Origin of the sequence: Vibrio sp. 99K-1 (assembly GCF_013114585.1) — a bacterium.
Lineage (GTDB): Bacteria > Pseudomonadota > Gammaproteobacteria > Enterobacterales > Vibrionaceae > Vibrio > Vibrio chagasii_B.
In genome coordinates, this window is sequence record NZ_VTXF01000035.1 from 1 (window position 1) to 57,518 (window position 57,518).

Genomic DNA, 57,518 nt, shown 5'->3' on the forward strand with positions numbered 1-57,518 from the left:
GAATACCGGCCTGTCACGCCGGGGGTCGCGGGTTCGAGTCCCGTCCACTCCGCCACTTATTAGAGAAGCCCTGCTAGAAATAGCAGGGCTTTTTTACATCTATCGAAAATGTATATTCAGTAATCAATTTGCAAATAGATAGAATGACAACTCAACTACATCAAACCTTTTAGAAAGCCTAGTCTTACGACTAGGCTTTCGTCGTTTCTGGGGTTTGATAATTTGGTCTTCTACCAATGAGTCCGGTTTGTGTACGAGTCCGATGGAATACCAGCTCAGCAATTCCACCACTATGCTAAGCCCAAGTATAACTGCTTGGGCTTTATTGTATTTGAGTCACTGTGGTCACTCTTCAGTCGATAGAGTAAGCAAAAGATTTGTCCACAACCCAGAACCCTCCCCACACTCCATAACTTATCTGAAGGTCTAGTCTTACGAGTAGAGTCGCGTGCTTTGTGGGTTTCGACAATTTGCTCTTTGACTAACGCTCTCCTCTCTCTTACAAGGTAGTCATTACGATTTTTATTAAGAAGCTTCGCTAGAAATAGCGGGCTTTCTTCTATCTGAAACATAGTGTCACGTGCAGCGGTCGAAACCTTCCCGAAAAGGTTATGTCCGTTCCCCTAATTATTACGCTACTGATCACGAGGTCTTAGACTCTCATCGCTCTGGCAATGTCTTATAAGGTTACTTATTTTCAATTACTTCTTCAGTCTAGCGTGATATGAAAGTCCTAACCTCAACAGTGACTTTACCTTGGTAGTTTCTGGTAACAAACAGGTTCAGAGGTTGGACGCTACATGATCTCCCCTACAATGGAAGATGTGACTGGTAGTCTATCGTGGATATTTCATTCCTCTAATCGTGTCTAAAGGGGGTGTTTCTTATTTTGATGCTCTTATTAGAATTGGCATTAATGCTTCGCTAAGCGTTAGTGAGGGGCTGCATTTTAGTGCTATTTCTTAACCCTCTTTGATTTTGGTTATGTGATTGGTCTAGATGACTTTGCTCTGTGGTGGGATACTGTGGAGGTAGGGCTTGTTGAGAGGTAATTTATAGATACAAAAAAGCCGATGCTGGGCATCGGCTTCTTATTTATACAGCGAGATTTAAGCTGGTTGAACTAGAGCGAGTGCCTTACGAGATACCTCGTGGGCTGCTTTGGTTAAGTTCTGCTTCTCTAGTGCATCAGATAGATATCCGTAATCTGAAACATTAGAGCGAAGTGCTAGTGCTTTTTCGAAATGGCTTTGCGCTTCTGCCCATTTTTGTTCTCTTAGATAGAACTGAGCTAATGCACTGTGTGCTTCTGCGTTATTGTTATCTTTGTTGATAGCGCGCTCTAGCATAACAACCACTGGATGGTGATCAGCAAGATTCAGCTCTGGAAGTAGCATGTAGAGCTCGTTCGAACCTGTTTTAGCAATGTTCTCTTTGATAACTGTGAAAGCTTCTGCATCGGCTTTACGTGCGATCAGTTGTTTTACGAAACAAGAGACAAGGTGTGAGCTTTGCTTTTGTTTTCTTGAAAGCTTGTTCCAGTGACTGATTAAGCCTTCGCTGCCTTGTTGTTGTGCCACATCGTGAAGCAAACCACATTGTGCTTTCTGCTCTAGTTCACGCTGCTCATCTGCTGTTAGGAGCTTGTTCTTAGCGAGCTTAGGCGTTAGTTCCAGCAATGGTTGCCATAACTTAAGCTGCATGTAGGTCGCTTTTAGTAAGCCCAGGACTGCAGTGTTGTTCGGGTGTGAACCTTTAAGATTTGAAAGCGTATCGAAAGCGGCTTCGTAGTTTGATTCGCTGATCTGTTGTTTGGCTTTAGTTAGCTCAACGGCCAATAGAGAATCGTCTTGTTGGCTAGCCAGTTCGATGTATTTATCGCGTTCAGCGGTATTGCCCTGCTCATGCGCTGCTTGAGAGGCCACTAGGTAACAAAGCAGAGGCATGTCGTGGTGATTTGCCCAACGTGTCACTTTCTTCTCAGCACCTTTCCAGTCACCTTCAAGAAGCTTGATTATGCCTTCATTGGTATAACGGCGAGAGCGCTTAAGTTTACGAACACTGAACCAGTTCCAAGTTGTTGAGCTAGCGTAAATAAGCTTCTTAAATAGGTACTCTAAGCCAAACAGTGCAGCCAAAAGGACAATCACAAAGATAGCCATTGTTGTCACACTCATCTCAATCGTCTTGTTGGCAATTGAGATCAGCACATAACCTTGTTGACCTGAAAACTGAGTGCCGACAAACAGACCTGCACCGAGTACAAGGAAAAGAAAAATCAAACGAATCATTATTTCTCCTCCGAGGTCATTACCGTCACCTCACGGCGTAGACGTTCACGAATCACATCAGATAACTGATTCTGAGACTCAAGCTTCACAGGGTATTTAACAGTGATGTTCTGTTCGCTTAATTGCTTGATTGCCTTCTCGAATTCGATGACTGAGTTGTTATCTTGGTTTAGGTACGACTTAGACCACTCGTTAGCTGTCTTTAGAGCTGCGCTATAAACTTCACCTTGCTCTTTGTAGACTGCACGAATTGCAGTTTCCAGTTTACCCTTGATGTTTTCACGCAGGTAGAAGTGCTGTTCTGGTGATAGTAGAGGGATAACCTCGCCATCTCGACTACGGAAAGTGATAAAGTTTTCTGAGAAGTCTTTCATCGACGTCATCAGGTTGCTTTGCCAGTCATTAATGTCTTGAGATACGGCTTTTTTCTCGACGATTTCAGCCTCAGGAAGAATCGCATTCGCTAGAGGTAGCTTATCGACTTGTTGCTGAAGGCTTGTGATACGTAGCACCAAACCATCGCGGTCGATCAGAGGAATAGTACGAAGCTTAGTGATGTCGTTAGTCATAGACTGGCGCAGAGATACTAGGCTTGGATCGTTGAGTGCGGCGATACGCTGATCGGCACTTTCCATAAGTTTGGTTGCGCTAACAGCATCATGCTCAAGGAATAGTTTGCGGCCAGCAAGTTTTACTAGGTAATCGGCTTCAGCAAGCAGCCAGTCATTCGGACGACGACCTTTGACATCAGCTACCGCTAGTTGCAGGCTTTGAATGCTCTTTTGTTGTTGAGATTGTACAACCTGAGTTTTCTCTACCGCATGTGATGCTTCTTGGATGGTCTCTTGTTTGATGGCTTGCAGGTCTTTATTTACAGCAGATTGGGTATTTTGTAGCTGGGCTTGAAGTGCTGCGATTTGATCTGAATATTCAGCACTCTTTTGCTGCATTTGGAAGGCAATACCACCGCTGAAGATAATAGAAATTGCGATAGCGATAGCGCCGAATTTCACACCGCGCTTGCCTTGCTTTTCTGCTTTCTCAATTTGTTCTTTGTGGTCGGCTTGAGTCTGCTCAGTGTGAGTCGTATTCGGTGCTGGGGCCTCAAGCTTTGACTCAGCTTCTTTTGATTCAGCGCTTTCGTCTTTGGTCGCTACTGGCTGAGTATCTTGGTTCTGTTCAGGTTCAATATGCTCATTATTTTTTTTGCTTGTCATGCTTATTTCCTGTTTCTAGCTAGGGCTGGAGAGCAGCCAGTAATATTTGGTTCGCAGCACTTTGAGTATTCGTAACGTTAGAGAAGCCGAGCTGTTGTGCTCGTTGTGCTATGCGCTTGCTTGGAACAAACAAATGTCTCGTTGAAAGCCAAGCAGAATACTCACCAGGGGTAATGGAGCACAGATACTCCAGTTGTTCCTGACTTGTGACGACTACTTTGGACGTTTTTTTGTTTATCCATGTTTGATAGGTATTGTGATCGTTTATTGGAATATATTCTCTACGGTAGGTCTCACAATAAGAGACTTGTGCACCTAGGTTGAGCAAAGAATCTCGAATGAGCTCTCGCCCACCATTCCCACGTAGTATCAAAATGGATTTGTTATTTACGTCTCTCAGTTCAGCAAGTTTAAGAAGATGTTCACTATCACTAACTTGAGGATAGTTTACTTTTTGTTTACAGACTTTGCTTAAAACGTGCGCAGTTTTTTGACCAACGCCAAGATAAAGCGGCGAAGTAGGCCAAACGGACGAAGTTTTAGAAAGGATATTTTGAGCCGCGGTCACGGCATGATGGCTGACAGCGATGATGATATCGCTGTTGTTGAGCCGGACGCTTAAGTTGGCTGTGTCTGGATTATCAATGATACGAATAAGCGGATGATGGATCGCTTGAACCCCTTCATCCGCTAGTTGTTGGCAAAGCGATTGTCCCTCTACACCGGGACGAGTTACCAACACAGTCATGATTATTCTTGGTCTGCGTATAGCTTGGTTAAGATTTCTCTCGCACCGTCATCCAGCAGTTGATTAGCCAGAGTAACGCCAAGTGCTTCAGCATCTTTACGAGGGCCGGAGATCTCACCGCGAACCATCTTAGAACCATCAGGTTCACCTACAAGTGCACGTAGCCAGATGTTGTCGCCATCTAATAGTGAGTAGCTACCGATAGGCACCTGGCAACCACCCTCCAGAGTCAGGTTCATTGCACGTTCGCAAAGTACGCGGTCTGCTGTGTCTTGGTGGTTCAGTGGCTCAAGAAGTTTAATCAGACGCTCATCATCAAGACGACACTCGATACCTACAGCGCCTTGGCCTACTGCTGGTAGAGATTGCTCTGGTTCGATAAAGCTACGGATACGCTCTTCTAGTTCCAGACGCTTAAGGCCTGCTGCTGCCAGAACGATAGCATCGTATTGGCCGTCATCGAGTTTACCCAGACGAGTGCCAACATTGCCGCGCAGCTCTTTGATGACCAAATCAGGGCGGTATTCTAGAAGCTGACACTGACGACGCAGGCTACATGTTCCTACGACAGCACCCTGTGGTAGTTCATCAATGTTGTTGTATGTGTTTGATACGAATGCGTCACGAGGATCTTCACGTTCACAAATCGTCACTAGACCTAGGCCTTCAGGAAAGTCGACAGGTACATCTTTCATTGAGTGAACTGCAAGGTCAGCACGACCTTCTAGCATTGCCACTTCAAGTTCTTTTACGAACAGACCTTTACCACCCACTTTGGCAAGCGGAGTGTCTAGGATGATGTCACCTTTGGTCACCATAGTTACCAACTCAACCTCTAAACCAGGGTGAGCAGCTTGAAGAGCATCCCTTACAAAGTATGCCTGCCAAAGGGCAAGAGGGCTTTTTCTGGTTGCGATACGGATTGGTGCTGAATTTGTCATGGTGTTTCCGATATAGGTTCTGTAATAGCCTAATCCTACCATTGTGAGGCGAAAATTCTTACTGTTTGATCATTCCATGCTTTGATAGCTGAGAGATTTTCATAAGTTCACCAAAATAGTGTGATTGGTATCTCATTTGAAACATGGGCTATTATTAGAAATAGTCAATAAAGAGGACACTACGGCGCCGTGAGTTTAACTTTTTGTCATTAAGGAATTGGCCGGTCTGGCGGCTTCCTTTGCTTTACCATTAGGGGTAAAAGTGTTAAATTGATCACGTTTTGTTGCTGCTTTCGTTCAGTAACTAAACAGAAGTGCATTTAATCTCAAACCAAGGACTTACCTTGCAGGCTTACACTCAAACATTGATTCAACGATTAGACAATCTAAATCAACAGCGCATTGATCGTGCGTTGGCGTTGATGAATGTGCAAGGTCAACGAGTTTTCAATCTTATTCCCGCATTGCTTCACTTCAATCATCCAATGATGCCTGGTTATTATGATCAACAAGTTCCTTTTGGAATTCGTAGCTTCACGCTTAATGAATTCCAAAAGCAATTTGTCTCTGATACTGAACTTACTTTAGGTGGCAAGCTAACCGAGTCTGCGGAGCCCGCAATTCTTGGCCTTTACACCATGGGTAGTACCTCTTCTATTGGTCAAAGCACGTCAAGCGACCTCGATATCTGGGTGTGTGTATCTCCGGATATGGACGGCCCAGCTCGCGATAGCCTTACCAATAAATGTCTGTTGATTACCGACTGGGCTGAAACCTTAGGCGTTGAAGCTAACTTCTTCTTAATGGATGAAGAGCGTTTCCGTTCGAACCATTCAGAAGAGATGACCGGTGATAACTGTGGTTCTTCACAGCACTTATTACTGCTTGATGAGTTCTATCGCTCAGCGGTTCGCTTGGCTGGTCAACGTTTGTTGTGGCAAATCATTCCGCCAGAAATGGAAGAGTGCTATGACGAATATGTTCAAGGCTTGTGCCAGGATGGCTATCTTGATTGTTCGCAGTGGATTGATTTCGGTAAGCTGAATCGCATTCCTGCAGAAGAGTACTTTGGTTCTAACTTGTGGCAGCTCTATAAGAGTATCGACTCACCGTATAAATCGGTGTTAAAGGCGATCTTGCTAGAAGCCTATTCATGGGAATACCCAAACACCCAACTCTTGAGTATCGATACCAAGCGTCGCTTTTTTGCGGATGAACCGGATCTGTATGGCATGGATAGCTACTATCTGATGCTAGAAAAGGTAACTCGCTACCTAGAGCGTATTAACGACCACACTCGTTTGGATTTGGTGAGACGCTGTTTCTACCTTAAGACCCACGAGAAGTTGTCGCGTGAAGCAGGTATCGGTTCTGTAGCATGGCGCCGTGAAGCCCTAACCGAGATGACTAAGTCTTGGAATTGGGGACAGGAAACCATTGCTGAGCTCGATAACCGACGTAACTGGAAGGTTGAGCAGGTGAAAGTGGTGCACCACGCACTGCTTGATGCCTTGATGTTGAGCTATCGTAACCTGATTCAATTTGCACGTCGTAACGACATCACATCGGCAATCAGCCCACAAGATATCAGTATCTTGGCACGTAAGCTTTATGCTGCGTTTGAGGTGTTACCGGGCAAAGTGACGCTACTGAATCCGCAAATCTCTCCGGATCTGCATGAACCTGACTTGAGCTTTATAGAGGTTCGCCAAGGGCAATCGAATAAAGCGGGTTGGTACTTGTACAAACAGCCGCTTATTGCGCACCGCATTCTTGGTCAGCCTTCGCTCGAGCACCATGAGTACTTGAGTAAGCTAGTTGCATGGTCATTCTTTAATGGTTTGATTACGGAATCGACACGTTTGCATTCTGTGGTTCGTGACGCCCATATTGATATCGATAAGTTCTATCAAATGGTGAGCGACCTACGTAATACCTTCTCTTTACGTAAACGCCGTCCGAGTATGCAAGCACTGGCGAGTCCGTGTGAGATCAGCCAGCTGGCGATGTTCATCAACTTTGAAAACGATCCGACTTCTGAATTAAGCGGTCGTGCCTTGAAGGTCGATTTGAAGAATGCCGATATCTTCAGCTTTGGTGAAGAAGGTAAGAGCTTAGTCGGCAGTGTCGATTTGGTTTATCGTAACTCTTGGCATGAAGTACGTACGCTGCATTTCCAAGGTGATACGGCAATGCTGGATGCCCTTAAGACGGTACTTGGTAAAATGCACCAAGATGCGTTGCCGCCAGAGTCGGTTGATGTGTTTTGTTACAGCAAAAACCTGCGTGGTGTGATGCGTAATATGGTGTATCAACTGCTTGCTGAGTGTATCGATTTACGATTAAAACCGATTGAACCAGAGAAACGCCGTCGTTTTAAGGCTATTCGTTTAGCCAACAAGATGTTTGGCCTGTTCTTCGAACGCCGTGGTGTGTCGGTACAGATGTTGGAAAACTCGGTTGATTTCTACCGTAGTATCTCAACCAATAAGTTGAAGGGTTCACCTTTGCTGATGCTCGATAAAGAGCAAGAGTATCAACTGCCAGAAGTGGTGGATGGTTTTGCGAGTGAGGGCTTAATTCAGTTCTTCTTTGAAGATACCGATAAAGGTTTCAATATTTATGTATTGGACGAGTCGAATCAGGTTGAGGTGTATCACCAGTACAGCGGTGAAAAAGATGAGATGATCGCGAGCGTAAACTCTTTCTACACGTCGGTAAAAGATGAGTCGAAGATGTCGTCAAAGTTGATTAACTTTAACTTACCTCAGTACTACCAAATCGTTCATCCAGAAGAGGGCAACTCTTATGTTGTGCCTTACCGTAATGATGCCACTTTAGCTTCTCGGAGCTCAAAGATAGTTAACATCTAGTTGATTTAGACAGATAGATAGTAAAAAGGAGTGATTGAATCACTCCTTTTTTTGTTTTGCTTATCAGTGGTTAGACCCAGTCGATATCTTCACCTGCGTGCTTCACGCATTCTTCTTTAACCATCTCAAACAGCTCCATGCCCGTCTTTGAACATGTCCACTTGTCGTCAACTAGCTTGAAGTGAAAGCCACCAGATTTAGACGCTAACCAGATTTCTTTCATTGGTTCTTGGCGGTTAATGATGATTTGGCTGCGGTTCTCAAACTCCAGCGTCATCACGTTGCCCGTCACTTCGTAATCAATATCTGCCTCTGATTCATCGATAGCTTCTTCGATGTTTTGCATCTGTATATCGACTAGCTGATGAAATTCAGTCTCGTTCATCCTTTCTATCCTATTGCTTTTCCTGAGTGTGGTGCGATTATAGGGGGCATTGAGTTAATAATCACGATATGCAAAATGAAAAAATTAATTACTGCTCTATTTATGATGTCCGTTATTGGACTTTCTGGTTGTGGTCAAACGGGTCCTTTGTACGATCCTGATGAAGTTCAGCAGACTGAACAATCACAATAAGTGAAACACGCAGAAATCGTTATTTATAAGGGATAAGAACTTTGGATTACTTCAACTATCAGGAAGATGGCCAGCTTTGGGCTGAGGACGTCGCACTTTCACAACTAGCAGAGCAATATGGTACACCGCTGTATGTATATTCTCGTGCTACATTAGAACGCCACTGGAATGCGTTTGATTCATCGGTTGGTGAGCATCCACACTTGGTATGCTATGCCGTTAAGGCGAACTCGAACCTTGGCGTATTGAATACCCTAGCTCGATTAGGTTCTGGCTTTGATATCGTTTCTGGCGGTGAGCTAGAGCGTGTTGTGGCTGCAGGTGGCGATCCGGCGAAAGTTGTGTTCTCTGGTGTCGGCAAAACAGCCGCTGAAATGAAACGTGCGCTTGAGTTAAACATTAAGTGTTTCAACGTAGAGTCTGAGCCAGAGCTAGAGAGACTGAATAAAGTCGCTGGTGAGCTTGGTGTTAAGGCGCCGATTTCACTGCGTATCAACCCAGACGTTGATGCAAACACTCACCCTTATATCTCGACAGGTCTGCGTGATAACAAATTTGGTATTGCCTTCGACCGTGCGCCTGCCGTTTACGCTTTTGCACAAACACTTGAGAACTTGTCTATCCATGGTATTGATTGCCACATCGGTTCTCAATTAACTGACATCGAGCCTTTCATTGATGCGACTGATCGTTTGCTTGCTCTGATCGACCAACTACGTGCTGATGGTATTAACATTAAGCACCTTGATGTTGGTGGTGGTTTGGGTGTGGTATATCGTGATGAATTACCACCACAACCGTCAGATTACGCAAAAGCACTATTGGCGCGTCTAGACAATCATTCTGACCTAGAGCTGATTTTCGAGCCTGGAAGAGCGATTGCTGCTAACGCTGGTGTACTATTAACGAAAGTTGAGTTCCTCAAGCCAACTGAACACAAGAACTTTGCCATTATCGATGCAGCAATGAACGATTTGATGCGTCCAGCGCTTTACCAAGCTTGGCAAGACATCGTTCCTGTAAGCCCGCGTCAGGGTGAAGCTGTGACTTATGATTTGGTTGGTCCTATCTGTGAGACAGGTGACTTCCTAGGTAAAGATCGTGAGCTAGTGCTTGAAGAGGGCGATTTACTTGCTGTTCGCTCAGCTGGTGCTTATGGTTTTGTCATGTCTTCAAACTACAACACTCGTTCGCGTGCGGCTGAAGTGATGGTTGATGGCAACAAAACTCATTTGGTTCGTCAGCGTGAAGAGCTTACGAGCTTGTGGGAACTTGAAAACATTCTTCCGGAGTAATTTAAAGCGTTATGCACTTCCACTTTTCTAAAATGCATGGTTTGGGCAATGATTTCATGGTCGTGGACTGCATTACTCAAAATATTTTCTTTTCTCCAGATTTGATCCGTCGTTTGGCGGATCGTCACACTGGTGTGGGCTTTGACCAGCTACTTGTGGTTGAGGCTCCCTATGATCCAGAAACTGATTTCCATTACCGCATATTTAATGCAGATGGCAGTGAAGTGGAGCAGTGTGGTAATGGTGCTCGTTGTTTTGCACGCTTTGTTCGTATGAAAGGCTTAACGAATAAGTACAGCATCAACGTCAGCACCAAGAAAGGTAAAATGGTTCTCAAGATTGAAGAGAATGACCTGATCACCGTGAACATGGGCATTCCTGAGTTCGAACCAAGCAAGATCCCATTTAAAGCGAAGCAACCTGAAAAGACCTACATCCTAAGAACCGATGCACATACTTTATTCTGTGGCGCGGTCAGCATGGGCAACCCGCATGTGGTCACTGTCGTTGATGATGTCGATACGGCCGATGTGGATACCTTGGGTCCACTGCTTGAATCACATGAGCGTTTCCCTGAGCGTGTCAATGCTGGTTTTATGCAGGTGGTTAACCGTGAAGAAGTTCGTCTACGTGTTTACGAACGTGGAGCGGGCGAAACTCAGGCTTGTGGTAGCGGTGCGTGTGGTGCTGTTGCAGTGGGTATCACTCAAGGCTTACTGGCTGAAAATGTGAAAGTTCGTCTACCGGGCGGTGACTTACACATTAGTTGGCAAGGCCCGGGTAAACCTCTGTATATGACAGGCCCTGCTACGCATGTGTTTGATGGTCAGCTTTCTTGCTGATTTCGACATATAACAGATAGATACATAAAAAATAAAGGATAGGTTTTGTCTAACGTTGAAGCCGACGCTCTCACCGCAGAAGTGGTCGCGGAATATTTACGTGATACCCCAGATTTTTTCCAAGACCGAAAAGATTTGGTGGATCGCCTTGCTATTAATAACGTTGAGCAGGGTGCCGTTTCTCTGGTGGAGATTCAGCTTAAACGTCAACGCCAGAGAATCGAAGAGCTAGAAGAAGAGATCACTGGCTTGATGTCTTTGGCGGCGAGTAACGATAAAACCTTCTATGAGTTTATGGACCTGCAAGCGCAAGTACTGAAATGCAGTGACTTCATGCAGGTGATTAAAGCGGTTGAGCAAAAGGCACTCGACCTAGGGTTGAAGGCTCATTTGCGAATCCTTTCGCAAACGGGTTTTTATCAGCTCAGCGAAGAGGGCTACTCGAAGTTTTCACTCAACCACTTTAATGGCAAAGATGCCTACCTTGGGCGCTTAAGAAAAGCTGACAGACAAGATTTGTTTGGTGATTTCCCGGTTCCAGAGCTAGGCTCTTATGTAGTACTACCGCTCGCTAAGCAGTCTCCATTGGGGTTACTCGCCTTTTCTAGTGAAGATGGCGGGCATTTCCAACCTCATATGGATACGCTCTTTTTACGCCACTTAGCACTTGTTGTGTCTCATCTGGCGGACACCTTACCTTGGCAGATAAATAATGAGCCTAGAGCCCAAAACACCTCTTCCTAATAGCCTTCAAAAGCCTCTTTCTCGCTTCTATGAATATCTCAGAAGCGAGAAGGGACTCAGCCTACACACCCAGCGAAACTACAAACAACAACTTGAAACCATGGCTGAACACTTAGTCACTCTGGGGCTAAAGGATTGGCGCCAAGTCGATGCGGCTTGGGTAAGACAACTTGCCAGTAAAGGCATGCGTGATGGAATGAAGGCAAGCAGTATTGCGACTCGCTTATCGTCACTGCGTAGCTTCTTTGATTTTCTTGTCTTACGTGGCGAAATCACTGCAAACCCTGCAAAAGGGGTCTCTGCACCTCGTAAGCAGCGCCCGTTACCAAAAAACCTCGATGTAGATGAAGTCGGTCAGTTGCTTGACGTGAATGAAGACGATCCGCTGTCGATTCGTGATCGAGCGATGATGGAGGTGATGTACGGTGCTGGCTTGCGTCTTGCTGAACTGGTTGGTATTAACCTCAAAGACGTGCTGAGCCGCCAAGGAGAAATCCGAGTCATCGGTAAAGGTGACAAAGAGCGCAAGGCGCCATTTTCGGGCTTAGCCAAAGAGTGGGTCGATAAGTGGCTGCGAGTCCGCGGTGAATTGGCTTCTCCGGGAGAGGACGCGCTGTTTGTTTCCAAGCTGGGAACACGCATCTCACACCGCAGTGTGCAAAAACGTATGGAAGAGTGGGGCAAGAAGCAATCTGTAGCGAGCCATATTAGCCCGCACAAACTGCGTCACTCCTTTGCGACCCACGTACTTGAATCGAGCCAAAATCTACGTGCTGTTCAAGAATTGCTGGGTCATGAAAACATTTCGACTACTCAAGTGTACACTCATTTGGATTTTCAACACTTAGCACAAGCTTATGATCAGGCTCATCCCAGAGCTCGTAAGAAGAACAAAGATTAGATTAAAGGTTTTACTATGCGAATTTATCGAGGGTTACAGCCCATCAAAGCCATGACCTTTGACTTGGATGACACCCTATACGACAACTGGCCTGTGATCATGAAGGTTGAGAAGGAGATGGCGCAGTGGCTTTTTCAAGAGCACCCTGTGTCTACTTCTTTATCTTTGGAAGAGTGGCAAGCTGTAAAACAACAAGTCGCATTGGAAAACCCACAGCTAAAGCACGATGTCACCTTGTGGCGTGAAACCCAGATTAAGACTGGTTTACTGCAGTTGGGTTACTCGCAGCAGCAAGCGGAACAAGCGGCTCATGATGGTATCGAGCACGCGTTGTGGTTGCGTAATCAAGTCGATGTCCCTCAAGAAACACACCGCGTCATGGCGGAACTTACCCAGCGTGTTCCTTTAGTGGCGATAACCAATGGTAATGTCGACCCCTATAAAATTGGCCTTGGGCAATACTTCCAGTTAATCCTCAAAGCTGGCCCTGACGGCAGAGCAAAACCCTACCCAGACATGTTTGATAAAGCGCAGCAATACCTAGGTTTTGATGCGAATAATATTCTTCATGTGGGGGATCACCTGAGAACTGATGTCTACGGAGCGAAGAAAAATGGCTTCCAAGCATGCTGGTTTAATGACACTGGTTCCAATTTATACCTTTCTTCGAAGGCGAGTGTGCTTCCTGATGTTGAAATAGATCAACTCAGTGACCTTATGCGACTAATTTAATTTCTACTGCGAGCTTATTGTGTCGCATTTATGATAGTGAATTGTTACATTAGTCGCCATTAACAGCCTGTTTAGGCTAGGATAATTGGCGATTACTTTTTACGATTCATTTCAGTCATAGCGGTGGTTGCGGGTTCTCTACTCCATTAGAATTTGAACAAGGGTTGGCATGCAAACATATACATTTCTCGCAAATACAGAGGAGCAATTTAGATCCGAATTTGCTCAGCGCGAATGGTGTGACAGCAAACAATACCTAATTCAACTTTTCTCTACTCAATCACCTGATATGGCTCGTCAAATTGCCAGTGTGGCACTGGGGCACCTAAGCCATGCGACACTGATCGGCCAGAGTGCCCGTCATGTTATCTGTGATAACTGTCTTGAGAGCACCTGTACCTTAGTGATTGTTAGTGAGTTCAACGAAACTCGTTTAACCTCAGCGGTGCAGCCTTTTACTGGTAACCCAAACCAAGATAGCCAAGCCCTCGCTTCTCAACTCGATCTCTCGAAAGATACCAAAACCGTCATCAGCCTGTGTGATCAGGTTGAAGGTCGTGACTACCCTATTTACGGCGCCTTTGAAAATCGCTCTTACGCATTGCCTGTGGCTGGTGGATTGTGTCACGAAAATGAGCACGGGCGTTGGGTCATGCATAATGAACAAACTTACCAACACGCGTGTGTAGCGGTCGCTTTGACCAATCCGAGGTTGAAGGTTTGGTCAGACGCGTACTCTGAGTGGAACCCTATTGGGATGAAGCTACGAGTGACTCATGCGGTAGGGAACCGCCTATATGCGCTGAATGATAAGCCAGCGATTGAGGTGTTCAAGCACTACCTGGCTGATGGCAAAGATCTCCCTTTTAGCCAACTAATGAGCTTTCCGCTCTATCGTGAGCTTGGTAGAAAGAAAGGCATTTCTACGCCGTTGCGCATCAATGATGATGGCAGTATCGAATTTGATAGTCCTTGGCAGATAGGTGAAGAAGCTCAGTTTTGTTATAACCACCCGTCACTCACTGCAGAAAAGGTGCGCCATGGTGCAGAGATGCTTGCCATGCATCAACCTGAGTCTGTAATCATCTATAACTGTGTTTCTCGCTTGGAGTTCATCGATAGCAAACTGGAACTGAAGCCGTTTGAAGGGATCGTGAATACGTGTGGTGCTTACTGTATGGGTGAGCTTTATCGTACAGAAGAGCGTCAAGACATTCTTCACCACAGCCTAACTTATATCGCGATGAGAGAGTCTGACGAGATTAATGAGTTTCGTTGTGAAGACTTTAAGTGTGACTCTACGGTTTCACCGCTACTTAACTTGGTACGAAATGCAGTGGCTGATCTTGATAGCATGAACACACAGATGGAGAAGAAACTTCATCAACAGGCACGCCGCTTAACTGAGAGTTATCGTATCGACTCTCGTACTGGGCTGCCTAACCGTATTGTTTTGAAAGAGCGACTCAACACGATTCTTTTTAGTGAGCACTTGCTAACTCTGAAGCTTACTAATTTCCATCAAGTGAATGAGAAGTATGGTTATCAAGTCGGTGACCAGTTGTTGCTTGATCTCTCCAATCACTTTGTTGAACGCTTGCAGCTTCGTGTGGTGAAAGAACCGAACGTGAAGGTTGAGTTGTTCAGTATTGGTGTGGGTGAATGGGCGATCATTTTTAATGCGAGTGTTGACAGTGCGCGCATAAAAGAAGGTTTCGTTGAATTTGCGGATGATATCGAACACATTAACTTTGAGCCGTATGGCTTAACCGACATTGATTATTTGTCGGTGTCTCTGTGTGGTGGTTTTGCCAGTCGTTGTGATTTCTTGACTGACAGCGGTGATGAAATCTTGCTGAAAGCGATTGAAGCTCGACGTTATGGCGTGCGTAACAACACCCATATTACCAACGCTAAAGATATTCAGGTGAGCGAAGAAGATCGTAAAGAGCAGCTCGGTTGGTTGAGCTGCGTAAGCCGAGCGATTTTAGATCAGAACATCATCACTTACTCACAGCCGATTGTGGAGGCGGGGACGCACGAAATGATTGGTCAAGAGTGCTTGGTGAGAATCATGGAGTCTGATGGGACGATTGTGCCACCAGGTAAGTTCTTACCTATGATTGCCGACACCCATCTGTATACACGTCTTAGTCGTCACATGATTAAGAACACCATCGGCTATATGGCAGATAAGCAGAGTCCGTTCTCAATTAACCTTTCTCCGCAAGATCTCCTAAGTGATAAGACACTGGAGGTACTTGAGACTGCGATTAGTGGAATGAACGATCCCACTCGACTTGGGCTCGAGGTGCTCGAATCTGAGCAGATCAAAGATTATGGCCGTATGATTGAGGTGTGTGACCACTTCCGCTCGCTAGGAGCAAGAATCATCGTGGATGATTTTGGCTCTGGTTACTCCAACATTGATGAGATCATCAAGCTGGAACCACAGATTATTAAGCTCGACGGCAGTTTGATTCGTAACATAGACAAAGACCAGAAGCAGAGAAACATTGCTTCTCAGCTGGTGCGATTGTGCCAAGTGTTTAATGCCAAAACGGTCGCTGAGTTTGTTCACAATCAACAGGTTTGTGAGATAGCCGAACAGATGGGTGTCGATTATCTACAAGGTTATTACTTCGGTGAGCCTAAGCGCCTGTTTTAGTTATTAAAGCGAGTAAGCTAGCTATACCAGCTGCTTGCGAAACCGTTAAACCACCATTAGTGACTGTTTTGTGGTGGGGTGAATGATGTCTAACTTAGGTCACATTATTCATAAGATGATCGTAAGTATTCCGTGCATGCCTTATCGATAGAAAGCACAATAACTGATCATTAACACAACGATTAATGTGAATATGCAGTCGACCTCTCTTCTGATACAAGACATAGAACAAACCCATCGTGAATTGGAAAAGCTAGGTTTTCATCGTCATGAACCTCTACTGATTCAGGTGTTTTCGTCTTTCCAGAAAGACGAGGTTTTGGCTGCCTGCCAAGTCATCCAATCAAACTTCCCCAAGGCTAAATTGATAGGTTGCAGTGCCAACCACTACATCCGTCAAGGTGTCATTCTCCACCAAGGTCTTTACCTGATTATCACTCGCTTTGATGCGACTTCGTACTCTTGTGGTGTAGTTCAATACAGTGAACAACCAGTGCTTGATAGCCAAGCTATGTATCAGCAACTGGGTTGTCATCAGAAAACACAGAGTATTATCTGCTTTGCCGATCGCTTGCAGATCAATAATCGAGCTTTATTTGCTGCTTTTGAGCAATCGGGATATTCATTTCCTATCTGCGGTGGTGCCTCAACATCAACAGACAGCGGTCGATGGGTCATGCTGGATGGCGTGTGCTATGAGAGTGCCTACGTGATGGTAGCGCTGCATAGTGATGACCTGGCAATCACTAAAGGTTATTACACTGAGTGGAATCCGATTGGTCGTACTTTCCGAGTGACGGCGGCTCACGATAACTGCTTAGCAGAATTAGACGGCATGCCGATTCGTGAACTCTATAATCGTTACCTGGCCGATGGGCTCGAGGTTCCGTTTGAGCAACTGCATAACTTTCCGATGATGGTTGGTGATCCAAAAGCTCAAAATATTTACATGCCACTCAAGGTTAAGGAAAGTGGTGAGATTGAGTTTAGCGGTTCATTTGAGGTTGGCGATGAGGTTAGGTTTTGTTACGACCATCCATCATTAACCTTGGAGCAAGTTCGTTTAGGTGTGCAGCAGGTCGCTGCTCATCGCCCCGAGCAATTCTTTATTTACAACTGTATCTCACGGCTAGACTTTATTGATGGTAACCAAGAGGTTGAGGTTTTCCAAAAGCTTGCCGACACCTATGGTGTGTACTGTATGGGCGAGTTGTTTCAAGACAATGGGCAACAAAGAATTCTGCACCATAGCTTAACGTATCTTGCGCTTAGGGAGGGTGAGGGTAAGGCTGATCCTCTGTTTGAGAGCCAACCAGCGACCAACATCTCGCCACTGTTTTCTCTGATTCGTAATGCTCTTTTAGATGTCGATGACATGAATAACAGCATGGCGACCAAGATTGAGCAGCAAGCCACGGCATTAACCGCAAGTTATCGAATCGATCGTCGTACAGGTTTGCCCAATCGAAGTGTGCTGCGTGAGAAGTTATCGAAGATGACGATTGATAGCCACTTATTGGCTCTCAAGGTGACGACCTTTGGTCAAATCAATGAGAAGTATGGTTATCGAGTCGGTGACAAACTTCTTCATGACTTGAGTGATTACTTTCAGAAAGCGTTGTGGCAGTTCTTTGATAAAGGGTGTCAGCTTTACAGTATCGGTATTGGCGAATGGGCGGTGGTATTTGATAGCTGGGCGAGCCAAGAACATATCCATCAACGTTTCTCGGAGTTTTCTGACCAAACCGAGCACGTTAACTTTGAACCCTCCGGCTTGCCAGATATTGATTATCTTTCTGTGTCTATCTGTGCGGGCATTGCGAGTCGTCGGGATTTTCCAACCACCTCGATTGATGACTTATTACTGAAGGCAATTGATGCGAGGCGCAGTGCCGTCAGTCAGAACAAACATTTAGTGAGTGCTAAGACGCTTATTCAGCTAGAGAAGCACCGCCAAGAGCAGTTGGGGTGGTTGTCTTGTGTGAGCCGTGCGGTACTCAACCAGAATATCGTGGCCTGTGCACAGCCTATTGTGTCGGCACATGATCATCAGGTCGAAAGCTATGAGTGTTTGGTTCGAATTGAAGAAGAGGGCCAGTTGATTGCGCCAGGGAAATTCTTGCCGATTATCGAGGGGACGCATCTCTATACTCGATTAAGTCGTCAGATGATTACGCGTACCTTTGATTTTATGAGTCAGCGAATCGATTCGTTCTCGATTAACTTGGCACCGCAGGATTTCAATAACGAGAAAACCATTCTTCACCTTGAGCAGGCGATCAAGAAAATCAGTCACCCTCAGCGTATTGGTTTAGAGGTGCTAGAAACCGAACAAATTCAGGACTACGGTCGTTTAATCGAGGTGTGTAACCACTTCCGCGATCTGGGTGTGAATATCATTGTTGATGATTTTGGCTCAGGTTATTCGAACATCGACGAGATACTCAAGCTTGAGCCTCAGGTTATTAAGCTCGATGGCAGCCTGATTCGAAATATCGATCAAGACAAAAAGCAGCGTAAGATAGCTCAGCAGTTGGTTAGCTTATGTCAGATCTTGAATGCGAAGACGGTCGCTGAATTTGTTCATAATGAGCAAATCTGCCGAATTGCAGAAGACATGGGTGTCGACTACCTACAAGGTTATTACTTCGGAGAGCCTAAACGGCTGTTCTGATGACTGGCAAAACGTCTGGTTGTTTCACGTGAAACACTATTCTGTTCAATGAATTAAAGCGAGATGTGAAAAGGGTGAGCTGGTGGCTCACCCTTTTTATTTTAGTACTTAAGCACTTCGTATTAATCTATCTTAGAGCGTGTCCACTTTTGTCCGCTTGGAATACTTTTAGATAGTGCTGATAGTAATCCTCTATCTGGTTTGCCGATTGAGTTTCATCTAAAGCCTTGAGTAGCTCGATGCCAACCTCACAGGTACACAGGTGTCCATTGTCTTGATTGCGGCGCAATGTATATGAAGATTCACTGGTTACATCGAGGTGCACTTGAGGAATCGTCTGTAACCAAGGACTTTTGTTGAGCATCTTTTTCGCTTCTTGCCACGTACCATCCAAGATGATGAATAACGGCGTTCGTTCACTCACTGCATCCGATACCGCTTGCTGGCACTCAATGCTTTCATCACTTGGAAATAACAGCAAAGGCTGATGAGTTTTATCTTCAAGCAAAGCCAGTAGTTCGGCTGGAGGCGTCTTGCGCTGCCAAACAAAAGACTGACACTGCTTGAGTGATTGTTGCAGTAGCTTTCCGGTATTGGTGTCTCGTGTTAGCTCATTCTCGTGAGTGAGTAACACTAACTGGATTTGGCTTTCAGTATTCGGTATTCGATGACAAATACATTGATGAGTGAAACCACACCCAATGCAAGCTTGCTGATCGCTCATGGTTATAGCTTAACTCCGCTTTGTACTGGTGAGATGTCGTTAGCAAACAAAACCACATCGCTGATATCAGCATCATCGGCTACTGGTGCAACACTTGGGTTGAGTGGGTAGCTGACACCTGTGTATGAGAGTGCGTGTTTGGCTGCTGTTGCGCCACCACCGCTGACATTGAAGATCAGATCGTGCCAACCGTGATTTTTAGACTTACCTACACGTATGTCGCCTTTTACCAGTGTTACTCGGCTATTGAAGCGCCACTTGTCTTGATGGTTCTCGAAAATCAGCAGTGTACAGCCGCCTGATCCACACCAATCGAGTTGGGCGAACAACTCTTCTTTACCATCACCGTTGAGGTCGTAGGTCAGCCAGCGGTATTTAGTATCATCAGGCGAGCTGTTGTTGATCTTAAAATATTCGCGGATCGCTTGGTCTACTTTTGGATCAAATTGATCACTGGAGTTCACTTGCTTCGCTTTTAGATAAACCGTGTTAGTTTGTGTTTGTACATGCTTTGCTTCGAATAGTACTAGACCGCCGTTGGCAATCGGGTAGACGATATTGCCGACCTTTTCTTTCTCTGCGACCAACTTACCGTTATCGAGTGTGAAGATACGCTCAGAGATTAGGTATTGCTGTTGGTGGCGAGTCATCACAACCTGAACCTGGTTTTGGTTGAGTTGCTGCCAGAAGCCTTGCTCAACAATAGAAGGATCCCCGTTGCTGTAAGAGTAGGTTGTTACTGCGCTGTGATCATCGTTGAGCTCGAGGTTAATAGAGAACCCTGAGTTCTGCGTTGAGCTAGCGAAATAGGTACCACTCCAGTCCAGTGTAGGATCTTGGTTTGAAACTGTTGCACAACCGTTGTACTTGCTGTCATTAAGGTTGAGTTTCGCTTCCCAGCCGTAGATAGAGTCACTCATGCCGTCACTGCAGTTCTCTTTTTTCAGATTGAGCTTGCCTTGCGTTGCTTTACCTTCTAGTTGGTAATCACGACTGATTGGCGTGGTGCGGCTTGATTCGATGTTGAGAGCCTGAGGTGCTTCGCCCATCTTGGTGTAGGTCAGCTGGTCTTTATCAAAGGTGGCTGACCAGAATGGCTCATTACCAAAGACTCGTGTGGAGCGTAGCGGTTGGTTGCAGCGTTCAGGGTTTTCTGCCGTTAAGATATTGACTTGATCAACCACGAAACGTGCCGTGAAATCAGCGTTGTAGCCGGTTTGGCTAGGTACGGTAAGGTGACCAATCAGTTCGCCATACAGAGCTTGATAAGGTCTGGCTGCTAGCCCTTGTGCTTCTAGCGCTAGCTCAGGGGACATATCTAACCAGTATTGTTGTTGGCTACCACAAGGGGTGAACGTGCGGCTTTCATGGCCTACGACAACTTGACCGCGCATGATGAAGGTTTGTGGTTGAACACTCAGAGGTTCATCTAAGGTTGCTGGTGGAACTTCAGGTTGTTGCGGTGTTTCTGGAGCGGTTACACAGCCTTGTAGCGCGAATGCGGCTAGCCATGTCACTGGGTTTTTCATTACCTTCATGTTATATCTTCCTCGGAGCAACCGTTAATTGGATTTATTATGGCATATTGGTTATTTAAAACAGAACCCGACACCTTTTCTATTCAGACGCTGAGAGTACAAAAAACCTCTTGTTGGGAGGGAGTTCGTAACTATCAAGCTCGAAACATGATGCGTGATGAGGTCAAGCTTGGCGACCTAGTGATGATATACCACTCATCATGTAAAAAAGTGGGTGTAGCGGGGATCGCAAAAGTAACCAGAGAAGCTTACCCAGACCATTTTCAATTCGACCCTGAGAGTGATTACTACGACCCTAAATCTTCACCCGATAACCCGCGTTGGATAATGGTTGATGTTGAGTTTGTTCGAGTGACTGAACGCTTGATCCCATTAGCGACTCTTAAAGCCATGCCTGAACTATCTGAAATGCCATTGGTGAAGCGCGGCAATCGTTTATCGATCATGCCTGTGACGGAACAAGAGTGGCAGGCGATCTTAAGCAAAGAAGTGCTCGGTTCTCGTTAGAGGAAGCTTTTAGTGTAAGGTTCAAAAAAGGCAGCCATTGGCTGCCTTTTTGTATGAGGGGGTTGTTTAGAGTAGGTGTTTCTCTAAGTAGTGCGCAACGGCATCATCAGCGTTGCTACCAATCACTTCATTGTCTGGTAGTGCTTGCATCACTTTCTCGTGTGAAGTGCCCATGATTAGGCCTTTACCTGCCATTGCCAGCATCTCAGCGTCATTCATACCATCTCCAAAGGCAACACAGTTATCCAGCGTTAGGTTCAGGGATTTCGCAACAGCGTCTAAAGCGTGGCCTTTAGATACTTCAGCGGCCATCACTTCCAGACACCAAGGCGTTGAGAAGGCAACGTTTAGCTTGTCTCCAAATGCTTCTTTTAGCTTTTGCTCAAACGTAACTAGATATTCGTGGTCTTGCTCTGGGTGGGTGAAGAAAACCTTGGCAATGCCGTCGTTCGGCGCATTGTCTGCTTCAAAGCGCTTGTAGCTGAAGCCAGACTCACTGTGGAACTTAGCCAGCATTTCATCTTCACGATCGAGTAACCAATCTTCATTCTGGTACATGTGAATGAAGATGTTTGGATCTTGGCGCACAATATCAATAACCGGCTGAACGAGTTCTTGAGGTACGTTTTGGCTAAACATTAGCTGATCATTCTGGTCGTGTACGCGAGCACCGTTTGATGTGATCATGTAGGCCGGAATCCCTGCGATTTGACGAATCCCAGCTACATCGACGTGATGGCGACCCGTTGCGAAGATAAAGGTATAACCTTGCTCGTGTAACTTCTTAAGCGTTAGCTTAGTAAAATCGCTCAACTGATGGTTGGGAGCCAAAAGCGTACCATCTAAATCAGAGGCAACGATTTTCACGGAATCTTTAAGTGCAGGAATAGTCATTTAACCCTCATTGCAAAGTGCTTAACCAATATCAACACTAGCCAGCGCTAGCATCGTTTTAACTACAATATATCTACCCAGAAATTGTATGCCAAAATCATGCAAGAAAAGAGGGCAAAGCTCACTTACTTCTTTTCCTCTTTAATTGTTATCTTATGGGTCGCTGTTTCTTGTGTTGTTGATGTGATGAGTGCTAAGCAAAAAACTGATTAATGGCATCCAGTGTTTGATTGCGGTATTTGTCTTGCTCAAACAACACTTCATGCCTTGAGCCTTCAATGACTTTAAATTGGCAAGCCGAGTTGGTTTTCTTCAGTTTATTGATGAACTTCACCTGAGCATCGTTACTCACAATCTTTTCTTCACCAGCTTGAATCAGCAATAGAGGGATCTTGATTTGACGAGTCTGTTGGATTGACTGCTTGGCTGCCATTAACCCTTGCCATACCCAGCGAGTGCTAGCACCACCGACTTGCAGTGACGGGTTATCTTCGTAAAGTCGGCGAAACCACTGATAACGCACCTGGCTTTGGCTCAGGAGGTTATTCTCGAAAGGTTTCGAGTAATAGGCCTGCTGACCTGGCGCGTAAACCGGTTTGGCGTGATACGCGGTAAGCACTTGCCCAACAATCATCGCGATAGGCTTTAAGTACCACTCGGTGTTGATACCAAACATTGGGGCGCACAAGGTGACCTTATCAAATGGGTGGTCTGGATGGGTTTGTAGATAGCGTGTTGCGATAGTACTACCCATTGAGTGGGCTAACAGATATCGCTTGGCATACTTGCTGAGGTCAAAACTGGCAATCATGTCAGACATGTCAGATGCATAATCATCAAACTCATGAATGTGACCAATGTCAGAGTCTGCTACCATACGTTCCGACTGGCCTTGACCTTGATGGTCAAATGAATAAACGTCATAGCCTTGTTGATAAAAATCATAAAAGATTTCTTGGTATTTTTGGCAGCATTCAATACGGCCATTTGAAATCACAATGGCTTTACTGTGATTCTCTGAGGTGAGGCTGCACCAGTACAGTTTCTTTTTACCAGACGATGTTAAATACCCCTCTTTTCTTTGTTGCCAAAGAGCGTTGATCGGGTGTTTAATCGCATGATCGAACTGAGGTTCTTGAGTGTAAGGGAAGGTGGCTTCGCTTTGGTTTTCCATGGGAAATTACCTGAACTGATGCGTGTGAGAGCTTTATTGCTACTAATGTTGTTAGATTAAAGAACTAGTAAGGAAATGCAAATGGATACTCATGTTTGGCTTGCTTATGTTGTCACAGCGATTTTGTTTAGCTTGGCTCCGGGCTCGGGTACCGTTAACTCAATCAGTAATGGGCTTAGCTATGGTACTAAAAAGTCACTCGCATCAATTGTTGGCTTACAGCTTGGTCTTGCGTTTCACATTATGCTGGTGGGCGCGGGTATTGGTGCACTCGTTGCTAAGTCTGCGTTGGCGTTCACCATCATTAAATGGGTTGGTGTGGTTTACTTAGTTTGGTTAGGTATTCAAAAGTGGCGTGATAGCTCGAGCCTAGTGGCATCTGAAGAAAGCTCTACTCTGTCGAGTGGCAAACTGCTGAGAAACGCTGTGTTTATCAACCTAACTAACCCGAAATCCATCGTGTTTTTGGTGGCTCTGTTTCCTCAATTTATTGACCCTACACAACCTCAAGCACCTCAGTTATTAGTGCTAGGTGTGACGACAGTATTCATTGATAGCGTTGTTATGTTGGGTTACACCTCATTAGCGTCACAAATGGGACGTTTTATTCGCTCTGATCGCATAATGGGTAAGATAAATAAAATATTTGGTGGTATGTTCATGGGCTGCGGTGCTTTGCTAGCTGCCGCGAAAGCTTAGATTAAGCGACTGAGTTATAGTTAAACCAATCAGAGTTATCAAGAAATGACCGCTACATACGTTGCTCGACAACCTATCTTAAATCGCAAGAGGAATACACTCGGCTATGAGTTGTTATTTCGCGATGGAGAAAAGAATGCGTACCCAGCGCATATTGAGTCTAATCGAGCAACGTATCGTCTGATTGTTGAGAACTTCTTGTCTGTGGGTCTTAACCCTTCAATTCCATCTTCACGCTGCTTTATTAACTTCCCTTATCAAAGTTTGATTCGTCGACTGCCCTTAAGTTTGCCGAAAGATAAAGTGGTGGTAGAGATTCTGGAAACCTGCAAACCGACAGATGAATTGTTGGAAGCGGTTAAAGACCTTTACCAAGCGGGTTATATGATCGCCTTAGATGATTTTACTTCGACCCCAGAATGGGAACGTTTCCTCAGATATACGCATATCGTAAAGCTCGATATCATGCAGATGGGTTTGGATGAAGCGTGTGATTTAGTTAGGGCGCATCAAGGGAAGAAGTTTAGTTTTTTGGCGGAGCGTGTTGAGACCGAGCAAGAATTCCAGCAAGCCAAAGAGGCTGGTTTTAAGTTTTTTCAAGGTTACTTCTTCAATAAGCCGGAAATCATCAAGAGTAAATACATTAGCCCTGAGCAAGTTATTGCTATGGAGCTGTTCCAAGAAGTGTGTAAGCCCGATGTGGATTTTCAACGGGTCGAAAGCATTGTTGCGAAAGACGTGGCGCTCTCATACAAGCTACTGCGTTTTGTGAATACTATGTCGCCGCGCCTCGAAGTGACCATCTCTTCTTTTCGTCAGGCTTTGGTGTATTTGGGGCAAGAGAAACTGAAAATGTTTGTCTCGTTAGCCGTAGCCTCTTATGTCTCTGATAAAAAGCCGAAAGAGCTGTATGGACTGTCCCTACAGCGTGCCCAGTTTTGTCAGCGTATGTCTCGCTATCAGGCATTTGAAGGGTATAGAGAGCAGGCCTTTATGATTGGCTTATTCTCCTTGTTAGATGCGCTGTTGGATTTGTCGCTAGAGAACTTAGTCGAGCAGTTGCCGCTGTGTAAAAGTATCAAGGTTGCTCTATTACGTAGGGAAGGCCCTTACGGTACCTTGCTTGCCCTTGAAGAGAGCTTTGAGCATGCGGATTGGCAGCAGATTGATGAGCACTGCGCTGACTTAGGGCTTAGCGTGGATCAGGTGAAAACTGAACTTACAGAAGCGCGTCGCTGGAGTCACACAGTGACCAACAAGCTGTAGTGTTGCTTTATTAAACTTTTATGACATTTAAAACGCACGCCTTGACGTGCGTTTTTTTACAACTAAGATATACGCATATCCATATATGAGTATGTAGTTATGCTTCCTCACCAATTTTTTAAATTACTGTCTGACGAAACGCGAGTACGTTGCTTGATGTTGATTGTGCGCCAAGAGTGCCTTTCAGTTGGTGAGTTGACTCAGGCATTGCAAGAAAGTCAGCCAAAGGTTTCTCGCCACCTTGCGCAGTTACGCTCAAACGGCATTTTGACTGACGTTCGCCAAGGGCAGTGGGTGTTTTACCGCCTGTCACAAGATTTACCGGGTTGGATGCTAAAGTTAATTGATGACCTTATCGCATCGAACTGTTTGAAAACTGAATACCAACAAGACATTGAGCGCTTAGAAGCGATAGCTTCACGCCCTCAATGTTGCGTTTAAATACATTAAAACTTATTGCCGAAATAGTTGGAGTTGCAGCTAGGCGACAAGTGAACGTAGTCAACAACGCTGCGGCTTCAAATATGAAGGCAATTAACTGAGAGAAAATACGATGACAGTGAAAGTAGGTATTAATGGTTTTGGCCGTATCGGCCGTCTAGCACTTCGCGCAGCATTCGATTGGGCTGAGCTAGAGTTTGTACAAATTAATGACGTTGCTGGCGACACTGCAACACTGGCGCACCTTTTAGAGTTCGATTCAGTGCAAGGTCGTTGGAACCACGAAGTTTCGGTTGAAGGCGATGAGATGATCATCAACGGTCAACGCATCAAAACCACCAAAGAGCGCGACATCGACGCGATCGATTGGTCTGGCTGTGATGTGGTTATCGAAGCGACAGGTGTTCACCGTAAGACATCTTTCCTAAACAAATACCTAGAGCAGGGCGTGAAGCGCGTTGTGGTATCGGCGCCAGTGAAAGAAGAAGGCATCGCAAACATCGTTGTTGGTGTTAACGACAACATCTTTGACCCAGCAGTACATAAGATTGTGACTGCAGCATCTTGTACAACTAACTGTATCGCTCCTGTGGTTAAGGTAATCAACGAGAAGCTAGGTATCGAGAACGCGTCATTCACCACAATTCACGATCTAACTAACACGCAAACTATCCTAGATGCGCCGCACAAAGACTTACGTCGTGCACGTGCATGTGGCATGAGCCTAATCCCAACAACAACTGGCTCTGCTAAGGCGATTGTTGAGATCTTCCCTGAGTTAGAAAACCGCATCAACGGCCACGCAGTTCGTGTACCACTAGCGAACGCGTCTCTGACTGACATCATCTTCGAAGTGAAGCAAGACACGACAGCAGAAGAAGTTAACGCGATGCTGAAAGAAGCGTCTGAGAATGAGTTAAAAGGCATTCTTGGCTTTGAAGAGCGTCCACTGGTTTCTATCGATTACAAAGGCGACCAACGTTCTACTATCGTTGACGCACTGTCTACCATGTTGGTTGGTAAGCGTATGGTTAAGATCTACGCTTGGTACGACAACGAGATGGGTTACGCGACACGCACCGCTGAGTTAGTGCGTACTGTCGGCCTTTCTAAATAAGAATCTGGAGAAGACACTATGACACATCCAACGTGGCAACTAGACCTTGAGAAAGGCGCATTAATCCTGACTCCATGCCCAGGTACTAAAGATGCTGACCTTGATGCATCTCTAGCACAACTGAAAGAGCAGGGTGTTGAAGCTATCGTAACGGCACTTGATGATGCAGAGCTAACAAGCAAAGACGTAGCAGCACTGGGTGAGAAAACACGTGCACTAGGCATGCAGTGGTTCCAAATCGAAATCGAAGACGATTGTGCACCGGGTGCCGAGTTTGCAGCGAAATGGTCTGCAGCAAGCCCAGAGCTACATAAAATCGTCGATAGCGGTGCGAAAGTAGCGATGCACTGCATGGGTGGTTCAGGTCGTACAGGTTTGTTCGCAGCTCACCTGCTTTTAGAAAAAGGCTGGGACCTCGACAAGATCGTTCAAGAAGTTCAAGCACTGCGTCCAGGTGCTTTCACTAAACCTATCCAGGTTGAGTACATCAGTGGCGTTGCTTCTGCGTAGCTCTTCATACTTGAAGCTGCAGCGTTGTTAACTGCGCAAGTTCACCGGAGCGCCGGCCGCCCTAATCACATAGAACACCTGTGCTCATAGGGCTGAACTTGCTTGTTGCCTAGCTGCAACTCCAATTATTTTGAGTATGAGTTAAGTGGAAAGTAAGGAATTAGAGCTTTTGGACACCTATGATCTAAAAGCTCTTTTTGTTTTGATTGCAGAGATAGCGTTATGTTTTCAAATCTAAGCAAGAGTGTTCGCCAATACATGTTGGTGACTTTCAACTACTGGAATTTCACCATTACTGATGGTGCACTGCGCATGCTGGTGGTGCTGTATTTCTACGACCTTGGTTACAGCTCGTTAGAGATCGCCTCACTGTTCCTTTTCTATGAATTCTTTGGAGTGGTGACGAACCTAATTGGTGGCTGGCTGGGGGCGCGTCTTGGCCTCAACAAGACCATGAACATTGGCCTCGGGATGCAAGTCTTCGCCTTGGGGATGCTCGCATTGCCATCAGCGATGTTGACCATCCCATGGGTAATGGCAGCGCAGGCGTTGTCAGGTATTGCTAAAGACCTCAACAAGATGAGTGCCAAGAGCTCAATCAAGACTTTGGTGCCGGATGAGCAACAAGGTGCCTTGTATAAGTGGATCGCGATTCTGACCGGGTCTAAGAATGCGCTTAAAGGTGCAGGCTTCTTTATTGGTGGTTTGCTGCTTTCAACCATTGGCTTCCAATACGCTGTGCTTGCGATGGCGGCTGTGCTAACACTGGTCTTCATCGGCAGTGTGGTGAGCTTAGAGGCAGACATGGGTAAGGCGAAAACCAAGCCTAAGTTCAAACAGATCTTCTCTAAGTCTGAATCCATCAATATCCTGTCGGCGGCGCGCATGTTCCTGTTTGGTGCTCGTGACGTGTGGTTCGTGATTGCTCTGCCAATTTATCTTGGTAGCGTATTTGGTTGGGATCACTCTTGGGTAGGTGGCTTTTTAGCGGCTTGGACCATCGCTTACGGCTTTGTACAAGGCATAGCGCCTAAGATTACCGGTAAAGCGAAGGGCAAGGTGCCTGATGGAGATGCAGCACTTTTATGGGCGGGCGTACTGGCTCTGGTAACGGCGGGTATCGCTTATGCGGTGCAGATAGCATGGCAACCAGAACTGGTGATCATTGGCGGCTTGATGGTGTTTGGTGCCATCTTCGCGGTTAATTCATCGCTTCACTCATACCTGATTGTCAGTTACGCGAAAGGCGATGGTGTGTCGCTTGATGTGGGTTTCTACTACATGGCGAACGCGATGGGTCGCTTAATAGGCACAATCCTATCTGGCTTGGTATTCCAAATCGGCGGCTTGTCAGCTTGTTTGTGGGTCTCGTTCGCGTTCTTAGCAATAACGACGGTGATTTCGTTACGCTTGCCTAAGGTGCCACAAACCTCAGCGGCATAAGCTTCCGTCGGATTCGATAAAATCGCGATATGCTTCTCCTTTAACAATAAGCTGACTTGGTATTTATTCCGGTCAGCTTTTTTATTGCTATAGTAGAATGATTGAATATTAATCAGGCATTTACATGAAGCAGCGAATTCTCTTCTTTGATTTAGCACGATGTGTCGCGGCCGTAGCGGTTATCGCGATTCATGTTTTGGCACCTTATCGCAACGAGCTAGGAACCATTCCTTTTGGTGAGTGGCTAACGGCGATCACGGTCAATGGTTTCAGCCGTTGGGCGGTGCCTGTCTTTATATTGATAACTGGCGCCCTGATGCTCAGTGACCAGCGCCCATTTGATGCCAAGTATTATCTAAAGCGCCGTTTGGGTAAGGTATTGATTCCTTTTATTGTCTGGTCGCTTTTTTATACCTACCTGTCTGGATGGTCGGCGATGGGCTTTGATGCCAATGTCAGTTGGGATGTACTGCTCAATAGTTATCACCACTACACCTACTATCACTTAGGTTTCTTCTACTACTTCATTCCACTCTATTTTGTGATTCCGTTCTTACAGATCATGGTGAGAAAGTATGGTGATAAGGCGGTTTATAGCTTCACTGCGGTGTGGTTGTTTACCTCGTTACTGTTCTTACTCAGAATCGATGGTCCTTGGAGCCATGAGCTGTGGCTTTACACTGGCTACTTGCCACTGGGGTATCTGCTGTACAAGAAAGTCCCACTTAATAAGTTTACCGTTAGCGTGAGTGCTGGACTTGGCGTATTGGCACTGTTGACCACAGTCTATATGGTGGTTGATGCGAGCTTAGCTGCAGAAGAGTACACGGTTGGTCGTTGGTTCTCCTACAAAACCTTGAATACGGTATTAGCTGCGAGCATGGTGTTTATGTTGTGTCGTTACTTTGGAGAAGGGTTGTCAGACAAAGGCAATCAAGTGGTTGGTTTCATCAGTAAACACAGTTTGGGTATCTACCTACTGCACCCAATCTTCTTGTGGCCAATGAAAGAGTTTGGTTGGTACCAAGGTCACCCAGCTTGGGTTATTCCATTATGGATAGTGATTAGCGGAGCGGGTGCACTGTGGATGAGCTGGATCGTTTCTAAGTCAGAGAAGACACGTTGGCTATTGCCTTAGCGATACGCTAAGGCATTTCGATATTGGTTTGTTGCTGATTATCGATGAGGAAAGGATGAAGCGCTAAGGTTAGCGCTTCAACGCAAAGTGTAAGAATTTATCGCCTTGGTAGGTTAAAGTCCCTTTGTCACCAGGGTTAAGAGCGTGGAAGTAGTGAATGCCGACTTGGAATTCACGTTTCGGACCAACTACACCGCGTTGAACATAAATCCAATACTCTTGGTCTTCTTGACCTGGTTCTGCATCAGGAAGGTCGATGGATTGTTTATCTAATACCGTGACGTTCACTTTCTTTTCTGGTGCGTTCTCGCCTTGCATGTGTTTTCGATAAAAAACAAGAAATACCCAGGCCGCGAGACCTGCGAGTGCAAAGATGGCAAAAAAGAGTGAGTTAGGCATATAACCTCCATGTAGTCGTAATGGTTATTCTAGTCTTTCGGGCAATAGGGATATGTGTTTAAAGCCGCTATTCGTGAACTGCTGTAAGCAAAGCTGATTATTTTTCGGCAGATATCACATTTAATGGCCAGTTTGGGATAAAGCACTGTTATTTATTGTCTCTTTCTCTCGTAAATAGCAGTGATTTTGTATAAGAATAAGGAAATGCTCGACTAGAATTATAGTGTGGAGTGGGAGGGCCAAGATGACCGATATTGAAAAAGTGGTGACAAGAACTCGCAATATAGAGAAATTATTGAGACTTCAATATCACGCTGAAGGCGAAGGATTGCATGAGCTCGTAACAAGCTGTGAAGAAAGGCTACCGCACGATATGGTAAGCAAGTTGCGTTATATCGCGACGTGCCGAAATAAAGTAGTGAACGAACATGATGCTAAGTTGGAAGATCAACATAAGTTCATCATGATGTGTAACGACTGCGAGAAGGAGCTGACTCCACGTAGTGGTCGTTTTATATGGCGAGTTGCGATTTTGCTGATGATGGCAATGACTTTGGCTGCCGCGGGTTTCTACTATGCGAATTGGGATGTATTAACGTTACATCTGTTTTCGAAATGAAAAAATTGAATAAAAAAAGGGACGCTCATGGCGTCCCTTTTTTTATCTGTAACTTGCTTAGTACATCATCGGTAGTGTCATTAGACCAACAACTACCGCGATCATTACAAGTCCTTGTCTTTGCGAAGATGAAATCATAACACTACTCCTAAATTTGGTTGTCTCTCGCTATGTTTTAAAGAATAGCACTACTTATAGCTTTAGATCAAGAATTACTTTCGAAAGCCTCAAAAGTAGTAGAAAAGTATTGGTATATGGCTTTTTTTGGTGTGTTTAAGTGTGGTTTTTGGTGTGTTCTTATTTTGTTCGTTGTGATTTATGTTTGTTCTAAATTGATTTAAGTCGTTGTTTTATAATGGTTGTTTTGTGTAATTTATATTGTTAATGGTTGTTAAATTGTATTAATAAGGCTTGGTGCTTTATGGGTGTGGGTTTGATGGTTTTTATGGTTTTTGCTTTGGTTTTTGTGGTGATTTTTACATGGAGCTTAAAAAAAACTGACAAAACTCGTCATTTTAAAAGTAACTTTTCCACTTTATAAGTCTAGGTTGGAATGACGTTTTTACTTTCCAATTAATTCATGTTTTTCGTTTGTAAGTTGCTGTTAATAGTTGGTTTTTATGTTCGTTGTTTTATTTTTTAAAGTCGATAATGGGCGTTTTTTAGGGGCAAAGAAGGAAATCTTGAGAGAATAACTAGGTGAAAACGGGATCTGGCTTCTCTAAGCGAAGTTTAAGAGGGTTTTATAATGATTTGCTGCAGTTTTAAACGAATCACCATTCTCGAATCGTTAATTGTGACGACTTCAATCTAAAGATGCTCTTTTTAGTGGAAGCGTAATCAAGATCCAATTTTGAGGGGCTGAGGCTTTACATCAATATTCGTGTGCCTAGACTGGCGACGATTTAAAGCAATAGGGCAAGTGGTATGTGGAGTTGGTTAGCGGTTTCCTTATCTGGTATCGGAGCAGTAGCAGGAACGAAACAAGGACATATCGGTCAGGCCTTATCGTATAAGGTATTTACCTTTGTATTATTAGCGATCATTGCTTTAACTCAGTCTGTTGTTGCTGACTATACGTATTGGGTCGTTGCTGGCCTCGCGATCTCGGCGATCGCAGATGTATTTCACACCCTCACTCAAAAACGTCCCCTATATTTTGTTTGCTTTCTGCTAGCTCAACTCTGCTATAGCAAAGCCTTTTGGTTGCAGTTGTCTGGAGAAATGGTCTGGTGGTTGTTCGCTTTACTCTTAGCTGCTTGTGTTGTGGCTTTCTTCTTACTGCTACCACGTCTAGATAAACTTGTTTTCCCAGTTGTGATTATGGGGATTGTACTTATTCAGTTAACTTGGGCTTCTGGTGAGGTTTGGTTGCTTGACCCTAAGTTATCGCACGCGGTTGGATTTGCAGGTTGTAGCGTATTGCTGCTCTCGGCACTGGCTTATGCACTTAACTGTTACCGCAGCCCAATCAAAAGTGCTTACTTCTGGGTAACGGGCAGCTACTTTCTCGCCCATGCTCTTATCGTAGCCTCTCTGACCATTTAGGGTAGAGCGTCTCCAAGCCTGAGCTATATCAAGGCAGCTTCACTCAAACTCGGTACTCTACGTGTAATTCATTAAACATGAGATTGAGTTATGACTACCGAAATTCACGCACACAACGTTTTAAACCTACTCAGTGAAAAGCCTCTGACTCGAGAAGAGCTGACACAAGAACTGGCTCAGATGTATGGCACTGAAGCTCGTTTCCATACTTGTAAGCTTAATGGTCTCGATCTGGATGGCTTGCTGAAATTTTTCCTGAAGATGGAAAAGGTCGTGCTTGTCGATGACAAGTTGTGCACGAATCGCGAGCGAGTGTGTAATCACTAATCTTGAGTGATTTGAGAGTGGATGCATTTGTGGTATCCGCTCTGTCTATTCTTGCCTGTTTGTTCTCGTTAACATGCTGCAATGACATAAGTTAGTCAGCTGATGACTGCGTTCGAAAATCAATGTTGAGACTGCTATACTCCGCGCATCTTCGCTTTTCGAGACAAACTTATGGAAATCTTATCTGCAGCAACCATGCTGTTTCTTATCATGGACCCGCTTGGCAATCTGCCAATCGTGCTCTCTATCCTTAAGCATATTGATCCGAAGCGTCGCCGTATTGTTCTGATTCGTGAGCTGATGTTCGCACTGGTTATCTTGCTGCTGTTCTTGTTTGCGGGTCAAAGCATCATGAACTTCCTACACGTACAGCCTGAAACCTTGAGCATCTCTGGCGGTATCATTCTATTTATCATCGCGATTAAGATGATTTTCCCGAGCGCAGGCAGCATTACAGGACTTGCGGCAGGGGAAGAGCCGTTTATCGTGCCGATGGCGATCCCAATGATTGCAGGTCCCTCAGTGATTGCGGCATTGATTCTGTTATCAACCCAGCACCCGGACAACATGCTCGAGCTTTCAGCCGCTGTGATGCTGGCATGGGGCGCTACCTTCTTTATTCTGATGTTTAATGGCTTCTTCTTGCGTGTATTGGGTGAGAGAGGGCTTAAAGCGATTGAACGTCTGATGGGCCTATTGCTTGTTATGTTGTCGACACAGATGTTCTTAGACGGTGTGAAGGGCTACATGGCTTAGTATTGCTATCATCATTCAATAAAAACGCCGCTCAACTGAGCGGCGTTTTGGTATCTGTTGCTTGGTAACAGCTTCAATTACATCATGTACTTACGACGGATATCGAGCAGGGCGAAGATTCCAAAAATCAGAATGGACCATTTTTCCCAACGCGTCATTTCGATTTTATCGCCGAACGCACCGATAAAGATCAGCATTTGTAAGCCGTGCATAAAGAACAAGAACGCTGTCATGATGTAAAGCGCAATTGCAGCATTACCAGGGAACGGATGGAAAATGTTGACGATCAACACAAACCATACAAAGGCAATAGCGGCTTTGGCTAATGGAAGCAAGATATTCATTCAATCATTCCTATTCTTCAGTGATTCGGTTGAACAGTCGGTAGCTCGATTGCCCAGTTGTCTTATCGCGGTGCAGTTCCCAGTTTTCTGGCATTGCTTCTAGCTTGAGTTCTTTCTCTGTTTCGACGTAAATAATCGCGTCGTCCGCAAGCCAACCATTGTTCTCAAGTAGCTGTACCGTTTCTGCTAGCAAGCCTTTACGAAATGGTGGATCAAGGAATACCACATCGTAAGGTGTTCCTGGCTTTTTGAGGAAAGAGATAGCATCAGTATTTACCACATTGATGTTGTCTGCTTTGAGCTCTTTAGCATTATCAGAAAGCTGCTTAGCGGCCTTTTGATTCATTTCGAGCAGTGTCACCATTTTTGCTTGGCGAGAAGCTGCTTCAAAACCTAAACCACCAGAACCTGCAAATACGTCTAAGCAGGTCGAATTTGGGATATCTTGTGCGACCCAGTTAAAGAGTGTCTCTTTTACTCGGTCAATGGTTGGGCGTAAGCCTTCTAAATCATGAACAGGCAGCTTTCTACCTCTCCATGAACCACTAATAATTCGAACAAAGCCACCGGAAGGCTTTTTTTGTGATGTGTTTTGCTGGCGACGTCTTACCATAGATTTTTTGACCGCTAATAAAGTGATACTATACCGAGCCCAATTTAAGTTGGTTCGAGTATTAAATAAATTTGCAATGACAAAGTGTATCAAGCTAAAAGCAAACTTATCACTGCTTTGTCATTTTTCTTTACTATTCGTTTGTACAAGCTTGTATTGTATAACAATAGCAAAGAGTCGACGTGCATTAAGCCAATACAGCTAATTAGTAGATCTAGGAAACTCCTCTGATGACGGAAAAAAAGAAGCGCGGATTATTATCGTGGCTTGGTTTTGGTGAAGAAGAACAAAGCCCAAAAACTCAGAATGAAGCGAACGTAGAAAACGTTGAAGATCAAACTGAAGTTGAATCACAAGTCGAGGCTGAACCAGTCGCGCCTGAAGCGGAAACCGCTCAGTCAGTAGAATCTCAGCCTGATGAGTCAGAGCAAACTCTGGAAGAGGCTCAAGATGAGCAGCAACCAGTCGCAGCAGAAGCAGAACAGGAACAAGAAGTTGTGCCTCAAGCTCAGGTTGAAGAAGTACAAGAGAAGCCAACAGAAAGCTTCTTTGCTCGCCTTAAGCGTAGCCTAAGCCGTACTAAAGCAAACATTGGTGCAGGCTTCTTTGGCTTGTTCAAAGGCAAGAAAATCGATGATGATCTGTTTGAAGAGCTAGAAGAGCAGCTGCTGATCGCGGATGTGGGCATGAACACCACAGTTAAGATCATTGAAAACCTGACAGAAAAAGCATCTCGCAATGACCTAAAAGATGGCGAAGCGCTTTATGGTCTGCTGAAAGAAGAGATGGCAGACATCTTAAGCCAAGTGGAACAGCCATTAGTGGTTGATACTACGAAAACGCCTTACGTTATCTTAATGGTTGGTGTGAATGGTGTTGGTAAGACAACCACTATCGGTAAGCTAGCGAAACAATTCCAAAACGAAGGCAAGAAAGTGATGCTAGCGGCGGGTGATACTTTCCGTGCCGCAGCTGTTGAGCAACTTCAGGTTTGGGGTCAGCGTAACGATGTGCCGGTTATCGCTCAACACACAGGCGCAGACAGTGCATCTGTTATCTACGATGCGATTGAAGCTGCTAAAGCTCGTGGCGTGGATGTTGTGATTGCCGATACAGCGGGTCGTTTGCAGAACAAGAGCAACCTGATGGAAGAGCTACGCAAGATTGTTCGTGTCATGAAGAAGATTGATGACTCTGCACCGCACGAAATCATGCTAACACTTGACGCTGGTACAGGTCAGAATGCTATCAGCCAAGCGAAACTGTTCAGTGAAGTTGCACCAGTAACCGGTATTACGCTAACGAAGTTAGACGGCACCGCGAAAGGTGGTGTGATTTTCTCAATTGCCGATCAGTTCCAGATTCCAATTCGTTACATTGGTGTTGGTGAAGGTATTGATGATTTGCGTCCATTTGAGTCAAAAGACTTCATTGAAGCTCTATTTAGCCGCGAAGAGTAACGCGAGTAGCAAAGTGGTTTATCCTTAACCTGCTATCGTTTTAAATTTGATATTAGTGATCGTAAGAGGAATTTTCGGTGATCAAATTTCAGCAAGTGAGCAAAGCCTACCGAGGCGGACGCCAAGCACTCCAAAAAGTGGATTTCCATCTCAAACGTGGAGAGATGGCATTTTTAGGCGGGCATTCCGGTGCAGGTAAAAGTACCTTGCTGAAGTTGATTTGCGCGATTGAGCGCCCGACTGATGGGCGTGTCTGGTTCAACGATCACGATATCACTCGTATTCCTGCTAAAGACATCCCATTCTTACGTCGTAATATTGGGATTGTCTTTCAAGACCATCGTCTGCTGATGGATCGCTCTATCTTCGATAACGTTGCTCTGCCTATGCGTATCGAATCTATTTCTGAAAATGAAATAAAGCGCCGAGTCAGTGCTGCGTTGGACAAGACTGGCTTATTAGATAAAGCACGCTGTTTGCCAAGCCAGCTTTCTGGTGGTGAACAGCAACGAGTGGGCATTGCCCGTGCTGTGGTCAACCGCCCAACTCTGCTGCTTGCGGATGAGCCTACGGGTAACCTAGACCCGGAATTATCTAACCGCGTATTGCGACTGTTTGAAGAGTTTAACCGTGCCGGTGTGACGATCATCCTAGCGACGCACGATATCGGGTTAGTGAACACTCGCCCTCAATACCGTCATCTTGAATTAAACCAAGGCTTTTTGAGTGAGGTTGAAGACTATGGCCGCTAATAAGCGCATCAAAAAACCTCAATCTAATCGCGCTGCAAACCGCACTTCAAGTGACGGTTTCTTTGTGGTGCATTGGAAGCAAGCTAAGTCATCGTTCTCGCAGATGTGGCAACGTCCGTTAGGTAACTTGCTGACGCTTGCGGTTATTTCTATGGCTTTAGCAATGCCTGCGTGTTTGTACCTACTAGGGAAAAACGTAGGTGAAGTGGCAAAAGATGTCACCAGCCCGTCACAAATTAGTGCTTATGTAGAGGATGGCATTCCTGAGCCTCGAGTGATGGTGCTTAAGGATGAAATCGAGAGTTGGGAGCAAGTTGAGCTGGTAGAGTACATTTCACCTCAACAAGGGCTTGCTGACCTCAGCCAGTATTCTGGCTTTGATGATGCCCTAACTATTCTCGACGACTATTCACTGCCAGGCGTGTTAGTGATAACACCAAGCGTACAAAGCGATGCTCAAATCAAAGAGCTGGCAGGCCAAGTTAAAAAACAAGAATTAGTGACTGATGTTCGTTTAGACGAAGATTGGTTAGCAAGATTAGACGCGATTAAAGCGCTAGCCGCTGTCATCGTCATTACCCTAACGGTATTGATGTTAGGCGCTGTGTTTTTGATTATCGGCAACACATTACGATTTAATGTGTTGGCGCATAAGGAAGAGATTCAAACCATGAAGCTGATTGGTGCCACCGACAGCTACATTCTTCGACCATATCTATATTCAGGTATGTGGTTCGGCGTATTAGGTTCGATTAGCGCATGGGTAATGACGGCATTAATTACCGTGTTACTGAACAGCGCAGTGGATGACTTGGCTCAGCTTTACGACAGCCACTTCCGCTTAATTGGCCTAAGCTGGGATGAATCTTTACTGCTTTTGATCGTTGGAACCCTGCTGGGTAGTGTGGCTGCGAAGCTTTCTGCACAGCGTCACCTAAAAGAAATTGAACCTGTTTAGGTGAATAGAGTCATATTTAGACGAAAAATAGGCACTTCTTAACCAGTTTTTGCCTTGTATAGACGAATTGATTATGCATAATTACTTCCCCCTTCTTGAAACCTGTTCATTTTAGGTTCAAGATTGTTGGGTTTTAATAGATGTACTACTCCAGATCAGAGATTGATGAGGAACCGAATGGCAAACCAAGCGTATCAAATGGCTTTAGTCACACAAGATAGTTTAGACAGCTATATCCGCTCAGCGAACAGCTACCCAATGCTGACGCCTGAAGAGGAACGTGGACTTGCAGAGCGATTACATTACAAAGGTGAGATCGACGCTGCGAAAGGCTTGATCCTTTCACACCTACGATTCGTGGTGCACGTTGCAAGAGGTTACTCTGGCTACGGGCTGCCTATGGCTGATCTCGTTCAAGAAGGTAACATCGGTCTAATGAAAGCCGTTAAGCGTTTCAACCCAGAGGTTGGCGTTCGATTGGTTTCTTTCGCAGTTCACTGGATCAAAGCTGAGATTCATGAGTACGTTCTGCGTAACTGGCGTATCGTTAAGATTGCGACAACTAAGGCACAGCGCAAACTGTTCTTTAACCTTCGTAAATCTAAAAAGCGTTTAGGTTGGTTTAATAACGGTGAAGTTGAGACAGTCGCTCGTGAACTGGGTGTTGAGCCCTCTGAAGTTCGTGAGATGGAATCTCGCTTGGCAGCGCAAGATGCAACGTTTGAAGCACCAATGGATGACGATGACGGCGGTTCTGCTTACACAGCTCCGGTTTACTACCTAGAAGATAAAGCGTCAGACGTTGCTGAAACGGTTGAAGCATCTAACTGGGAGTCTCACACCAATAACCGTTTAGGTCTAGCACTAGCAAGCCTAGATGAGCGTAGCCAACACATTGTTCGCTCACGTTGGTTAGATGACAATAAAGCAACGCTGCAAGACTTAGCGGATACCTACAGTATCTCAGCAGAGCGTGTTCGCCAGTTAGAAAAGAATGCGATGAAGAAATTGAAACAAGCCGTTGGCGATTTCTAATAGCACTTAGTTTCTAAATAGTAGCTAGCAAAAAACTGAATTTTGAAAAGGCCGAGATCGAGAGATCTCGGCCTTTTTGTTTTGGATCGAATTCTCAACTTTTGCGATCGTAATTTGCAAAATGATTTTGTGGATAACTCTGTGACAAGTTTATTCGTCAGCTGTCTAAAAGCAGGGTGTAGTAAGGCTTTGAGCGTGTTTTTTGAGTGGGGATATGTTTTAGTTAACCCACAGTTAGATCAGGATCATCACTACATGTTGTGGATCTATTTTTTCAAAGGCACTTTATTCACGCAATTCACAGATTTATCCACAAATGGTGTAAAAGTGATCGCTGGTGGATAACCTTATTAAGTGGATGTGATTGTTAGCCTTGGGATAGGTTACAATGGCAGCAAAGTAAATCAGTATAAAAAGAGAAAGTCATGGACCAGTTTAAACATATCGACGTGCAAGGTGCTCAGGCCCTTATTGAACAAGGCCAAGCTCGACTTGTTGATATCCGCGACCCGCAATCTTTCGCGGTTGCTCACTCAAAAAACGCTTATCACCTAACAAATGACACTATGGTCTCGTTTATGGATGAGGTGGAGTTTGAACAACCTATTTTGGTAATGTGTTACCACGGCATTAGTAGCCAAGGTGCGGCACAATATTTAGTGAACCAAGGCTTTGAAGAGGTATATAGTGTTGATGGTGGTTTCGAAGCATGGCACCGTGCTGAACTTCCTGTGATTGCTGGCTAATGACCTTTATCGCTTAAACATCTCTCATAGCATGAATAGGAAATAACAATGATTAGACTGATGGTGTTAGATAATCCACGTCTTGCTCAAGCATTTATTGATTACATGGCCTCTCGCCAGATACCTATTCAGATGTCACCTGAGGGAGAAGGGCGCTTTGCGCTTTGGCTGCTTGATGGCCAGTTTCAAGTTGAAACTGAAGCGGAGCTCAACCGCTTCTTGTCGGAACCCAATCATAAGCGCTACCAAGCGGCTTCTTGGGATATGGCTGAGACTAGAAAGAGTCACTTCCATTATCACACGCCTAGCTTCATGGGGATGATAAAAGCCAAGGCTGGTCCTGTGACACTCAGCATCATGTTGGTTTGTGTGGTGATTTTTGCACTGCAGCAGATCGGTTTTGGCCAAGCTATTTTTAATGCGTTGCACTTCCCTGCGGTGGACGGGCAGCAGTGGCAATTGTGGCGTTGGTTGAGCCATGCCGTGCTTCATTTCTCGGTTATGCACATCGCTTTCAATATTTTGTGGTGGTGGCAACTGGGTGGAGATATTGAGAAAAAGTTAGGTGGTCTTAAGCTACTTCAGATCTTTGCAGTCTCTTCGGCGTTGTCGGGAGCTGGGCAATACTGGGTTGAAGGGGCCAACTTCGGTGGCTTATCTGGTGTTGTGTATGCCCTGGTTGGCTACCTGTGGGTGGTGGGCGCAAAAGCACCGCAACTTGGTTTGGGAATCCCAAGACAGATCGTTGGCTTTATGCTGGTGTGGTTGGTACTTGGGTACATGCAGCCATTTATGGCGATCGCCAATACCGCTCACCTAGCGGGTCTAGCGGCGGGTGTGATTATCGGTTTCGTTGATTCAATGAAAGCGCCGAAATCGGCAAGAAGTTAGTTCCTAGCATCGATAGAAACAAAAAAAGCGGCCAAATGAGCCGCTTTTTTTAGATTCGTTTTATACCCGCTGTTACTGATAGAGGTATTTGGTAAACAGCAAATCCGCAATCAGGGTTTTGCCCGTCTCAGGAAGTAAAATCTTGTTGAGATGCTCAACTAACGTTTTTCTTAAATCTTCACGACCGGACAGTGACTTAATCGTCTCTTCGTTTTGTTTGCCCAATAGCTCGATTACTGCATCACGAATCAATGGTTGGTGATGCTCGATGGTTGCTAAATCTTTGCTATTCGCCACCATGATATCGAGACGAACTTGAATGTAGCCCAGTTTTTTACCTTTAGTGTAAAAATTGGTGGTCAGGTCTGGTTCTAGCGTGAAGTAGGCTAGTTTAGGTTCCGATTCCTCTTCTGCGAAACTTGATGCTGAAAAGAGTAGAGTAATCGCAAGAAATATTTGGGCTACATAACGTTTGTGCATATTTGTGACTTTTCTTTAGTTTATTCGCGATATTCGAAACGCATTAGTCTTGTTACAATGAACGGTCTAAATCTAAATACGTTTACAATTCGAAGACGCTTTAATTTTGTTCGAAAGTTGAAGCTTTATTGTACGTGTAAAGTCACCTATTGAATACTAGTATGAATCAGCCAATATCGCTGTATCTTAATTCTTTAATGAATGTAGATTGGCAAAGTACAGAAACATTTGATTTTCCTAATGAAACCACCAAAGAGTGGCTGATGGAGCAAGGTTCTCTTTCCCGTAAGTTGGGTAAGTGTTGCCAACATCTGTCTGTGGAGTTGCTTCACAATCAAGTTGTAGAACGCTCAATTGTGCAACAAGATGAGCAGCACCTTTTATCATCGTCTGATTGCTTACTTCGCAAAGTAATTTTGAATGGGGATGATGAACCATGGGTATTAGGCCGAACCTTAATTCCTCGAGTGACATTAGAAGATCAGCATTCAGACCTTTCTCAACAAGGTAATGTCCCGTTAGGGTTGACCGTTTTTAGTGCGGAGAACGTCGAGCGAGACGCGCTGCAAGTCGGTTGGGTTATCGCTGGCGACGAACGATTACTCGCACGCCGCTCTCGATTATGGATGAACCATAAACCGATGCTTGTAGCAGAACTGTTTTTACCAACATCACCCATTTACTCTAAGGAGAGTGTGTAAATGCTTGCCACCAAAGCGAAAGCGTACTGGCAATTAACGCGAATGAATCGCCCGATTGGTACCTTGTTACTCCTTTGGCCTACGTTATGGTCGTTGATTATCGCCGCACAAGGTATGCCAGATTTGGATGTCTTGGTCGTATTTGTGTTGGGTGTTGTACTAATGCGCTCAGCAGGCTGCGTGATTAATGATTTTGCTGACCGTAAGGTGGATGGTCATGTAAAGCGTACCAAGCAGCGTCCACTGCCGTCAGGTTTGGTGTCGAGTAAAGAAGCCGTTATCCTTTTTTTAGTGCTAGCCGTGATTTCATTCTTGTTAGTACTGACTATGAATCCGCTGACCATTAAGCTCTCTTTCATTGGGGTGGGCCTAGCGTTCATTTACCCTTTCATGAAGCGTTTTACGCATCTTCCACAGTTGTTCCTTGGTTTGGCGTTTAGCTGGGCGATTCCAATGGCATGGGCTGCGCAAACCAATGAGCTACCAAGCATTGTGTGGTTTATATTCGTGATTAACGCACTGTGGACAATCGCTTATGACACGCAATATGCGATGGTTGATCGAGATGACGACCTGAAGATTGGTATTAAATCGACGGCGATTTTATTTGGCCGTTTTGACAAACTGATTGTTGGCTCACTGCAGTTAGTGACTTTAGCGATGTTGATTGCGTTAGGCATGCATTACCACCTAGGTGATACTTTCTACTGGGCACTGTTGGTAGCAGGTGGTTTGTTTGTTTATCAACAACACCTGATGCGTCATCGCGATAGAGATTTATGCTTCCAGGCTTTCCTTAATAACAATTATGTAGGAATGGCCGTCACCATCGGTTTGTTCATCACTTTTTGGTAAGCGATGGTTTGGCAACATGAACACAAATAAAAAGGCACCCACAGTGGGTGCCTTTTTTGATCGTTTTCAGCTGAGCGCTTAAAGCGAGTTAACCAACAAACTATTCTGCTTGGTGGATGCTCTCTTGAATCGTCAAGCGAACTTCTGGGTAAAGCATTGAGTAAAGAAGCTTAGCGAACTGCTGAGTCTTTTCTAAATCGCAGTTACCGTCGTTGTCCAGGTATTGCTGCTGTTTGAGCGTAGCAAACATCGAAGCAAATACACCTTTATCGAAGAACTCAGGTGCGTTGATACCTTGCAGGCGACCTAGACGTTGTGCAATATCTTGGCTCTTCTGCTCAAGGTCAGATTTATCCAGCTCCGGATTCTCTGCCAATAGGTTCAGAGCAATCGAGTAACGCTGAAGTGTTTCTGAGATCGTGCGACCTAGTAGCATCAGTGCTTGGCTGTTTGACTGGTTAATGGTGACTTGGTTGTCAGACACAACAAGCATACCTTGGCTAACCAATTCATCGATGATGTTTGCAACTACAGTCTCTAGCTGATCTTCGTCGTAGCTTAGGAACAGCTCTTTCTTCAAGAACGGGTAGATTGCCGCTACGTTCTGTTGAATCGCATCGATCGTTAGGCCGTGCTGACGAATGGTCATCTGAGCAATTAACGATGGCAGAGCAAACAAGTGAATGATGTTGTTGCGGTAGTAAGTCATCAGAATAGACTGGTGACGGTCTAGTGAAATGATGTCACCCATTGAGTCTGACTCAATTAAGAACTTGTTCAGAGATTCTGCATGTTTCACTAACTCTTCCGCGCTGTCTTTCGGTACCGTAAATGTGTCTGAGTAAGGCACATTGTTAAGTAGAGACAGGTAGCAATTGATCTGAGAAACCAGAGAGTCACGAGACAATGCACGCTGACGTGAGGCAAGCAGAGCGGTTGCACATAGTGTCAGTGCGTTGGTCGCTGCCGCATCGTTGATGTGTGTCATCATCTTGGTTGCCAAGTCATTAACCACAGGTGTCATCCATTGTGGCTTGCTGGTACCCATTGGGTCGATGTCTTTCGTCCACTCTGGAGAGTGTTCATTTAGGTATTGGTTAAGTTGAATCGGCTCACCGAAGTTCACGTAGCCTTTACCAAAGTTACGTAGCTTACGGATAGTACGAATTACTAGGCTCGCGTTTTCTTTCTCTTTACGCTTACCACGTAGTTCTTTCGCGTAAGTCGCCACTTCCATTACGTGCTCGTAGCCGATGTAAACAGGCACGAGCGTTACTGGGCGGTTCATGCCGCGCAGCATTGCCTGAATCGTCATCGCTAACATACCGGTTTTCGCTTGTAACAGACGACCGGTGCGAGAACGGCCACCTTCACTAAAGTACTCCACCGAGTAACCTTTAGCGAACAGCTCTGCGAGGTATTCACGGAAGATCGTTGAGTACAGCTTATTACCTTTAAAGCTACGACGAATGAAGAACGCACCACCGTGACGGAAAATCGGGCCGGCAGGAAAGAAATTCAAGTTGATACCGGCAGCGATATGCGGAGGCACCATACCTTCATGGTAAAGCACGTAAGACAACAGTAAATAGTCCATATGGCTGCGGTGACAAGGGACATAAACAATCTCGTGACCATCTTGTGCTAGCTTACGAACGGTTGAAGCGTTGTTGATATGTAGGCCTTGGTAAAGCTTGTTCCACAACCAACCTAGAATCTTCTCGCCACGTTTGATCAGTGAGTAAGAGAAGTTCGCTGCGATCTCATCCATGATGTCTTGAGCTTCTTTGCTCGCTTTCTCGATGGAGATGTTCTTTGACTTCGCTTCGTCTTCAATCGCCTTCTTGATCGCTTCTGATTTTAGTAGGCGATCGAACAATGCTTGACGGCTTGGCAGGTTAGGACCAGAGGCTGCCAGTTTTTGACGAGAGAAGTGGATTCGAGCTACACGCGCCAGCTTGTGTGCGATGGTGCTGTCGGTACCGTGTGAATTCGCCATGTAACGCAGAGATACTACAGGGCTGAAGCGCACTAGGCAGTCGCGGCCTGCGAGTAGTACAGCTTTCGATTTTTCTAAGCCGTTCATTGCTTGTAGGTAAGGCTTCTGGTTATTCTCTTTACCAGGCTTACGGCCCCATAATACGGTTGCAGGGATAACTTGCACATCCAGCTCTGAGTCGTCTGCATGCAATGCAAGTAGCTCAGAGAAGACTTCAATAGAAGAGGCTGGTACGTAATCATCGTCTTGCAACAGAGTTTTGCGTGAAGAGATAAAAACGTAGCGTGGCAGTGATTTACCACTGATTTCAAGCTTGCTTAGCGGATCCGGTAATCCCAGTTCTAGCGCATGCTTTTGTAGTGTCAGTAGGTCGACGCTTGAGCGAAACGGTAAGGCGTATACAATTGGTTTGCCTAAATCAATGTTCAAATCTTCAACTGGATTCGAAGGGATTGATGTGCCTTTTACCAATACGGATAAAGGTAGCTTCATTAATGAACGTGAAAAAGATTGTCCAGAAGACATATAGGTTCACAGCCTCAATAGTTATTTCAATGTGCTTAAGCGTATCTCTATTTCTATGATGAGAGAGGGTAACCCTTTCAAGTAAAATAGGGATAAGCCTAGGCGTAAATTTAATCGATGCAAGAATACCAGAAACTGGTCTAACCTTTTAATGGAAATAGTCATATTGCCGTTAAGTTTGTGGAATATCATTCATCGACTGATTGAGTATAGGGTTAAAAATGACCAAAAAATCAAACACCGGATTAAAACGCATCGTGAAAGCAGCAGGCTTTTCATGGCAAGGCATCACAAGTTCGTTTAAAAACGAGGCAGCATTTCGACAAGAAGTCTTTATGGCTACGGTTCTTATTCCGTTAGCATTTTACTTAGATGTAAGCCAGGTCGAGCGAATCTTAATGGTGTCATCGGTCGTGCTGGTAATGGTGGTTGAGCTTATCAATACTGCAATTGAAGCAGTTGTTGATCGTATTGGTAGTGAACATCATGAACTTTCGGGAATGGCGAAAGATGTCGGTTCGGCAGCCGTTTTCATCTGTTTAGCGCTTGCGGCTTATGTGTGGTTCGAGATCTTGGTTTTGTAATTAGCGAAAAATGAACTAAAAACAACCAATTGCTTTGCTTTTGTCCAGTTACTGGATATACTCACAGTCAACTGTATAAAAAGACAGGTGAATCATGAAGCCGTTAACGCCCCGCCAACAACAAGTCTTTGACCTTATCAAAGGTAAGATTGAAGATTCCGGTATGCCACCGACACGCGCAGAAATTGCCCGTGAATTAGGCTTCCGTTCTGCAAATGCTGCAGAAGAACATTTGAAAGCTCTTGCTCGTAAAGAGGCGATTGAGATTATCCCGGGTGCGTCTCGTGGTATTCGTATTTTGCTTGAAGATGCAGCGAACGAAGAGCAAGGTCTGCCTTTGATCGGTCAGGTTGCCGCAGGTGAGCCTATTTTGGCTCAAGAACATGTAGAAATGCATTACCAAGTTGACCCAGGCATGTTCAAACCTCAAGCTGACTTCTTACTTCGTGTAAATGGCGAAAGTATGAAAGACATCGGTATTATGGATGGCGATCTGCTTGCTGTTCACAAAACACAAGACGTCCGCGACGGTCAGGTTGTGGTTGCTCGTGTTGATGATGATGTAACGGTAAAACGCCTAGAACGCAAAGGTTCGACAGTGCTGTTACATGCTGAAAACGAAGAGTTTTCTCCAATCCGTGTCGATCTAGAATCTCAGCACTTGTCTATTGAAGGTCTTGCTGTTGGTATCATTCGCAACACGGACTGGATGTAATCAGTACAAACATCTTATTGATATTTATTCTCAATAACTTGTTATTGTAATTGATATTCATTATCATCTTCTTTGTCGAGATACAAGGAAGATGATGATGCCAATCCAAACCAAGCCTCAAATAAAGCCGCTTACAGCTAAGCCGCGCTCCTCTGATCAAAAGGTTTCCGCTGATCAAGCATCTACACACCAAGAACTTCAAGTTCCGACAAACCTCGTTCAACACCTTTGGTTTCGCAGCCGAGAAAGCCTTGCCGATGATGGCCTAGTCTATGACCCTATTGCAGCTCAAGCTTGTAAGCGTTGCCAGCTAGCACCTGAGTGCCTTACTGGCGAACTCGACCAACAACAACTTCTCTACGCGACATTGACTCAACTTTGTGACTCTCAAGTTCAGCAATTTCTATCTCACAATCCTGATGCTTGGATTATTAATGTGGGAGCAGGGCTCGACACCCGTTTTTACCGATTAGACAATGGCCGCTGTCACTGGGTAGAGCTGGATGTAACCGAGAATCTACTTTGGCGACAACGCTTGTTCCACAAAAATGAACGCTACCGCTTGGAGTGTGGCTCAGTAGATGACTTAACATGGTTGGATGAACTCAATATTCCAGAGCAAGCTTCGGTAATGGTGGTATGTGAACATGCACTGTTGGATTGCAATGAGCAGCAAACCGCGCACTTTATTCAATCGCTGAGCCGTTACTTTACTCATGCGCATGCGTGTGTTGTGTTAGCGGGAGATAAGAGCTCAAGTACTTTAGGGAAAAAGCTAGGCTCTGGTGACTATGCGCATGGCTTATCTTCTCCAGTCGACAGCATTCTTAATTGGCTACCATGGGCGCAATGGGTTAAAGCATTTTCGCCTTTAGAACAGCAATGCAATCGTTGGAAGTTATGGCAGCGACTATTGTGCAAAATTTCTCAGGTTAAAAAGCGTTTAACGCCGCAACTGGTACTGGTGAAGTGGTAGCGCTAGAGCAGCACTACTTACACATACTCGAAGCTACATCTGTTATAAGCCAAAATCTCACAACATAGTGAAAGCACACTCACTAGGTTAAACTATCGCCTCTAATCAAAGAGGTGGTCGTGAAGCTATTTAATCCCCAAACTATTTTCCAAATGCTATCCAATCAAGCAATGCACAAACAAGTGCTATTGCTCGCGATCCCGATGGTGCTCTCTAATATTACTGTCCCACTGCTGGGTTTAGTGGATGCTGCTGTTATCGGTCACTTAGAACATTCTTGGTATTTAGGTGGTGTTGCGTTAGGTGGCACCATGATCAGTGTGACTTTCTGGCTGCTTGGTTTCTTACGTATGTCGACAACCGGACTTGCCGCGCAGTCTTACGGTGCAAATGATGGTAAGCAGCTTGGTTTGGTCTTCGTGCAGGGCGCGACTATGGCTCTCGGGTTTGCTGGTGTCTTCTTACTGTTACATGGCCTAGTGGCTGACCTGGTTTTTTCATTAAGTAGTGCCAGTGATCAAGTGAAGCATTATGGCCAACAGTATTTCTCGATTCGAGCATGGAGTGCACCGGCAGCACTGACGAATTTCGTTATTTTGGGTTGGCTACTTGGAACTCAGAATGCAAAAGCGCCGATGTGGATGGTGATTATTACTAACATCACCAATATCGTGTTGGACGTTGTTTTTGTGATTGGTTTCGGTTGGCAGGTGGAAGGTGCTGCACTGGCATCGGTATTGGCTGACTATGCAGGTCTAACGTTTGGACTGATCTGCGTTTATCGAATCTGGATAAAGAGACAGTTACCATCACCGTGGGCTTTGATTAAGAAAACCAGCCAAGGTCTAAGCCGCTTCGTAAAACTGAATCGCGATATCTTCCTACGCTCTTTGTGCTTGCAAGCTACGTTCACTTTCATGACTTTCCAAGGGGCAAGCTTCGGTGATGATGTCGTGGCAGCCAATGCGGTATTGATGAGTTTCTTGATGATCATTTCTTACGGAATGGATGGCTTTGCCTATGCGATGGAAGCTATGGTGGGTAAGGCGATAGGAGCGAAAGACAAAGATGAATTAAATCAGTCGTTGATTGGTACTTTCTTTTGGAGCTTCAACATTTGTTTGGTTCTGACCATAGTGTTCGCGATCGCTGGGTCTAATCTAATTAATATGATCACCACCATCCCAGATGTAAAAAGCCAAGCTGAGGTGTATCTGCCTTGGTTGATCGCAATGCCACTGGTTTCAATGTGGTGCTTCTTACTCGATGGTATTTTTGTTGGCGCAACTAAAGGCAAGGACATGCGTAATAGTATGTTTGTCGCGACCTGCAGCTTCTTTGCGATTTTCTTCCTAGCGGCTAGCTTAGAAAATCATGCTCTGTGGCTTGCGATGCTCAGCTTTATGGCAATGCGTGGTATAGGTCTTGGTGTGTTATTTGTGTCGCAGTGGAAGAAGGGCGAATTTCTCGCCTAGTTCTAATGGGTATAAATAGAAGGTGTACAGACCAAATGGCATTTAGAACATCATGATCTAATTACTCTTGCTACTATACTTTTCAATACCTTAAATAAAAACAGCAAGCTCATGGCTTGCTGTTTATGTATTTGGCCTATGGGTGGTCAAATACTCCTACTAGTTCTTTATTTAGAACAAACGGTTGAGGCCGTTAAGAGCGGCAACACGATACGCCTCAGCCATTGTAGGGTAGTTAAAGGTGGTATTAACGAAGTACTCGATAGTATTCGCTTCTCCTTTTTGCTCCATGATTGCCTGGCCGATATGAATGATTTCTGCGGCACGCTCACCAAATACGTGGATACCTAGAATTTCTTTGGTTTCACGGTGGAACAGAATCTTCAAACTGCCGATGTCTTTACCAGCGATTTGAGCGCGAGCTAAGTGCTTGAATGAAGAGCGTCCTACTTCGTAAGGTACTTTCGCTGCCGTCAGCTCTTGCTCGGTTTTACCGACTGAGCTGATTTCAGGAATGGTATAGATTCCCGTAGGGATATCTTCAATCAAGTGACCTTCCGCTTCACCTTTAACAATCGCTTGTGCAACAAAACGACCTTGGTCATAAGCAGCACTTGCTAGGCTAGGGTAGCCAATCACATCACCGACCGCGTATACATGGTCAACATTAGTTTGGTAATTGGTATTCACTGATACTTGACCACGAGAGTCCGCTTCTAGACCAACCGCGCCTAAATTCAGTTTATCAGTGTTACCGGTTCGACCATTGGCATACAGCAAGCAGTCAGCACGCATCTTTTTGCCTGACTCCAGGTGAATGATAACGCCATCGTCAGTGCCCTCGATTTTCTCAAAGGTCTCATCGTTACGAATCACCACACCGCTGTTCCAGAAGTGGTAAGAAAGTGCGTCAGAGGTTTCATTATCTAGGAATGACAGCAGACGGTCTCGAGTATTAATGAGATCGGTCTTTACGCCCAAACCACGGAAGATAGACGCGTACTCACAACCTATAACACCGGCACCATAGATGATGATGTGTTGCGGGTCGTGTTTAAGAGAAAGAATCGAGTCGCTGTCGTAGATACGTTCATGTAGAAAATCGACGTTGTCTGGTTGATATGGACGAGAACCTGTCGCAATCACAAACTTGTCGGCACTGTAATGCTCTTCGGTACCATCACTTTGCATTACCGAAATAGTGTTGGTATCAATGAAACGAGCTGTACCAAACACCAGCGTACATTGGTTACGATCGTAGAAGCCTTGACGCAGTCGAGTCTGTTTGTCGATAACGGATTTCGCATGCCCCAGAATGTTGGAAAATGTCGAGTGAATGCTTTTGTTGTTCTGACAGAATAGAGGGTTATTATTAAATTCGATAATACGGCTTACAGCATGACGCAGAGCTTTCGAAGGAATGGTTCCCCAGTGGGTGCAACCACCACCAACGCTGCTCTCTTTTTCAATGATTGCAACGTTCAACCCGGCTTTGGTTAATCCCATCGCTGCCCCTTCGCCTCCGGGGCCACTACCAATTACGATTACATCAAAGTGGTTGGAGTGTGGCATAGATATCTTCCTTGTTATATTTGATTAACATTGCTGTAGCGGGATTTTAACTGATTCTGTTCTTGCGTACATGAAAAGGGCATCAGAGAGTCGGCGGGATCACGCAGTGCTAGCGAAAAAATAATTTTTGCTATGTCGTATGTCTCCAAATGGCAGTGTGGATATTGAAATTTTTTCTGCGAACGTATTTACTGCGGTACGTGAACAAAGAGGCGTGTTTGGTGTCTTATATAATCGGAGTATCTTATAAAAATAAGTGATTCGCGTTATATTGAACAGAGTATTAGACATGCCTGTTTAGGCTGTAAAAGAAGAAATTGATAAAGTATGAAACCAATGGGCATTCGCGCACAGCAAAAAGAAAAAACTCGTCGTAGCTTAATCGATGCAGCATTTAGCCAACTCAGTGCCGATCGTAGTTTTTCCAACCTAAGCTTGAGAGAAGTCGCTCGTGAGGCTGGAATAGCACCGACTTCCTTTTATCGTCACTTCAAAGATATGGATGAGCTTGGCTTAACCATGGTAGATGAAGGGGGCTTACTACTGCGCCAGCTAATGCGTCAAGCTAGGCAGCGTATAGTAAAAGAAGGCAGTGTTATTCGCACATCGGTTGAAACCTTTATGGAGTTCATTGAAAGCAGCCCTAACGTATTCAGACTGTTATTGCGAGAGCGCTCAGGAACTTCATTTGAGTTTCGTACAGCGGTGGCTCGTGAGATACAGCACTTTTCTGCTGAGTTAACCGAATACCTAATCACGACTGGCATGACACGAGATGAAGCTTTTACGCAAGCAGAAGCTTCGGTCATATTGGTCTTTAACTCAGGGGCAGAAGCATTAGATTTAGATCGACGTCAGCGAGACGAACTGGCTGAGCGCTTGATCATGCAATTGCGAATGATGGCCAAAGGGGCTTTTTGGTATCGTAAAGAACGTGAACGTAACCGATTAAAAGGCGGGATAGAATAATGTCGAATGAAAATAATACTGTAAACCGTGGCTCAGAAAGAAAAACACTGGTACTGGCTCTGATTGCTGGTGTGTGTGGCGATGCACTTTTATCTTGGGTAACAATGAGCGAAGTGGGCTTCTCAATCTTCCCACTGATTGCTTTAGTTTTAGCTGTACAAGCACTGTACCAAGAGTACCTCACTAACCCAGTATCGGAAGATATCCCGCTAGTTGGTTTAGCGTGTTTCTTCGTGGGCGCATTTGGTCACTCTGCGTTTGTCAAAGCACAACACCCAGATGCGGGTTCAAACTTCTTCGCGATTATCGTTGCAATGCTACTGCTCGCTTGGGTAGGTAAGAAGTTAGGCTTTATCGGTAAGACAGCTTAATCCAACCTATAAACAAAAAAACGAGCCGATTGGCTCGTTTTTTTGTGTCTACAGTTTGGCTTTTACCTAGATTAGGAAAGCGAGTATTACGCTTTACGCTCTAGGAATACGCCAGCTTCCATGTGGTGTGTGTAAGGGAACTGGTCGAATAGAGCAAAACGAGTAATATCGTGTGTTTCGCTTAAGATATCTAGGTTCTCTTTCAATGTTTCAGGGTTACAAGAGATGTACATGATGCGCTCGTAGCCTTGAACCATCTTACAAGTATCTACATCCATACCTGAACGTGGTGGATCAACAAAAATAGTGTTGCAGTTGTAGCTCTTCAAATCGATGTTTGCTTGTTGCAGACGGCGGAACTCACGTTTGCCTTCCATCGCTACCGTAAAGTCTTCCGCAGACATACGGATGATCTGAACGTTATCAATCTTATTGGCTGCAATGTTGTATTGCGCTGATTCAACCGATGGTTTCGCTAGCTCAGTCGCTAATACACGCTCGAAGTTTTGTGCCAGTGCTAATGAGAAGTTACCGTTTCCACAGTAAAGCTCTAGTAGATCGCCTTTACTGTCTTGAGTACAGTCAACGGCCCACTCCAACATTTTCTCAGCAACTTTACCGTTTGGTTGAGTAAAGCTGTTTTCTACTTGTTGGTAGATGTAGCTATCGCCATTTACGTCTAGCTTTTCAATAACGTAATCACGGTCTAATACGATCTTCATCTTACGTGCACGACCAATCAGGTTTAGGTTGAAACCTTCATCGTTCAATTGTTGTTTTAGCGCTTTAGCATCTTGAATCCATTGCTCCCCTAGTTGACGGTGGTAAAGCAGAGACACCAAAATCTCACCGCTAAGCGTAGATAAGAAGTCTACTTGGAATAGCTTGTGGCGTAGAGAGTGGTTGTCCTTCATTGCATCAACTAACAAAGGCATTAAGTCATTGATAAGACGGCTAGCAGCAGGGAACTGGTCTACACGGTATTTTTCTTTAGTTTCTTGATTGAACATGACGTAATACATATCGTCACCTTCATGCCACACGCGGAACTCAGCACGCATGCGGTAGTGTTGTTCTGGAGATTCGTACACTTCCAGCTCAGGCACATTATATTCTGAGAACATTTCAGTCAGACGCTCAGTCTTTTCTGCCAGTTGTTCTTGGTAGCGTTGCGGGTTTACATCTAAATTCGCCATTGTTATGCCTTTTGCTGTCGTGCTTTTAAATCAAGAGCGCAGATTTTATTCAATCACAGGCGCTTGTCCAGTGTTGAGAGCCAATCAGTGTAAATAGGCCATGAAAACTATAGCTTATAACTATCTTAGACTAGACAAATGATTCAGAGGTCAATACTATCTTCGGCAAGCTGGTGCCATTTAGATGTATAGATGGCTGAAGAGGGAATCTGGTGTGAATCCAGAACTGACGCGCAGCGGTAAAAGAGAACGAGTATTCATAAGACACTGCAAATAGCTTTTTGTGGGAAGTCGAATATCAGGTAACCATAAGGTTGTGCTCTTGAGTCCGAATACCTGCCAGCGGCTAAACCATAACATGTGGTTTGGTAGGAATTTACGCGATTTAGGATCACAACATGAACAAATCCCTTTTAGCGGTTGCTGTAGCATCGCTGCTTTCACCTATCTCCAATTTACACGCCCAACAAGCATCTGCTGATGAAACCATGGTGGTTACGGCTAACCGTTTTGAGCAGAGCACGGAAAGTGTTGTCGCTCAAGTTGAAGTAGTAACACGCCAAGATATCGATCGAATCCAAGCTAAGTCTCTAACAGATGTGTTTAGACGATTGACGGGTATTCAGGTTTCACAAAATGGAGGTCGAGGTCAGCAAGCTTCGATCTTTGTTCGTGGTGCTAACTCTGATCAAGTACTTGTTCTAATTGATGGTATTCGTTTTGCGCGAGCAGCAAAAGGTGGTGTCGATTTTAGCCAATTACCAATTACATTTGTCGATCGAGTGGAATACGTTCGAGGTGCCCGTGCTGCTATGTATGGTTCTGAAGCTATCGGTGGCGTTATCAACATTATTACCGTTGCAAATTCCGACAATGAAAAAACGGCAGTAAGTGCTGGTCTCGGAAGCTTAGATTATGAAGAGTTGAGCTTTGTTAGTGGTACTAAGGTTGGTGAAAATGGTCACTTAAACGTATCTGTTGGCTATGACTCCGATGAGGGATACAACGTTCATCCTATGTCGGGAATAAATGATGGTGACCGACATGGTTTTGAATCGCGCAATGCACTTATTGGCTATGTTCATAACTTTGATCAGCAATGGAGTGGTTTTGCTAACTTCCGCATGTTTGAGACTATCTCTCAATATGATGGTTCGTATGTTGACTATATAACGGGAGCTCCTGTCCACTCTTACAAAGAGGCAGAAGTTCAGAACTCTACCTTTGCTGCTGGTGTTAAATATAGTGGCAGTGAACTTAAGTCTGATTTCCTAGTTAACTATCAGAATCAAGATAACTGGAACTACGAACAGGCTTTAGGCAAGAACTCAGCGTCAGCAACATCTGATGAGCTTGAACAGCTAAATGTTCAATGGGTGAATTCATACAAACTGACTTCGGCAATGACTCTTAGTGGCGGTGTAGATTGGCGTGATGAGGCTTATATTGTTAAGCCTTCGAATACTGAATACGACAGAACGAATGTTGCGTACTTCGCTGCATTAAACGCAGATGCGGATAAAGTGTTCGGAGAATTGAGTCTTCGTGTTGATGACAATGAGCAGTTTGGTACAGAAACTACTTACAATACAGGGTTAGGCTATCGTTATGCTGAGTGGCTTGTTGTAAAAGCAGCTTATGGTACATCCTTCAAAGCACCTAACTTGTATCAACTATATAGCTACTACGGGAATGCACAGTTAGAAGCTGAAAAGGCAGATTCATTTGAGCTGACCTTTGGTGGCTTAATCAAGGGTATTGACTGGTCGATTACTGGCTATGACACGAACGTCGAAGACCTAATTGATTACAACTACGCAACAAGCAAGTACTACAATACCGATGGCGAAAGCCAACTGCGTGGTGTGGAAATGGTCGTTGGATTTGATACTAGCTTTATTAACCATCAAGTGAGCGCTAACTTTCAAGACCCAGAAGATCAATCTGGTGGGCAACTAATACGCCGAGCTAAGAAGATATACAAGTATAATGCAGTGGCTAGTTTCGACGAGGTTGATGTTTCACTAGGTTACCAATATGTAGGTGAGCGACCTGACTTCTCTGAAGATCTTGCCGCGTATAGCTTGTTCGATGTTTCAGTTAACTACTATGCGAATGAAAACCTAACCTTAAATGGTCGAGTAGATAACTTAACAGACGAAGAGTATGAAACTGCTGGTGGATACCCATCGCCAGAGCGTACATATTACGTCAATGCTACTTACCAGTTCTAACTAACACCTAAACCGCCCTCGGGCGGTTTTTTATTATTGGGTATATCAATGAAAAAGAAAGTCGTCATAAGTTGGTCATCAGGCAAAGACTCCACCTTAACCCTAGAGCGTTTGCTTGAGAGTGCTGAGTATGAAGTTGTTGCTCTCTATACTACCTATGTTGGAGATGAAGTTCCTTTCCAAGTCACTCCTATTGATGTGGTTGCCATGCAAGCGCAATTAATCGGTTTGCCGCTTATCACAATCGAGCTTCCGGAAGTGTTCCCAAGTAATGAGGTCTATCAAAGTACGATGGTTTCTGCATTGAAAGATTCTGGCTTATCAATTGATAGCGTGGCATTTGGTGACATGTTTTGTAACGGTATTGCCGACTATCGAAGAAGCTATATTGAACCTGCTGGCTGGGAATGTGTGTTCCCTCTCATGGGAGAGAGCAGTAAGGCGTTAGCTCGAGAGATAATAGACAGAGAAATCGAAACCTTTCTAGTCACAGTAGACAGCAACGCACTAGATATTAGCTACTGTGGGTTGAAATATACCAATGAACTAATAGAGGGATTACCTAACCATGTGGATCCGTGTGGTGAAGATGGAGAATTCCATACCTTAGTGACCTCTGCACCATGCTTTAAAGGAAAGCTTGATATAGAACTAGAAGCGATAGAGCAAGGTGAGCGTTTTGTACATCAACGTTATCGAGCTTGTATTCTATAGCGTGAAGATTGGCGAAAACTAAGTGAAGGGGTATTATTGCTGCGAAACTACATATAGGTAATCGTTGTGTCGGATAGTCTACAAAAAAACATATTGGTCTTTGATTCAGGGGTGGGTGGGCTATCTGTCTATAAAGAGATAAGTCAGCTATTGCCTAATCATAACTATATCTATGTATTCGATAATGAAGCTTACCCATATGGTGAGCTCAATCAGCAGGTTCTGATTAGAAGAGTTCAGAGCATAGTCGCCAGTTTTGTGGCTAGTCACGCGATAGATATCGTAGTGATAGCTTGTAATACAGCGAGCACGATTGTCTTACCTACACTCAGAGCCAATAATCTTATCCCTATTGTCGGTGTTGTTCCGGCAATCAAGCCGGCTTCTTTGCTAGCAAACAAAGCGGTGGGGCTGATTGCTACTCCGGCGACCATTACCCGTGAATACACGCACGAACTGATCAAAAACTTCTCAATTAATAAGAGGGTTGAACTTCTTGGCTCGACGAGGCTGGTGGATATGGCCGAAGATAAGCTCAGAGGAGAGGCAATCAACTTAGAAGAGCTCAAGCAAATCCTTCAGCCGATGATTAATACCATTGATGTTGCTGTTTTAGGCTGTACCCATTTCCCACTGATAAAGTCTGAGATTCAGCAAGTATTAGGCGAAAGTGTGGCATTGGTGGATTCGGGTAAAGCGATAGCGAAACGAGTCCAAGATTTGTTGGGTTTAGAAGATGGTCATGAAGAAGGGGGAGTAAGAGAGGTTTTTTGTAGTGCACTTCCCAAGAAAGAAAGTGCACTAAATAGTATGTTGAAGCAGTTAGGGTTTAGTTCTGTTCAGATTCGTCCGCTTCAGGATGCTTAGGATCATTCGCAACACGTACTTTTAAAGTTCGTTGCATGTAATCTTTGTCGTTAAGGGCAGAGATTGCATGATTCACATCATTACTTGCCATAACAACAAATCCGAAGCCTCTTCTTTTACCAGTTCGCTTGTCTTTCATTAAGCGTACTGCAAACACTTCACCATGTTCTGAGAATAATTCACGAACATGCGATTCGTTCGCCTTGTATGGAAGGTTACCCACATAAAGCGTTTTTGTTGAAGCTTTAGGTTCTGAATCTGATTTTGAGTCGGTGCTTGAAAAGTTAACAACAAAAGCGGAAGCCAAGACACCAAGGATAAAGGTAATTGCAGGCGATATATCTACCTGAGAGAAAACAATGCCGCCTAATACAGCCAGTGCGACAATTAACAACATCGATTTTTTTGAGTTCATATCGGAATACTACATATTAATAAACGAAATAGACGCATCTACCATTAACAAAATAGACACATGAATCTTACGTTCATGCCTTTCATTTTTCCAATGTATTGCTGTGATACGTCTCAAATGTTTAGTTTTTATTCGAAAAATGCGGATCTGGTGGCTTTTTAGGCGAACAAAACTTTTATTTGAAAAAGCTCTTGTGCTCCTTCTCAATCTCTCTATAATGCCGCCTCACCGACACGGAGTGAGACGAAAGTCACACAGCGAAATCGGTAGAGAAAAAGAGTTTGAAAATAACCCTTGACTCTAAAAACGGTGCGAGTATAGTACGCACCCCTAGCGACTGAGATGTTAATCACAAAACGCTAGCGCTCTTTAACAATTTAAACCTATCAATCTGTGTGGGCACTCGTTGATGAATATCAAAAATTGATTCTTAGGAATCACATTGATTTCAATGAACTGAGTGACCAA

At 44.8% G+C, this 57,518-nt stretch carries 55 protein-coding genes and 1 riboswitch; of the genes, 38 read left to right on the forward strand and 17 right to left on the reverse strand.

Annotated features, from left to right (window positions below; translation table 11 throughout):
* Positions 1–1,109: 1,109 nt before the first annotated feature.
* From F0228_RS22100 to hemC, 4 genes are read right to left on the reverse strand one after another with little or no spacing between them, the layout of a single operon-like run.
* Complete coding sequence (locus tag F0228_RS22100) at positions 1,110–2,291, reverse strand: heme biosynthesis HemY N-terminal domain-containing protein (protein WP_105057919.1); 1,182 nt, start codon at positions 2,289–2,291, stop codon at positions 1,110–1,112.
* Positions 2,291–3,508 carry a uroporphyrinogen-III C-methyltransferase gene (locus tag F0228_RS22105; RefSeq protein ID WP_105057918.1) on the reverse strand — a complete coding sequence of 406 codons (1,218 nt, stop codon included), beginning with the start codon at positions 3,506–3,508 and terminating at the stop codon, positions 2,291–2,293. Before F0228_RS22105 ends, F0228_RS22100 begins: the two co-directional genes overlap by 1 nt.
* Positions 3,509–3,527: 19 nt before the next feature.
* The gene (locus tag F0228_RS22110) at positions 3,528–4,256 is read right to left on the reverse strand and encodes a uroporphyrinogen-III synthase (RefSeq protein ID WP_061034257.1); all 729 of its coding nucleotides are present in this window, start codon (positions 4,254–4,256) and stop codon (positions 3,528–3,530) included.
* Positions 4,257–4,258: 2 nt separating this feature from the next.
* Positions 4,259–5,197 (reverse strand): hydroxymethylbilane synthase, encoded by a 939-nt coding sequence (gene hemC / locus F0228_RS22115; RefSeq protein ID WP_171731712.1) that lies wholly within the window; start codon positions 5,195–5,197, stop codon positions 4,259–4,261.
* 344 nt (positions 5,198–5,541) lie between these two features.
* Between hemC and F0228_RS22120 the strand changes: the two genes are divergently transcribed.
* On the forward strand, positions 5,542–8,070 hold the full coding sequence (locus F0228_RS22120) for a class I adenylate cyclase (protein ID WP_061034256.1): 2,529 nt from the start codon (positions 5,542–5,544) through the stop codon (positions 8,068–8,070).
* 70 nt (positions 8,071–8,140) lie between these two features.
* On the opposite strand, the gene cyaY is transcribed toward F0228_RS22120, so the two are convergent.
* Positions 8,141–8,455 (reverse strand): iron donor protein CyaY, encoded by a 315-nt coding sequence (gene cyaY, locus F0228_RS22125; RefSeq protein WP_008221918.1) that lies wholly within the window; start codon positions 8,453–8,455, stop codon positions 8,141–8,143.
* On the opposite strand from cyaY, the gene F0228_RS22130 reads away from it, so the two are divergent.
* From F0228_RS22130 to F0228_RS22165, 8 genes are all read left to right on the forward strand, one after another.
* On the forward strand, positions 8,435–8,647 hold the full coding sequence (locus F0228_RS22130) for a lipoprotein (protein WP_017061011.1): 213 nt from the start codon (positions 8,435–8,437) through the stop codon (positions 8,645–8,647). The two genes, cyaY and F0228_RS22130, sit on opposite strands and share 21 nt — an antisense overlap.
* A 41-nt stretch (positions 8,648–8,688) precedes the next feature.
* On the forward strand, positions 8,689–9,942 hold the full coding sequence (lysA, locus tag F0228_RS22135) for a diaminopimelate decarboxylase (protein ID WP_061034255.1): 1,254 nt from the start codon (positions 8,689–8,691) through the stop codon (positions 9,940–9,942).
* Positions 9,943–9,953: 11 nt separating this feature from the next.
* A complete protein-coding gene (dapF, locus tag F0228_RS22140) occupies positions 9,954–10,784 on the forward strand; it encodes a diaminopimelate epimerase (RefSeq protein ID WP_008221911.1) in 831 nt (276 codons plus the stop codon).
* Positions 10,785–10,829: 45 nt separating this feature from the next.
* Entirely contained in the window at positions 10,830–11,528 is a 699-nt protein-coding gene (locus F0228_RS22145; protein ID WP_116869913.1) for a DUF484 family protein, read from the forward strand.
* Positions 11,497–12,429, forward strand: coding sequence for a tyrosine recombinase XerC (gene xerC, locus F0228_RS22150; RefSeq protein WP_061034253.1), 933 nt, complete (start codon positions 11,497–11,499; stop codon positions 12,427–12,429). The genes F0228_RS22145 and xerC overlap by 32 nt, the downstream gene beginning before the upstream one ends.
* A 15-nt stretch (positions 12,430–12,444) precedes the next feature.
* Complete coding sequence (gene yigB, locus F0228_RS22155) at positions 12,445–13,161, forward strand: 5-amino-6-(5-phospho-D-ribitylamino)uracil phosphatase YigB (RefSeq protein WP_171731713.1); 717 nt, start codon at positions 12,445–12,447, stop codon at positions 13,159–13,161.
* A 169-nt stretch (positions 13,162–13,330) separates the two neighbouring features.
* Positions 13,331–15,829: an EAL domain-containing protein gene (locus tag F0228_RS22160; protein ID WP_061034251.1), complete on the forward strand. Its 2,499-nt coding sequence runs from the start codon at positions 13,331–13,333 to the stop codon at positions 15,827–15,829.
* Between the two features lie 193 nt (positions 15,830–16,022).
* Positions 16,023–18,503 carry an EAL domain-containing protein gene (locus F0228_RS22165; RefSeq protein ID WP_171731714.1) on the forward strand — a complete coding sequence of 827 codons (2,481 nt, stop codon included), beginning with the start codon at positions 16,023–16,025 and terminating at the stop codon, positions 18,501–18,503.
* Between the two features lie 127 nt (positions 18,504–18,630).
* On the opposite strand, the gene F0228_RS22170 is transcribed toward F0228_RS22165, so the two are convergent.
* Together F0228_RS22170 and F0228_RS22175 are read right to left on the reverse strand one after the other, a co-directional pair.
* Positions 18,631–19,227: a DTW domain-containing protein gene (locus tag F0228_RS22170; RefSeq protein ID WP_171731715.1), complete on the reverse strand. Its 597-nt coding sequence runs from the start codon at positions 19,225–19,227 to the stop codon at positions 18,631–18,633.
* A gap of 2 nt (positions 19,228–19,229) precedes the next feature.
* A complete protein-coding gene (locus F0228_RS22175; RefSeq protein WP_116869915.1) occupies positions 19,230–20,765 on the reverse strand; it encodes a hypothetical protein in 1,536 nt (511 codons plus the stop codon).
* A gap of 39 nt (positions 20,766–20,804) precedes the next feature.
* Here F0228_RS22175 and F0228_RS22180 point away from each other — a divergent pair, with 39 nt between their 5' ends.
* Positions 20,805–21,272, forward strand: coding sequence for an EVE domain-containing protein (locus F0228_RS22180; protein ID WP_004740480.1), 468 nt, complete (start codon positions 20,805–20,807; stop codon positions 21,270–21,272).
* Between the two features lie 66 nt (positions 21,273–21,338).
* Here F0228_RS22180 and F0228_RS22185 read toward each other — a convergent pair whose 3' ends face one another.
* Positions 21,339–22,166 carry a Cof-type HAD-IIB family hydrolase gene (locus F0228_RS22185; protein WP_171762750.1) on the reverse strand — a complete coding sequence of 276 codons (828 nt, stop codon included), beginning with the start codon at positions 22,164–22,166 and terminating at the stop codon, positions 21,339–21,341.
* A 193-nt stretch (positions 22,167–22,359) separates the two neighbouring features.
* Positions 22,360–23,340, reverse strand: coding sequence for an alpha/beta fold hydrolase (locus F0228_RS22190; protein WP_171762751.1), 981 nt, complete (start codon positions 23,338–23,340; stop codon positions 22,360–22,362).
* An 81-nt stretch (positions 23,341–23,421) separates the two neighbouring features.
* Here F0228_RS22190 and rhtB point away from each other — a divergent pair, with 81 nt between their 5' ends.
* The 7 genes from rhtB to F0228_RS22225 all read left to right on the forward strand — a co-directional run bounded on the left by rhtB (position 23,422) and on the right by F0228_RS22225 (position 29,954).
* Positions 23,422–24,039 (forward strand): homoserine/homoserine lactone efflux protein, encoded by a 618-nt coding sequence (rhtB, locus tag F0228_RS22195; RefSeq protein WP_171762752.1) that lies wholly within the window; start codon positions 23,422–23,424, stop codon positions 24,037–24,039.
* 45 nt (positions 24,040–24,084) lie between these two features.
* Positions 24,085–25,305, forward strand: coding sequence for an EAL and HDOD domain-containing protein (locus F0228_RS22200; RefSeq protein ID WP_171762753.1), 1,221 nt, complete (start codon positions 24,085–24,087; stop codon positions 25,303–25,305).
* Positions 25,306–25,404: 99 nt separating this feature from the next.
* Entirely contained in the window at positions 25,405–25,746 is a 342-nt protein-coding gene (locus F0228_RS22205; RefSeq protein WP_105057908.1) for a metalloregulator ArsR/SmtB family transcription factor, read from the forward strand.
* Positions 25,747–25,858: 112 nt separating this feature from the next.
* Positions 25,859–26,863 carry an ArsJ-associated glyceraldehyde-3-phosphate dehydrogenase gene (locus tag F0228_RS22210; RefSeq protein WP_171762754.1) on the forward strand — a complete coding sequence of 335 codons (1,005 nt, stop codon included), beginning with the start codon at positions 25,859–25,861 and terminating at the stop codon, positions 26,861–26,863.
* A gap of 18 nt (positions 26,864–26,881) precedes the next feature.
* Complete coding sequence (locus F0228_RS22215; protein ID WP_171731720.1) at positions 26,882–27,373, forward strand: cyclin-dependent kinase inhibitor 3 family protein; 492 nt, start codon at positions 26,882–26,884, stop codon at positions 27,371–27,373.
* A 222-nt stretch (positions 27,374–27,595) separates the two neighbouring features.
* Entirely contained in the window at positions 27,596–28,816 is a 1,221-nt protein-coding gene (gene arsJ / locus F0228_RS22220; protein WP_171762755.1) for an organoarsenical effux MFS transporter ArsJ, read from the forward strand.
* Positions 28,817–28,940: 124 nt separating this feature from the next.
* Positions 28,941–29,954, forward strand: coding sequence for an acyltransferase (locus F0228_RS22225; RefSeq protein ID WP_171731721.1), 1,014 nt, complete (start codon positions 28,941–28,943; stop codon positions 29,952–29,954).
* 69 nt (positions 29,955–30,023) lie between these two features.
* On the opposite strand, the gene F0228_RS22230 is transcribed toward F0228_RS22225, so the two are convergent.
* Positions 30,024–30,353: a DUF2500 domain-containing protein gene (locus F0228_RS22230; protein WP_004740515.1), complete on the reverse strand. Its 330-nt coding sequence runs from the start codon at positions 30,351–30,353 to the stop codon at positions 30,024–30,026.
* Positions 30,354–30,597: 244 nt separating this feature from the next.
* Here F0228_RS22230 and F0228_RS22235 point away from each other — a divergent pair, with 244 nt between their 5' ends.
* From F0228_RS22235 to F0228_RS22250, 4 genes are all read left to right on the forward strand, one after another.
* A complete protein-coding gene (locus F0228_RS22235; RefSeq protein ID WP_004740517.1) occupies positions 30,598–30,972 on the forward strand; it encodes a hypothetical protein in 375 nt (124 codons plus the stop codon).
* A 927-nt stretch (positions 30,973–31,899) separates the two neighbouring features.
* Positions 31,900–32,520, forward strand: coding sequence for a lysoplasmalogenase (locus tag F0228_RS22240; protein WP_061034239.1), 621 nt, complete (start codon positions 31,900–31,902; stop codon positions 32,518–32,520).
* Positions 32,521–32,610: 90 nt separating this feature from the next.
* The gene (locus F0228_RS22245) at positions 32,611–32,847 is read left to right on the forward strand and encodes a YecH family metal-binding protein (protein WP_008221868.1); all 237 of its coding nucleotides are present in this window, start codon (positions 32,611–32,613) and stop codon (positions 32,845–32,847) included.
* A 171-nt stretch (positions 32,848–33,018) separates the two neighbouring features.
* The gene (locus tag F0228_RS22250; RefSeq protein WP_008221866.1) at positions 33,019–33,603 is read left to right on the forward strand and encodes a YhgN family NAAT transporter; all 585 of its coding nucleotides are present in this window, start codon (positions 33,019–33,021) and stop codon (positions 33,601–33,603) included.
* 77 nt (positions 33,604–33,680) lie between these two features.
* Here F0228_RS22250 and F0228_RS22255 read toward each other — a convergent pair whose 3' ends face one another.
* Both F0228_RS22255 and rsmD read right to left on the reverse strand, forming a co-directional pair.
* Entirely contained in the window at positions 33,681–33,947 is a 267-nt protein-coding gene (locus F0228_RS22255; RefSeq protein ID WP_004740523.1) for a DUF1145 domain-containing protein, read from the reverse strand.
* Positions 33,948–33,957: 10 nt separating this feature from the next.
* Positions 33,958–34,560 carry a 16S rRNA (guanine(966)-N(2))-methyltransferase RsmD gene (gene rsmD / locus F0228_RS22260; protein ID WP_171731723.1) on the reverse strand — a complete coding sequence of 201 codons (603 nt, stop codon included), beginning with the start codon at positions 34,558–34,560 and terminating at the stop codon, positions 33,958–33,960.
* A gap of 230 nt (positions 34,561–34,790) precedes the next feature.
* Between rsmD and ftsY the strand changes: the two genes are divergently transcribed.
* From ftsY to glpG, 6 genes are all read left to right on the forward strand, one after another.
* Positions 34,791–36,020: a signal recognition particle-docking protein FtsY gene (ftsY, locus tag F0228_RS22265; protein WP_171762756.1), complete on the forward strand. Its 1,230-nt coding sequence runs from the start codon at positions 34,791–34,793 to the stop codon at positions 36,018–36,020.
* 77 nt (positions 36,021–36,097) lie between these two features.
* Positions 36,098–36,772, forward strand: a complete 675-nt coding sequence (gene ftsE, locus F0228_RS22270) for a cell division ATP-binding protein FtsE (protein WP_004740528.1) — start codon at positions 36,098–36,100, stop codon at positions 36,770–36,772.
* Positions 36,762–37,730: a permease-like cell division protein FtsX gene (gene ftsX / locus F0228_RS22275; protein ID WP_061034235.1), complete on the forward strand. Its 969-nt coding sequence runs from the start codon at positions 36,762–36,764 to the stop codon at positions 37,728–37,730. Before ftsE ends, ftsX begins: the two co-directional genes overlap by 11 nt.
* 177 nt (positions 37,731–37,907) lie before the next feature.
* A complete protein-coding gene (gene rpoH, locus F0228_RS22280; protein WP_004740532.1) occupies positions 37,908–38,765 on the forward strand; it encodes an RNA polymerase sigma factor RpoH in 858 nt (285 codons plus the stop codon).
* 425 nt (positions 38,766–39,190) lie between these two features.
* On the forward strand, positions 39,191–39,511 hold the full coding sequence (gene glpE / locus F0228_RS22285; RefSeq protein ID WP_171731725.1) for a thiosulfate sulfurtransferase GlpE: 321 nt from the start codon (positions 39,191–39,193) through the stop codon (positions 39,509–39,511).
* Positions 39,512–39,559: 48 nt separating this feature from the next.
* Positions 39,560–40,402: a rhomboid family intramembrane serine protease GlpG gene (glpG, locus tag F0228_RS22290; protein WP_171731726.1), complete on the forward strand. Its 843-nt coding sequence runs from the start codon at positions 39,560–39,562 to the stop codon at positions 40,400–40,402.
* A gap of 72 nt (positions 40,403–40,474) precedes the next feature.
* Here glpG and F0228_RS22295 read toward each other — a convergent pair whose 3' ends face one another.
* Positions 40,475–40,882 (reverse strand): flagellar basal body-associated protein FliL, encoded by a 408-nt coding sequence (locus F0228_RS22295; RefSeq protein WP_004740536.1) that lies wholly within the window; start codon positions 40,880–40,882, stop codon positions 40,475–40,477.
* Positions 40,883–41,043: 161 nt separating this feature from the next.
* Here F0228_RS22295 and F0228_RS22300 point away from each other — a divergent pair, with 161 nt between their 5' ends.
* Together F0228_RS22300 and ubiA are read left to right on the forward strand one after the other, a co-directional pair.
* Positions 41,044–41,583: a chorismate lyase gene (locus tag F0228_RS22300; RefSeq protein WP_162884274.1), complete on the forward strand. Its 540-nt coding sequence runs from the start codon at positions 41,044–41,046 to the stop codon at positions 41,581–41,583.
* Entirely contained in the window at positions 41,584–42,438 is an 855-nt protein-coding gene (gene ubiA / locus F0228_RS22305; RefSeq protein ID WP_008224247.1) for a 4-hydroxybenzoate octaprenyltransferase, read from the forward strand.
* A gap of 100 nt (positions 42,439–42,538) precedes the next feature.
* Here ubiA and plsB read toward each other — a convergent pair whose 3' ends face one another.
* Positions 42,539–44,962 carry a glycerol-3-phosphate 1-O-acyltransferase PlsB gene (gene plsB / locus F0228_RS22310; RefSeq protein WP_171731727.1) on the reverse strand — a complete coding sequence of 808 codons (2,424 nt, stop codon included), beginning with the start codon at positions 44,960–44,962 and terminating at the stop codon, positions 42,539–42,541.
* A gap of 221 nt (positions 44,963–45,183) precedes the next feature.
* Here plsB and F0228_RS22315 point away from each other — a divergent pair, with 221 nt between their 5' ends.
* The 4 genes from F0228_RS22315 to dinF all read left to right on the forward strand — a co-directional run bounded on the left by F0228_RS22315 (position 45,184) and on the right by dinF (position 48,712).
* On the forward strand, positions 45,184–45,546 hold the full coding sequence (locus tag F0228_RS22315; protein WP_061034231.1) for a diacylglycerol kinase: 363 nt from the start codon (positions 45,184–45,186) through the stop codon (positions 45,544–45,546).
* 94 nt (positions 45,547–45,640) lie between these two features.
* Positions 45,641–46,261, forward strand: coding sequence for a transcriptional repressor LexA (lexA, locus tag F0228_RS22320; RefSeq protein WP_004740541.1), 621 nt, complete (start codon positions 45,641–45,643; stop codon positions 46,259–46,261).
* Positions 46,262–46,358: 97 nt separating this feature from the next.
* Positions 46,359–47,237 carry a class I SAM-dependent methyltransferase gene (locus F0228_RS22325; RefSeq protein ID WP_105057899.1) on the forward strand — a complete coding sequence of 293 codons (879 nt, stop codon included), beginning with the start codon at positions 46,359–46,361 and terminating at the stop codon, positions 47,235–47,237.
* A gap of 119 nt (positions 47,238–47,356) precedes the next feature.
* Positions 47,357–48,712: an MATE family efflux transporter DinF gene (dinF, locus tag F0228_RS22330; protein WP_171731728.1), complete on the forward strand. Its 1,356-nt coding sequence runs from the start codon at positions 47,357–47,359 to the stop codon at positions 48,710–48,712.
* 171 nt (positions 48,713–48,883) lie between these two features.
* Here dinF and sthA read toward each other — a convergent pair whose 3' ends face one another.
* On the reverse strand, positions 48,884–50,284 hold the full coding sequence (gene sthA, locus F0228_RS22335; RefSeq protein ID WP_105057898.1) for a Si-specific NAD(P)(+) transhydrogenase: 1,401 nt from the start codon (positions 50,282–50,284) through the stop codon (positions 48,884–48,886).
* A gap of 327 nt (positions 50,285–50,611) precedes the next feature.
* Between sthA and fabR the strand changes: the two genes are divergently transcribed.
* Positions 50,612–51,253 (forward strand): HTH-type transcriptional repressor FabR, encoded by a 642-nt coding sequence (gene fabR / locus F0228_RS22340; protein WP_004740554.1) that lies wholly within the window; start codon positions 50,612–50,614, stop codon positions 51,251–51,253.
* Positions 51,253–51,624, forward strand: a complete 372-nt coding sequence (locus F0228_RS22345) for a YijD family membrane protein (protein ID WP_004740556.1) — start codon at positions 51,253–51,255, stop codon at positions 51,622–51,624. Before fabR ends, F0228_RS22345 begins: the two co-directional genes overlap by 1 nt.
* An 86-nt stretch (positions 51,625–51,710) precedes the next feature.
* Here F0228_RS22345 and trmA read toward each other — a convergent pair whose 3' ends face one another.
* Positions 51,711–52,820 carry a tRNA (uridine(54)-C5)-methyltransferase TrmA gene (gene trmA / locus F0228_RS22350; RefSeq protein WP_061034228.1) on the reverse strand — a complete coding sequence of 370 codons (1,110 nt, stop codon included), beginning with the start codon at positions 52,818–52,820 and terminating at the stop codon, positions 51,711–51,713.
* Between the two features lie 154 nt (positions 52,821–52,974).
* A riboswitch (cobalamin riboswitch) is annotated at positions 52,975–53,179 on the forward strand.
* 39 nt (positions 53,180–53,218) lie between these two features.
* On the opposite strand from trmA, the gene btuB reads away from it, so the two are divergent.
* From btuB to murI, 3 genes are read left to right on the forward strand one after another with little or no spacing between them, the layout of a single operon-like run.
* On the forward strand, positions 53,219–55,054 hold the full coding sequence (btuB, locus tag F0228_RS22355) for a TonB-dependent vitamin B12 receptor (protein WP_171762757.1): 1,836 nt from the start codon (positions 53,219–53,221) through the stop codon (positions 55,052–55,054).
* A gap of 48 nt (positions 55,055–55,102) precedes the next feature.
* Positions 55,103–55,768 carry an adenine nucleotide alpha hydrolase gene (locus tag F0228_RS22360; RefSeq protein ID WP_116869924.1) on the forward strand — a complete coding sequence of 222 codons (666 nt, stop codon included), beginning with the start codon at positions 55,103–55,105 and terminating at the stop codon, positions 55,766–55,768.
* 60 nt (positions 55,769–55,828) lie between these two features.
* The gene (gene murI / locus F0228_RS22365; protein ID WP_205416605.1) at positions 55,829–56,635 is read left to right on the forward strand and encodes a glutamate racemase; all 807 of its coding nucleotides are present in this window, start codon (positions 55,829–55,831) and stop codon (positions 56,633–56,635) included.
* Here murI and F0228_RS22370 read toward each other — a convergent pair.
* On the reverse strand, positions 56,598–57,050 hold the full coding sequence (locus F0228_RS22370) for an RNA-binding protein (RefSeq protein ID WP_102425826.1): 453 nt from the start codon (positions 57,048–57,050) through the stop codon (positions 56,598–56,600). The two genes, murI and F0228_RS22370, sit on opposite strands and share 38 nt — an antisense overlap.
* Positions 57,051–57,518 lie beyond the last annotated feature (468 nt).

Coding starts and splice junctions, on each gene's coding strand:
- F0228_RS22100 (WP_105057919.1), bottom strand. CDS start 2,291: ATGATTCGTTTGATTTTTCTTTTCCTTGTACTCGGTGCAGGTCTGTTT.
- F0228_RS22105 (WP_105057918.1), bottom strand. CDS start 3,508: ATGACAAGCAAAAAAAATAATGAGCATATTGAACCTGAACAGAACCAA.
- F0228_RS22110 (WP_061034257.1), bottom strand. CDS start 4,256: ATGACTGTGTTGGTAACTCGTCCCGGTGTAGAGGGACAATCGCTTTGC.
- hemC (WP_171731712.1), bottom strand. CDS start 5,197: ATGACAAATTCAGCACCAATCCGTATCGCAACCAGAAAAAGCCCTCTT.
- F0228_RS22130 (WP_017061011.1), top strand. CDS start 8,435: ATGAAATTCAGTCTCGTTCATCCTTTCTATCCTATTGCTTTTCCTGAG.
- cyaY (WP_008221918.1), bottom strand. CDS start 8,455: ATGAACGAGACTGAATTTCATCAGCTAGTCGATATACAGATGCAAAAC.
- dapF (WP_008221911.1), top strand. CDS start 9,954: ATGCACTTCCACTTTTCTAAAATGCATGGTTTGGGCAATGATTTCATG.
- xerC (WP_061034253.1), top strand. CDS start 11,497: ATGAGCCTAGAGCCCAAAACACCTCTTCCTAATAGCCTTCAAAAGCCT.
- yigB (WP_171731713.1), top strand. CDS start 12,445: ATGCGAATTTATCGAGGGTTACAGCCCATCAAAGCCATGACCTTTGAC.
- F0228_RS22160 (WP_061034251.1), top strand. CDS start 13,331: ATGCAAACATATACATTTCTCGCAAATACAGAGGAGCAATTTAGATCC.
- F0228_RS22165 (WP_171731714.1), top strand. CDS start 16,023: ATGCAGTCGACCTCTCTTCTGATACAAGACATAGAACAAACCCATCGT.
- F0228_RS22170 (WP_171731715.1), bottom strand. CDS start 19,227: ATGAGCGATCAGCAAGCTTGCATTGGGTGTGGTTTCACTCATCAATGT.
- F0228_RS22175 (WP_116869915.1), bottom strand. CDS start 20,765: ATGAAGGTAATGAAAAACCCAGTGACATGGCTAGCCGCATTCGCGCTA.
- F0228_RS22180 (WP_004740480.1), top strand. CDS start 20,805: ATGGCATATTGGTTATTTAAAACAGAACCCGACACCTTTTCTATTCAG.
- F0228_RS22185 (WP_171762750.1), bottom strand. CDS start 22,166: ATGACTATTCCTGCACTTAAAGATTCCGTGAAAATCGTTGCCTCTGAT.
- F0228_RS22190 (WP_171762751.1), bottom strand. CDS start 23,340: ATGGAAAACCAAAGCGAAGCCACCTTCCCTTACACTCAAGAACCTCAG.
- rhtB (WP_171762752.1), top strand. CDS start 23,422: ATGGATACTCATGTTTGGCTTGCTTATGTTGTCACAGCGATTTTGTTT.
- F0228_RS22200 (WP_171762753.1), top strand. CDS start 24,085: ATGACCGCTACATACGTTGCTCGACAACCTATCTTAAATCGCAAGAGG.
- F0228_RS22205 (WP_105057908.1), top strand. CDS start 25,405: ATGCTTCCTCACCAATTTTTTAAATTACTGTCTGACGAAACGCGAGTA.
- F0228_RS22210 (WP_171762754.1), top strand. CDS start 25,859: ATGACAGTGAAAGTAGGTATTAATGGTTTTGGCCGTATCGGCCGTCTA.
- F0228_RS22215 (WP_171731720.1), top strand. CDS start 26,882: ATGACACATCCAACGTGGCAACTAGACCTTGAGAAAGGCGCATTAATC.
- arsJ (WP_171762755.1), top strand. CDS start 27,596: ATGTTTTCAAATCTAAGCAAGAGTGTTCGCCAATACATGTTGGTGACT.
- F0228_RS22225 (WP_171731721.1), top strand. CDS start 28,941: ATGAAGCAGCGAATTCTCTTCTTTGATTTAGCACGATGTGTCGCGGCC.
- F0228_RS22230 (WP_004740515.1), bottom strand. CDS start 30,353: ATGCCTAACTCACTCTTTTTTGCCATCTTTGCACTCGCAGGTCTCGCG.
- F0228_RS22235 (WP_004740517.1), top strand. CDS start 30,598: ATGACCGATATTGAAAAAGTGGTGACAAGAACTCGCAATATAGAGAAA.
- F0228_RS22240 (WP_061034239.1), top strand. CDS start 31,900: ATGTGGAGTTGGTTAGCGGTTTCCTTATCTGGTATCGGAGCAGTAGCA.
- F0228_RS22245 (WP_008221868.1), top strand. CDS start 32,611: ATGACTACCGAAATTCACGCACACAACGTTTTAAACCTACTCAGTGAA.
- F0228_RS22250 (WP_008221866.1), top strand. CDS start 33,019: ATGGAAATCTTATCTGCAGCAACCATGCTGTTTCTTATCATGGACCCG.
- F0228_RS22255 (WP_004740523.1), bottom strand. CDS start 33,947: ATGAATATCTTGCTTCCATTAGCCAAAGCCGCTATTGCCTTTGTATGG.
- rsmD (WP_171731723.1), bottom strand. CDS start 34,560: ATGGTAAGACGTCGCCAGCAAAACACATCACAAAAAAAGCCTTCCGGT.
- ftsY (WP_171762756.1), top strand. CDS start 34,791: ATGACGGAAAAAAAGAAGCGCGGATTATTATCGTGGCTTGGTTTTGGT.
- ftsX (WP_061034235.1), top strand. CDS start 36,762: ATGGCCGCTAATAAGCGCATCAAAAAACCTCAATCTAATCGCGCTGCA.
- rpoH (WP_004740532.1), top strand. CDS start 37,908: ATGGCAAACCAAGCGTATCAAATGGCTTTAGTCACACAAGATAGTTTA.
- glpE (WP_171731725.1), top strand. CDS start 39,191: ATGGACCAGTTTAAACATATCGACGTGCAAGGTGCTCAGGCCCTTATT.
- glpG (WP_171731726.1), top strand. CDS start 39,560: ATGATTAGACTGATGGTGTTAGATAATCCACGTCTTGCTCAAGCATTT.
- F0228_RS22295 (WP_004740536.1), bottom strand. CDS start 40,882: ATGCACAAACGTTATGTAGCCCAAATATTTCTTGCGATTACTCTACTC.
- F0228_RS22300 (WP_162884274.1), top strand. CDS start 41,044: ATGAATCAGCCAATATCGCTGTATCTTAATTCTTTAATGAATGTAGAT.
- ubiA (WP_008224247.1), top strand. CDS start 41,584: ATGCTTGCCACCAAAGCGAAAGCGTACTGGCAATTAACGCGAATGAAT.
- plsB (WP_171731727.1), bottom strand. CDS start 44,962: ATGTCTTCTGGACAATCTTTTTCACGTTCATTAATGAAGCTACCTTTA.
- F0228_RS22315 (WP_061034231.1), top strand. CDS start 45,184: ATGACCAAAAAATCAAACACCGGATTAAAACGCATCGTGAAAGCAGCA.
- lexA (WP_004740541.1), top strand. CDS start 45,641: ATGAAGCCGTTAACGCCCCGCCAACAACAAGTCTTTGACCTTATCAAA.
- F0228_RS22325 (WP_105057899.1), top strand. CDS start 46,359: ATGCCAATCCAAACCAAGCCTCAAATAAAGCCGCTTACAGCTAAGCCG.
- sthA (WP_105057898.1), bottom strand. CDS start 50,284: ATGCCACACTCCAACCACTTTGATGTAATCGTAATTGGTAGTGGCCCC.
- fabR (WP_004740554.1), top strand. CDS start 50,612: ATGAAACCAATGGGCATTCGCGCACAGCAAAAAGAAAAAACTCGTCGT.
- F0228_RS22345 (WP_004740556.1), top strand. CDS start 51,253: ATGTCGAATGAAAATAATACTGTAAACCGTGGCTCAGAAAGAAAAACA.
- trmA (WP_061034228.1), bottom strand. CDS start 52,820: ATGGCGAATTTAGATGTAAACCCGCAACGCTACCAAGAACAACTGGCA.
- btuB (WP_171762757.1), top strand. CDS start 53,219: ATGAACAAATCCCTTTTAGCGGTTGCTGTAGCATCGCTGCTTTCACCT.
- F0228_RS22360 (WP_116869924.1), top strand. CDS start 55,103: ATGAAAAAGAAAGTCGTCATAAGTTGGTCATCAGGCAAAGACTCCACC.
- F0228_RS22370 (WP_102425826.1), bottom strand. CDS start 57,050: ATGAACTCAAAAAAATCGATGTTGTTAATTGTCGCACTGGCTGTATTA.